This window comes from Streptomyces sp. NPDC042371 (assembly GCF_056437465.1).
Genome location: NZ_JBWKAP010000013.1, coordinates 115,343 through 166,992, shown reverse-complemented (window position 1 = coordinate 166,992; position 51,650 = coordinate 115,343). Strand labels below are relative to the sequence as shown.

At 73.0% G+C, this 51,650-nt stretch carries 53 protein-coding genes and 1 pseudogene (1 of these 54 cut by a window edge); 32 read left to right on the top strand and 22 right to left on the bottom strand.

What is annotated here, in order from left to right:
* Nucleotides 1–351: 351 nt before the first annotated feature.
* On the bottom strand, nucleotides 352–1,974 hold the full coding sequence (locus AC068B_RS33160; protein WP_478675237.1) for an SDR family oxidoreductase: 1,623 nt from the start codon (nucleotides 1,972–1,974) through the stop codon (nucleotides 352–354).
* Nucleotides 1,975–2,147: 173 nt separating this feature from the next.
* On the opposite strand from AC068B_RS33160, the gene AC068B_RS33155 reads away from it, so the two are divergent.
* The gene (locus tag AC068B_RS33155; protein WP_478675236.1) at nucleotides 2,148–3,176 is read left to right on the top strand and encodes a PHP domain-containing protein; all 1,029 of its coding nucleotides are present in this window, start codon (nucleotides 2,148–2,150) and stop codon (nucleotides 3,174–3,176) included.
* Nucleotides 3,177–3,181: 5 nt separating this feature from the next.
* On the opposite strand, the gene AC068B_RS33150 is transcribed toward AC068B_RS33155, so the two are convergent.
* From AC068B_RS33150 to AC068B_RS33130, 5 genes are all read right to left on the bottom strand, one after another.
* Nucleotides 3,182–5,278: a xanthine dehydrogenase family protein molybdopterin-binding subunit gene (locus tag AC068B_RS33150; protein ID WP_478675235.1), complete on the bottom strand. Its 2,097-nt coding sequence runs from the start codon at nucleotides 5,276–5,278 to the stop codon at nucleotides 3,182–3,184.
* A gap of 56 nt (nucleotides 5,279–5,334) precedes the next feature.
* Nucleotides 5,335–6,336: an FAD binding domain-containing protein gene (locus AC068B_RS33145; RefSeq protein ID WP_478675234.1), complete on the bottom strand. Its 1,002-nt coding sequence runs from the start codon at nucleotides 6,334–6,336 to the stop codon at nucleotides 5,335–5,337.
* On the bottom strand, nucleotides 6,333–6,908 hold the full coding sequence (locus AC068B_RS33140) for a (2Fe-2S)-binding protein (protein WP_478675233.1): 576 nt from the start codon (nucleotides 6,906–6,908) through the stop codon (nucleotides 6,333–6,335). The genes AC068B_RS33145 and AC068B_RS33140 overlap by 4 nt, the downstream gene beginning before the upstream one ends.
* Before the next feature lie 109 nt (nucleotides 6,909–7,017).
* Nucleotides 7,018–7,266, bottom strand: coding sequence for a DUF6332 family protein (locus AC068B_RS33135; RefSeq protein ID WP_478675232.1), 249 nt, complete (start codon nucleotides 7,264–7,266; stop codon nucleotides 7,018–7,020).
* Between the two features lie 115 nt (nucleotides 7,267–7,381).
* Entirely contained in the window at nucleotides 7,382–8,260 is an 879-nt protein-coding gene (locus tag AC068B_RS33130; RefSeq protein ID WP_478675231.1) for a LysR family transcriptional regulator, read from the bottom strand.
* 81 nt (nucleotides 8,261–8,341) lie between these two features.
* On the opposite strand from AC068B_RS33130, the gene AC068B_RS33125 reads away from it, so the two are divergent.
* Entirely contained in the window at nucleotides 8,342–8,869 is a 528-nt protein-coding gene (locus AC068B_RS33125; RefSeq protein WP_478675230.1) for a cupin domain-containing protein, read from the top strand.
* Here AC068B_RS33125 and AC068B_RS33120 read toward each other — a convergent pair.
* Nucleotides 8,866–9,762, bottom strand: a complete 897-nt coding sequence (locus tag AC068B_RS33120) for an ANTAR domain-containing protein (protein ID WP_478675229.1) — start codon at nucleotides 9,760–9,762, stop codon at nucleotides 8,866–8,868. The two genes, AC068B_RS33125 and AC068B_RS33120, sit on opposite strands and share 4 nt — an antisense overlap.
* A gap of 303 nt (nucleotides 9,763–10,065) precedes the next feature.
* Here AC068B_RS33120 and AC068B_RS33115 point away from each other — a divergent pair, with 303 nt between their 5' ends.
* Entirely contained in the window at nucleotides 10,066–10,809 is a 744-nt protein-coding gene (locus AC068B_RS33115) for a class I SAM-dependent methyltransferase (protein WP_478675228.1), read from the top strand.
* 21 nt (nucleotides 10,810–10,830) lie between these two features.
* On the opposite strand, the gene AC068B_RS33110 is transcribed toward AC068B_RS33115, so the two are convergent.
* From AC068B_RS33110 to AC068B_RS33095, 4 genes are all read right to left on the bottom strand, one after another.
* Nucleotides 10,831–11,817, bottom strand: a complete 987-nt coding sequence (locus AC068B_RS33110; protein ID WP_478675227.1) for an MBL fold metallo-hydrolase — start codon at nucleotides 11,815–11,817, stop codon at nucleotides 10,831–10,833.
* 68 nt (nucleotides 11,818–11,885) lie between these two features.
* On the bottom strand, nucleotides 11,886–12,545 hold the full coding sequence (locus AC068B_RS33105) for a DUF6629 family protein (RefSeq protein ID WP_478675226.1): 660 nt from the start codon (nucleotides 12,543–12,545) through the stop codon (nucleotides 11,886–11,888).
* A gap of 58 nt (nucleotides 12,546–12,603) precedes the next feature.
* Complete coding sequence (locus AC068B_RS33100; RefSeq protein WP_478675225.1) at nucleotides 12,604–12,795, bottom strand: hypothetical protein; 192 nt, start codon at nucleotides 12,793–12,795, stop codon at nucleotides 12,604–12,606.
* Between the two features lie 53 nt (nucleotides 12,796–12,848).
* Nucleotides 12,849–13,595, bottom strand: a complete 747-nt coding sequence (locus AC068B_RS33095; protein ID WP_478675224.1) for a helix-turn-helix domain-containing protein — start codon at nucleotides 13,593–13,595, stop codon at nucleotides 12,849–12,851.
* Between the two features lie 268 nt (nucleotides 13,596–13,863).
* Here AC068B_RS33095 and AC068B_RS33090 point away from each other — a divergent pair, with 268 nt between their 5' ends.
* The 3 genes from AC068B_RS33090 to AC068B_RS33080 are packed head-to-tail and all read left to right on the top strand — an operon-like array spanning nucleotide 13,864 to nucleotide 16,312.
* Nucleotides 13,864–14,532, top strand: a complete 669-nt coding sequence (locus AC068B_RS33090; protein WP_478675223.1) for a DUF4097 family beta strand repeat-containing protein — start codon at nucleotides 13,864–13,866, stop codon at nucleotides 14,530–14,532.
* A gap of 29 nt (nucleotides 14,533–14,561) precedes the next feature.
* Entirely contained in the window at nucleotides 14,562–15,539 is a 978-nt protein-coding gene (locus AC068B_RS33085) for an ATP-binding cassette domain-containing protein (RefSeq protein ID WP_478675222.1), read from the top strand.
* On the top strand, nucleotides 15,536–16,312 hold the full coding sequence (locus AC068B_RS33080) for an ABC transporter permease (protein WP_478675221.1): 777 nt from the start codon (nucleotides 15,536–15,538) through the stop codon (nucleotides 16,310–16,312). Before AC068B_RS33085 ends, AC068B_RS33080 begins: the two co-directional genes overlap by 4 nt.
* A 107-nt stretch (nucleotides 16,313–16,419) precedes the next feature.
* Here AC068B_RS33080 and AC068B_RS33075 read toward each other — a convergent pair whose 3' ends face one another.
* The gene (locus AC068B_RS33075) at nucleotides 16,420–17,019 is read right to left on the bottom strand and encodes a TetR/AcrR family transcriptional regulator (protein WP_478675220.1); all 600 of its coding nucleotides are present in this window, start codon (nucleotides 17,017–17,019) and stop codon (nucleotides 16,420–16,422) included.
* A 142-nt stretch (nucleotides 17,020–17,161) separates the two neighbouring features.
* On the opposite strand from AC068B_RS33075, the gene AC068B_RS33070 reads away from it, so the two are divergent.
* Complete coding sequence (locus tag AC068B_RS33070) at nucleotides 17,162–17,917, top strand: SDR family NAD(P)-dependent oxidoreductase (protein ID WP_478675219.1); 756 nt, start codon at nucleotides 17,162–17,164, stop codon at nucleotides 17,915–17,917.
* A 70-nt stretch (nucleotides 17,918–17,987) separates the two neighbouring features.
* Here AC068B_RS33070 and AC068B_RS33065 read toward each other — a convergent pair whose 3' ends face one another.
* The 3 genes from AC068B_RS33065 to hemG all read right to left on the bottom strand — a co-directional run bounded on the left by AC068B_RS33065 (nucleotide 17,988) and on the right by hemG (nucleotide 20,683).
* On the bottom strand, nucleotides 17,988–18,437 hold the full coding sequence (locus tag AC068B_RS33065) for a YdeI/OmpD-associated family protein (RefSeq protein WP_478675218.1): 450 nt from the start codon (nucleotides 18,435–18,437) through the stop codon (nucleotides 17,988–17,990).
* 132 nt (nucleotides 18,438–18,569) lie between these two features.
* Entirely contained in the window at nucleotides 18,570–19,178 is a 609-nt protein-coding gene (locus tag AC068B_RS33060; protein ID WP_478675217.1) for a mycothiol-dependent nitroreductase Rv2466c family protein, read from the bottom strand.
* 47 nt (nucleotides 19,179–19,225) lie between these two features.
* On the bottom strand, nucleotides 19,226–20,683 hold the full coding sequence (gene hemG / locus AC068B_RS33055; protein WP_478675216.1) for a protoporphyrinogen oxidase: 1,458 nt from the start codon (nucleotides 20,681–20,683) through the stop codon (nucleotides 19,226–19,228).
* A 311-nt stretch (nucleotides 20,684–20,994) separates the two neighbouring features.
* On the opposite strand from hemG, the gene AC068B_RS33050 reads away from it, so the two are divergent.
* Nucleotides 20,995–21,771, top strand: coding sequence for an alpha/beta fold hydrolase (locus AC068B_RS33050; RefSeq protein WP_478675215.1), 777 nt, complete (start codon nucleotides 20,995–20,997; stop codon nucleotides 21,769–21,771).
* An 87-nt stretch (nucleotides 21,772–21,858) separates the two neighbouring features.
* On the opposite strand, the gene AC068B_RS33045 is transcribed toward AC068B_RS33050, so the two are convergent.
* The 5 genes from AC068B_RS33045 to AC068B_RS33025 form a co-directional block, all read right to left on the bottom strand.
* Nucleotides 21,859–22,725, bottom strand: coding sequence for an NmrA/HSCARG family protein (locus AC068B_RS33045; RefSeq protein ID WP_478675214.1), 867 nt, complete (start codon nucleotides 22,723–22,725; stop codon nucleotides 21,859–21,861).
* Between the two features lie 154 nt (nucleotides 22,726–22,879).
* Entirely contained in the window at nucleotides 22,880–24,658 is a 1,779-nt protein-coding gene (locus AC068B_RS33040) for an FAD-dependent monooxygenase (protein WP_478675213.1), read from the bottom strand.
* 176 nt (nucleotides 24,659–24,834) lie between these two features.
* Nucleotides 24,835–25,578 (bottom strand): gamma-glutamyl-gamma-aminobutyrate hydrolase family protein, encoded by a 744-nt coding sequence (locus AC068B_RS33035; RefSeq protein ID WP_478675212.1) that lies wholly within the window; start codon nucleotides 25,576–25,578, stop codon nucleotides 24,835–24,837.
* Nucleotides 25,579–25,590: 12 nt separating this feature from the next.
* Nucleotides 25,591–25,917 (bottom strand): Rieske (2Fe-2S) protein, encoded by a 327-nt coding sequence (locus tag AC068B_RS33030; RefSeq protein ID WP_478675211.1) that lies wholly within the window; start codon nucleotides 25,915–25,917, stop codon nucleotides 25,591–25,593.
* Nucleotides 25,918–26,036: 119 nt separating this feature from the next.
* Complete coding sequence (locus AC068B_RS33025) at nucleotides 26,037–26,765, bottom strand: SDR family NAD(P)-dependent oxidoreductase (protein ID WP_478675210.1); 729 nt, start codon at nucleotides 26,763–26,765, stop codon at nucleotides 26,037–26,039.
* A 322-nt stretch (nucleotides 26,766–27,087) separates the two neighbouring features.
* On the opposite strand from AC068B_RS33025, the gene AC068B_RS33020 reads away from it, so the two are divergent.
* The 12 genes and pseudogenes from AC068B_RS33020 (at nucleotide 27,088) to AC068B_RS32965 (ending at nucleotide 40,234) form a co-directional block, all read left to right on the top strand.
* Nucleotides 27,088–27,534: a carboxymuconolactone decarboxylase family protein gene (locus AC068B_RS33020; RefSeq protein WP_356268356.1), complete on the top strand. Its 447-nt coding sequence runs from the start codon at nucleotides 27,088–27,090 to the stop codon at nucleotides 27,532–27,534.
* 82 nt (nucleotides 27,535–27,616) lie between these two features.
* Nucleotides 27,617–28,312 carry a sulfotransferase family protein gene (locus tag AC068B_RS33015; protein ID WP_478675209.1) on the top strand — a complete coding sequence of 232 codons (696 nt, stop codon included), beginning with the start codon at nucleotides 27,617–27,619 and terminating at the stop codon, nucleotides 28,310–28,312.
* 291 nt (nucleotides 28,313–28,603) lie between these two features.
* Nucleotides 28,604–30,142, top strand: coding sequence for an alpha/beta fold hydrolase (locus tag AC068B_RS33010; RefSeq protein WP_478675208.1), 1,539 nt, complete (start codon nucleotides 28,604–28,606; stop codon nucleotides 30,140–30,142).
* Nucleotides 30,143–30,314: 172 nt separating this feature from the next.
* Nucleotides 30,315–31,799 (top strand): FAD-dependent monooxygenase, encoded by a 1,485-nt coding sequence (locus AC068B_RS33005; RefSeq protein WP_478675207.1) that lies wholly within the window; start codon nucleotides 30,315–30,317, stop codon nucleotides 31,797–31,799.
* A complete protein-coding gene (locus AC068B_RS33000) occupies nucleotides 31,796–33,304 on the top strand; it encodes an FAD-dependent monooxygenase (protein ID WP_478675206.1) in 1,509 nt (502 codons plus the stop codon). The genes AC068B_RS33005 and AC068B_RS33000 overlap by 4 nt, the downstream gene beginning before the upstream one ends.
* Nucleotides 33,305–33,334: 30 nt before the next feature.
* Nucleotides 33,335–33,892: pseudogene (gene cysC / locus AC068B_RS32995) on the top strand (adenylyl-sulfate kinase); the annotation flags it as partial.
* Nucleotides 33,889–34,836 (top strand): sulfate adenylyltransferase subunit CysD, encoded by a 948-nt coding sequence (cysD, locus tag AC068B_RS32990; RefSeq protein WP_478675205.1) that lies wholly within the window; start codon nucleotides 33,889–33,891, stop codon nucleotides 34,834–34,836. The pseudogene cysC and the gene cysD, both read left to right, overlap by 4 nt.
* A complete protein-coding gene (locus AC068B_RS32985) occupies nucleotides 34,836–36,161 on the top strand; it encodes a sulfate adenylyltransferase subunit 1 (RefSeq protein WP_478675204.1) in 1,326 nt (441 codons plus the stop codon). Before cysD ends, AC068B_RS32985 begins: the two co-directional genes overlap by 1 nt.
* Entirely contained in the window at nucleotides 36,149–37,273 is a 1,125-nt protein-coding gene (locus tag AC068B_RS32980) for an aliphatic sulfonate ABC transporter substrate-binding protein (RefSeq protein WP_478675203.1), read from the top strand. Before AC068B_RS32985 ends, AC068B_RS32980 begins: the two co-directional genes overlap by 13 nt.
* A 33-nt stretch (nucleotides 37,274–37,306) precedes the next feature.
* The gene (locus tag AC068B_RS32975) at nucleotides 37,307–38,095 is read left to right on the top strand and encodes an ABC transporter ATP-binding protein (RefSeq protein WP_356268342.1); all 789 of its coding nucleotides are present in this window, start codon (nucleotides 37,307–37,309) and stop codon (nucleotides 38,093–38,095) included.
* The gene (locus AC068B_RS32970; RefSeq protein WP_478675202.1) at nucleotides 38,082–38,963 is read left to right on the top strand and encodes an ABC transporter permease; all 882 of its coding nucleotides are present in this window, start codon (nucleotides 38,082–38,084) and stop codon (nucleotides 38,961–38,963) included. The genes AC068B_RS32975 and AC068B_RS32970 overlap by 14 nt, the downstream gene beginning before the upstream one ends.
* Nucleotides 38,964–39,271: 308 nt before the next feature.
* Nucleotides 39,272–40,234 carry a ParB/RepB/Spo0J family partition protein gene (locus AC068B_RS32965; RefSeq protein ID WP_478675201.1) on the top strand — a complete coding sequence of 321 codons (963 nt, stop codon included), beginning with the start codon at nucleotides 39,272–39,274 and terminating at the stop codon, nucleotides 40,232–40,234.
* Nucleotides 40,235–40,252: 18 nt separating this feature from the next.
* Here AC068B_RS32965 and AC068B_RS32960 read toward each other — a convergent pair whose 3' ends face one another.
* Nucleotides 40,253–40,507, bottom strand: a complete 255-nt coding sequence (locus AC068B_RS32960; RefSeq protein ID WP_478675200.1) for a DUF6059 family protein — start codon at nucleotides 40,505–40,507, stop codon at nucleotides 40,253–40,255.
* A 252-nt stretch (nucleotides 40,508–40,759) separates the two neighbouring features.
* Here AC068B_RS32960 and AC068B_RS32955 point away from each other — a divergent pair, with 252 nt between their 5' ends.
* The gene (locus tag AC068B_RS32955; protein WP_478675199.1) at nucleotides 40,760–40,888 is read left to right on the top strand and encodes a hypothetical protein; all 129 of its coding nucleotides are present in this window, start codon (nucleotides 40,760–40,762) and stop codon (nucleotides 40,886–40,888) included.
* An 88-nt stretch (nucleotides 40,889–40,976) separates the two neighbouring features.
* Nucleotides 40,977–41,393, top strand: a complete 417-nt coding sequence (locus tag AC068B_RS32950) for a pyridoxamine 5'-phosphate oxidase family protein (protein WP_478675198.1) — start codon at nucleotides 40,977–40,979, stop codon at nucleotides 41,391–41,393.
* A 20-nt stretch (nucleotides 41,394–41,413) separates the two neighbouring features.
* Here AC068B_RS32950 and AC068B_RS32945 read toward each other — a convergent pair whose 3' ends face one another.
* Nucleotides 41,414–41,881 carry a nuclear transport factor 2 family protein gene (locus tag AC068B_RS32945; protein ID WP_478675197.1) on the bottom strand — a complete coding sequence of 156 codons (468 nt, stop codon included), beginning with the start codon at nucleotides 41,879–41,881 and terminating at the stop codon, nucleotides 41,414–41,416.
* 175 nt (nucleotides 41,882–42,056) lie between these two features.
* Between AC068B_RS32945 and AC068B_RS32940 the strand changes: the two genes are divergently transcribed.
* The 10 genes from AC068B_RS32940 to AC068B_RS32895 form a co-directional block, all read left to right on the top strand.
* A complete protein-coding gene (locus AC068B_RS32940; RefSeq protein ID WP_478675196.1) occupies nucleotides 42,057–43,523 on the top strand; it encodes an FAD-dependent monooxygenase in 1,467 nt (488 codons plus the stop codon).
* A gap of 51 nt (nucleotides 43,524–43,574) precedes the next feature.
* A complete protein-coding gene (locus AC068B_RS32935; protein ID WP_478675195.1) occupies nucleotides 43,575–44,270 on the top strand; it encodes an antibiotic biosynthesis monooxygenase in 696 nt (231 codons plus the stop codon).
* A 155-nt stretch (nucleotides 44,271–44,425) separates the two neighbouring features.
* Nucleotides 44,426–44,755 carry a TcmI family type II polyketide cyclase gene (locus AC068B_RS32930; RefSeq protein WP_468569142.1) on the top strand — a complete coding sequence of 110 codons (330 nt, stop codon included), beginning with the start codon at nucleotides 44,426–44,428 and terminating at the stop codon, nucleotides 44,753–44,755.
* Nucleotides 44,752–46,023, top strand: coding sequence for a beta-ketoacyl-[acyl-carrier-protein] synthase family protein (locus tag AC068B_RS32925; RefSeq protein WP_356268322.1), 1,272 nt, complete (start codon nucleotides 44,752–44,754; stop codon nucleotides 46,021–46,023). Before AC068B_RS32930 ends, AC068B_RS32925 begins: the two co-directional genes overlap by 4 nt.
* Nucleotides 46,020–47,231, top strand: a complete 1,212-nt coding sequence (locus tag AC068B_RS32920; protein ID WP_478675194.1) for a ketosynthase chain-length factor — start codon at nucleotides 46,020–46,022, stop codon at nucleotides 47,229–47,231. The genes AC068B_RS32925 and AC068B_RS32920 overlap by 4 nt, the downstream gene beginning before the upstream one ends.
* A gap of 84 nt (nucleotides 47,232–47,315) precedes the next feature.
* Complete coding sequence (locus AC068B_RS32915; RefSeq protein ID WP_356268318.1) at nucleotides 47,316–47,603, top strand: acyl carrier protein; 288 nt, start codon at nucleotides 47,316–47,318, stop codon at nucleotides 47,601–47,603.
* Between the two features lie 13 nt (nucleotides 47,604–47,616).
* Complete coding sequence (gene fabG, locus AC068B_RS32910) at nucleotides 47,617–48,402, top strand: 3-oxoacyl-ACP reductase FabG (RefSeq protein WP_478675193.1); 786 nt, start codon at nucleotides 47,617–47,619, stop codon at nucleotides 48,400–48,402.
* A 26-nt stretch (nucleotides 48,403–48,428) separates the two neighbouring features.
* Complete coding sequence (locus AC068B_RS32905) at nucleotides 48,429–49,373, top strand: aromatase/cyclase (protein ID WP_478675192.1); 945 nt, start codon at nucleotides 48,429–48,431, stop codon at nucleotides 49,371–49,373.
* A gap of 1 nt (nucleotide 49,374) precedes the next feature.
* On the top strand, nucleotides 49,375–50,916 hold the full coding sequence (locus tag AC068B_RS32900; RefSeq protein ID WP_478675191.1) for an FAD-dependent monooxygenase: 1,542 nt from the start codon (nucleotides 49,375–49,377) through the stop codon (nucleotides 50,914–50,916).
* Between the two features lie 99 nt (nucleotides 50,917–51,015).
* Nucleotides 51,016–51,650 carry the start of an FAD-dependent monooxygenase gene (locus AC068B_RS32895; protein WP_478675190.1) on the top strand. Its footprint extends 889 nt past the window's final position, so the window shows 635 of its 1,524 coding nt (coding positions 1–635); it begins with the start codon at nucleotides 51,016–51,018; its stop codon lies off the right edge, out of view.

Here is a 51,650-nt window from a genome sequence, read left to right as displayed (position 1 = left end):
CGGCTGCCCGCCCGCCCCGGACCGGGGCCCGCGGCGGCCCATCCCGGCGCCCGCCTGCGGCCGTTCGCCCGGCGGCCGAGGGAACTCGGCGGCGGGTACTGTCCGCGCATCCGCGGTCCGGGGCGATCGGCGAGTCCTGCACGCTCCTCTGACCCGGCCGTCCGGCTGCCCGCCCGCCCCGGACCGGGGCCCGCGGCGGCCCATCCCGGCGCCCGCCTGCGGCCGTTCGCCCGGCGGCCGAGGGAACTCGGCGGCGGGCACTGTCCGCGCACCCGCGGCCCGGGGCGATCGGCGAGGCCTGCGCGGACCTGCGACCGGCCAACCGGCGGGCCGCCCCGCACCGGCGGTCGATCAGGCCGACTCGGGCTCCCGGCCCGCCGCCTCGGCGATGTTGCGGGCCATGCCGCCGAAGACCACGGCGTGGAAGGGCGCCACCGACCACCAGTAGGCGTGCCCGGCCAGTCCGCGCGGATGGAACAGGGCGCGCTGGCGGTAGCGGGTGCGGCCCGAGTCGTCCTGTTCCACCCGCATCTCCAGCCAGGCCAGACCGGGCAGCCGCATCTCGGCCCGCAGCCGCAGGAGCCGGCCCGCCTCGATCTCCTCCACCCGCCAGAAGTCCAGGGAGTCACCCACCCGCAGGCGGTGCGCGTCGCGGCGCCCCCGGCGCAGGCCCACCCCGCCCGCCAGCCGGTCCAGCCAGCCCCGCACCGCCCACGCCAGCGGGAAGGAGTACCAGCCGTTGTCGCCGCCGATGCCCTCGATGACCCGCCACAGCGCGGGCGCGGAGGCATCCACGACCAGGGTGCGGCGGTCGGTGTAGAGGCTGCCGCCGGCCCAGTCGGGGTCCGTGGGCAGCGGATCGCTGGGCGCGCCGGGCACCGAGGCCGAGGACCAGCGGGTGGTGACCTGGGCGTCCTGGATGCGCTGCAGGGCCAGGCGCAGCGCCTGGGCGAAGGGCAGCGGGCGGCCCGGCCCGTCGGGCACGTACGCCGCGATGTCGTGCTCCTGGCAGACGACCTCATGGCGCAGCGACTCCGCCAGCGGCCGGGCGATCTGACGGGGCACCGGCGTGATCAGACCGACCCAGTGGCTGGACAGCCCCGGCGTCAGCAGCGGCACCGGCACGATCAGCCGGTGCCGCAGCCCGGCCACCCGGGCGTAGGCCCGCATCATGTCGCGGTAGGTCATCACGTCCGGACCGCCGATGTCGAAGCCCCGGTTCACCTCCGCGGGCAGCTCCGCCCCGGCCACCAGATAGCGCAGCACGTCGCGGACCGCGATCGGCTGGATGCGGGTACGCACCCAGCTGGGCGTCACCATCACCGGCAGCCGCTCGGTGAGATAGCGCAGCATCTCGAAGGACGCCGAGCCCGACCCGATGATGACCGCCGCCCGCAGCACCGCACTGGGCACCTTCGAGTCCAGGAAGATGCGGCCCACTTCGGCCCGCGAGCGCAGATGCGCGGACAGCTCCCGCTCGGCCACCCCGGCCGGGGTGAGCCCGCCCAGATACACGATGCGCCGCACCCCGGCCGCCTCGGCCTGCTCGGCGAACGTCCGGGCGGCCCGCCGGTCGGTGTCCTCGAAACCGGACCCGGTGTTCAGCGCATGCACCAGGTAGTACGCCACCTCGATGCCCTCGAACGCCTCGGCCAGCGACCGCGCGTCGGTCACGTCGCCGCGCACCACCTGCGCCTGCCCGGCCCAGGGATGATCGCGCAGCTTCTCCGGCGAGCGGGCCAGACACCGCACCCGGTGCCCCGCCGCCAGCAGTTCGGGCACCAGCCGGCCGCCGATGTAGCCGGTGGCCCCGGTCACCAGGACGTGCCGCCCGGGGGAGGAGTCGTTGCTGTCACTCACGTGCGCTGTCGCCTCGTTTCGGTGCCGGGGTATCGGTGCCGGGGCGCCGGGCGCGGCATGCCGGGGCCCCGGCCCCCCTGGAAGTCTCACCCGCCGCGGCCCGCGCCGCGACATGCCGCGCCCGCCGTGGGCCCCGACCCGAGTGCCCCGGGGCGCGGGCCCGATGCACCACCCGCCCCCTGAGGGCGCAAGAGCCCCTCCTCGCCGCGCCGCGCCCGCCTGCCTGCGCGAGGCTGGAACCCGGCCGCGCATCCCCGCGCGCACGACCCCGCCCGCCCGGAGGTGCCATGGAGCCCGTGGAGGCACTGGAACGCATCGCCTTCCTCCTTGAGCGGGGCGGCGCCCCGACCTACCGCGTGCGGGCCTTTCGCACCGCGGCCGAGGTGATCGCCGCCCGGTCCGACCAGGAGGTGGCACGCCGCGCCACCGACGGCACCCTGGAGTCCCTCAAGGGGATCGGGCCCAAGACCGCCGCCGTGATCCGTGAAGCGCTGGCCGGCACCATGCCCGGCTATCTGCGGGGCCTGGAGGAGGAGGCCCGGGCGCCGCTGGCCGACGGCGCGGGCACCCGGCTGCGGGCCCTGCTGCGCGGCGACTGCCATCTGCACTCCGACTGGTCCGACGGGGGCAGCCCCATCGAGGCGATGGGCCGCGCCGCCCAGGAGATCGGCCACGAATGGGCCGTGCTCACCGACCACTCGCCCCGCCTCACGGTGGCCCGCGGCCTGTCACCCGAGCGGCTGCGCGACCAGCTGGAGGCGGTGGCCGCCCTCAACGAACGCTGGGCGCCCTTCCGGCTGCTGACCGGCATCGAGTGCGACATCCTGGACGACGGCTCCCTGGACCAGGAACCCGCCCTGCTGGACCGCCTCGACGTCGTGGTCGTCTCGGTGCACTCCAAACTGCGCATGGACGCGGCCGCGATGACGCGCCGACTGGTCGCCGCGGTGAGCAACCCGCGCGCCGACGTGCTCGGGCACTGCACCGGCCGCCTGGTCACCGGGCGCGGCCGGCCGCCCTCACAGTTCGACGCGGACGAGGTGTTCGCCGCGTGCGCGGCCGCCCGCACCGCGGTGGAGATCAACAGCCGCCCCGAACGCCTCGACCCGCCCCGCCCCCTGCTGCGCCGCGCCGTGGACGCGGGCGTGCTGTTCGCCGTCGACACCGACGCGCACGCGCCCGGCCAGCTCGACTGGCAGCTCATCGGCTGCGCACGGGCCGAGGAGTGCCAGGTGCCCGCCGAACGCGTGGTGACCACCTGGACGGCGCCCGAACTGCTCTCCTGGACCCGGGAGAGCCGGGCCCGCACCACCTGACGGGTTCACCCGGCACCGGCCAGCACCCGGTCCGGGGTGAGCGGCAGTTCACGCAGCCGCACCCCCGTCGCGTGGTACACCGCGTTGCCGATGGCCGCGGCCGTCCCGACGATCCCGATCTCCCCGATGCCCTTGCTGCCCATGGGGTTGAGGTGCGGGTCGTCCTCCTCGATCCAGTGCGCCTGGATCTCCGGCACGTCGGCGTGCGCCGGCACGTGATAGCCCGCCAGATCGCACTCCGCGAAGTCCCCGAAGGCGGCATCCATCGTGCTGCCCTCCATCAGCGCCATCCCCAGCCCCATCGTCATGGCGCCGATGAACTGCGAGCGCGCGGTACGGGAGTTGAGGATGCGCCCGGCGGCGTAGACACCCAGCAGCCGCCGCACCCGGACCTCGCCGGAGACCGTGTCCACCCCGACCTCGGCGAAATGGGCGCCGAAGGCGTGCCGGGCGTAGTCGCTGTCCGCGTCGGCCCGGCCCGCCGTGTCGGCCGTGGCGCTGACGCCCTCCGGCGGCAGCGGCCCCTCCGGCCGCCCGGCCAGCTGCCCGGCCAGCCGGGTGCACGCCTCGTGCACGGCCCAGCCCCACGAGGCGGTGCCGGACGAGCCGCCCGCCAGCGACGCCGACGGCAGGTCGCTGCTGCCGATCTCGGTGCGCACCCGCTCCACCGGCACGCCCAGCGCGTCGGCGGCGACCTGCGCGAGCACGGTGCGCGCGCCGGTCCCGATGTCGGTGGCGTTGATCCGGACCACGAACGTCCCGTCCGGGCAGGCCAGCGCGCAGGCCCGGGACGGCGCGACGACGACCGGGTAGGTGGCCGCCGCGACGCCGCTGCCCACCAGCCAGGGGCCCGCCCGGCGGGTGCGGGGCCGCGGGTCGCGTCCGGCCCAGCCGAAGCGGCGCGCCCCCTCCCGCAGGCACTCGGCCAGATGGCGGCTGCTGAAGGGCTTGGCGCTGTCCGGCTCGTGGCCGGTGTCGTTGCGCAGCCGCAGCTCGACGGGGTCGATGCCCAGCGCCTCGGCGAGCTCGTCCATCGCCGACTCCAGCGCGTACATGCCCGGGGCCTCGCCCGGGGCCCGCATCCAGGACGGGCTCGGCACGTCCAGCGGCACCACCCGGTGGGTGGTGCGCCCGTGCGGCGAGGCGTACATGACGCGGGTGGCGGCGGCCCCGGTCTCCACGAACTCCTTGATGCGGGAGGTGTGCGCGGTCACCTCGTGGATCACCGAGGTCAGCGTGCCGTCCGTCCCGGCGCCCAGCCGCACCCGGTGCAGGGTCGGCGAGCGGTGCCCCACCACGGCCGGCAACTGCCGCCGCGGCAGGACGAGTTTGACCGGCCGGCCCGTCTGGCGGGCGGCCATGGCGGCCAGCACCACGTGCGGGCGGGGCGTGCCCTTGGCGCCGAACCCGCCGCCGACGTGCTCGGAGACGACCGTCACCTGGTCCCTGGACAGCCCGAACAGGTCGGCCAGCACATTGCGGACGGTGGTGGCACCCTGGCTGGAGTCGTACACGTGCAGGCGCCCGTCCTGCCAGTGGGCGGTGGCCGCATGCGGCTCCATCGGGTGGTTGTGCAGCGGCGGCACCCGGTAGCCGGTGTCCACCCGCACCGGCGCGGCCGCGAACGCCGCCTCCGCATCGCCGCGCACGTGCTCGCCCGAGGTGCCGTCGGTGTCCTTGGGCACGTACGCGCCGGGGTGCCCGGCCCGCAGCGTGACGTCGTGCGGCTCCTGGGCGTAGGTGACCCGCACGGCCGCGGCGCCCTCGCGGGCCGACTCCAGGCTGTCCGCGACCACCAGCGCCACGTACCAGCCCCGGTGCGGGACGCGGGCGTCCTGCAGCACGGCGAGGGTGGCATCGTCCGGCGCGGCCAGGCGCGGCGCGTTGCGGTGGTGGAGCACGGTCACCACGCCGGGCAGCGCCAGGGCTGCCGCGTCGTCCACGGCCCGCACCTCGCCGCGCGCCACGGTGGCCGCCACCGGCCAGGCGTAGGCGCACCGGTCGGGGGTGTGCTCGGCGGCGTAGCGGGCGGTGCCCCGCACCTTGTGGAGGCCCTCCCGGCGCTCGAGGTCCGCCCCCAGCGCGTCGGCGGTCTGCGGCATGGCGTTCTCCCTGCAGGCGGATGGCGGATACGTACGAATACGAAAAGGCAGGCCGGTCAGGCCCCGGCGCCCGGGCCCGGGTCGGTCAGGCGGCGCAGGACGTCGCAGGCCAGACGGTGGGCGAGGGGCACCTTGAAGGCGTTGTCCCGCAACGGCTCGGCCGCGGCGAGCTCGGCATCCAGCGCCCGCGCGAACGCCTCGCCGGTCGGCGCGGCCCCCCGCAGCGCCTCCTCGGCGCGCCGGGCCCGCCAGGGCCGGTGGGCCAGCCCGCCGAAGGCGATCCGCACCTCCTGAACGACCCCGTCCCGGGCGGCCAGCAGCACCGCCACCGAGGCCAGCGCGAAGGCGTACGAGGCGCGGTCGCGCGCCTTGCGGTAGGCCGAGACCGCGCCCGGCACCGGCCGCGGCAGCAGCACCCCGGTGATGAGCTCGCCATGGGTGATCTCGGTGTCCGCCTGCGGCCGTTCGCCCGGCAGCCGGTGGAACTCGGCGGCGGGCACCGTCCGCGAACCGCGCACCCCCTGCAGCTCGACCTGCGCGTCCAGCACGGCCAGCGCGACCGCCAGGTCGGAGGGGTGGGTGGCGATGCACTGCGCGGAGTGCCCCAGCACGGCGTGGTCGCGGTGGACGCCCTCGCGCGCACCGCAGCCGGAGCCGGGCTCGCGTTTGTTGCACGGCTTGGCCACATCCTGGAAGTAGGGGCAGCGGGTGCGCTGGAGCAGGTTGCCGCCGGTGGTGGCCACGTTGCGCAGCTGGCCCGAGGCCCCGGCGAGCAGCGCCTGGGACAGCACCGGGTAACGGGCGCGGACCAGCGGGTGGGAGGCCAGGTCGCTGTTGCGCACCGTCGCACCCACGCGCAGGGACCCGTCGGCGAGCTCCTGGACGCCGTCCAGCGGCAGCCGGCTGACATCGACCAGCGTCTCGGGCCGCTCCACGCCCAGCTTCATCAGGTCGACGAGGTTGGTTCCGCCACCCAGGTAGCGGGAGGTGGGCCGCCCGGCGTGTGCCGCGGTCGCCTCGTCCACGCTGTGGGCCCGCACATACATGAAGGACTTCACCGGACCACGCCCCCGTCCCCGGCAGCCGCTGCCGCCTCGACGGCCTCGACGATGTGCGGATAGGCCCCGCACCGGCACAGATTGCCGCTGAGCCGCTCGCGGATCTCCTCCCGGCTCAGCCGCACCGGCGCCCCGTCCGCCCCGTCTGCCCCGTCCGTCGTGCCCGGCTCCGTCACGTGCGAGGCCTCGCCCGCCCGGGCCTCGGCCAGCATTCCCAGGGCCGAGCAGAGCTGCCCCGGCGTGCAGTACCCGCACTGGAAGGCGTCGCGCTCCACGAAGGCCCGCTGCAGGGGGTGCGGGCTCTGTCCGTCGGCGCCGTGCAGGCCCTCGACCGTGGTGATGTCGCAGCCCTCGACGGCGACCGCCAGCAGCAGACAGCTGTTGGCCCGGCGTCCGTCCACCAGGACGGTGCAGGCCCCGCACTGGCCGTGGTCGCAGCCCTTCTTGGCCCCGGTCAGGTCCAGCTGCTCCCGCAGGACGTCCAGCAGCGTGGCGCGGTGATCGACGACAGGGCGGTGGGGCCTGCCGTTCACCCGCAGGGGCACTTCCGAATGGAACACATCGGTCCCCATGGCGCTCTGCTCCCTCGTCCCGGGCGTGGTCCGTGCCGTCATCGCCACTCCAGCCTGGGACAGGACGCCCGTTCCGGCATGCCGAACGGCGCGCGGGCCGGGGGCCGGGTCAGCGGGGCCGGGCTCCCGCGTACCGCCACAGCACGTGCACCACGCGCAGCACCGCGAGCACGGAGCCGACCGAGGCGCCCGCGACCAGCAGGAACCTTTCCGCGCCGGGCGGGAGCCGCCAGACCGCGGCCGGACCGGCGATCGCCCCGAACACCACGGCCCCCAGGAAGCAGGCGCTGAGCAGCGCGTAGCCGATCTCCACGGTCATCTCGTCCCGCTGGGCCTGGCTGCGGCGGTTTGTCCCCATGGCCGCACAGGGTACCCAGCCCCGCGCGGCGCCCCGCCGGTTCTCCCAAGTCCCCCTGCCGTGCCCCGGGGACGCCGCCGCGCGGCCGCGTCCCGCCGGGTTACGGTCGGCAGGGTTACGTTCCGCACGGCCGCGCGCCCGGACGCTCCCGGTGGATGTCGGCCGCGACCCGCACGAACGAGCGGACCAGCGGATTGGCGTCCCCCGTGCTCCACGCCGCCACCAGCGGGCTGGGCGGCATGTCGCTCAGCGGCACCACGGCGAGTCCCGGCCCCGGCGCGTGGTCCGCCAGGGTCATGCCCACGGTGGCGTTCCACAGCACGGCCTGCCTGCACTCCACGACCGCGCGCACCACCGGCCCCTCGCGGTGCTGTCCGCCGCCCCAGTAGGACTGCCACAGCGGGTCGGTGCCCTGCGGGAAGCTGAACCAGCGCCGGCCGGCCAGCTCGGCCAGCCGCAGGCGCGCGCGCCGTGCCAGCGGGTCGTCGGCCCGCAGCAGCACCCCCACCGCGTCGGCCCGCAGCGCCCGCACCGACAGCCCGGTCTCCTGGAAGGGGCCGCGGGTCAGCGCGACATCGACCCGGCCGGCGTGCAGTCCGCAGGTGGGGTCGGCCAGATCGGCCTCCCGGACGCGTACCTCCACGCCCGGATGCCGTCGGCGAAAGGCACCGGCCAGCCGGTCAAGCCCGGCATCGGCGCCGTCGCCCAGGACCCCGACGGTGATGGCCGCGGTCCCGGCCGCGGCGGCCACCCGCTCCCGCGCCAGGGCGGCCCGTTCGAGCAGGGCGCGCGCCTCGTCCAGCAGCACCGCCCCGGCCGCGGTGAGCGTGACCCCGGGCGGTGAGCGGTCCAGCAGCACGGCGCCGACCTCGGTCTCCAGCTGCTTGACGGCCCGGCTCAGCGGCGGCTGGCTCATGTGCAGCCGCACGGCCGCCCGGCCGAAGTGGAGTTCCTCGGCGACCGCCACGAAATACCGCAACGTCCGCAGCTCCATCACGCCACGATACCCAGCCGGTATCGGCGCCCCGGAACAGGTCTTGGACGGCGCCCGCACCCCGGCGGTCCAATCGTGGCTATGACCGACGCAGCAAACACAGACGGCACAGGCACAGACGGCACAGGCACAGGGGCAGAGGCCGCCGGGCCCGCCGTGGTGGTGGTCCGCCCCGGCGAGGGCGAGACGATCGCCCTGGGCACCACCCGCATGCGCGTCCTGGAGGACGGCAGCCACACCGCCCACCGGCTGGGCCTGACCGAGTCCGTCCTGGCCCCGCACACCCCCGGCCCCCCGCAGCACCGCCACGCCCGGCACGACGAGGGCTTCTACGTCCTGTCCGGCACGGTGCGGTTCACGGTGGGGGAGGAGGACCACGAGGCCGGGGCGGGCACCTTCGTGATGGTCCCGGCCGGCGCCCCGCACACCTTCGCCAACACCGGTGGCCAACCGGCCGTCATGCTCAGCATGTTCACTCCGGACCTGTACGTGCAGTACTTCCGGGATCTGCAGGACACGCTCGCCGACGGCCGGGCCCCGACGCCCGCGGACAACGTGCGCACGATGAGCCGCTACGCCACCCGGCCCGCCCACCGGCCGGGGTCCTAGGGGCGTGGGGCCAGGGCGAGTTGGTGCAGGTCCTCCAGCGCGTCCAGGAGCACGGTGTCCTGATGCCAGCTGATCCACTCGCCCAGGGTGCGGCCGGTGGTGTGCAGCGCCTGGAGCTGGGCCTGGGTGAAGCCGGTCAGCGGCCGGGCGTGGTGGGAGGAGATGACGCCGCGGACGGCCGACCGGTCGTCGACGAGCGGGATGCTGTGGCAGGCACGGCTGCCGGAGGTGAGGATCACCCGGCGCGTCTCGTCGTCGAACCCGGCCGAGGAGGCCACCTCCTTGACGGTGACCTGGCTGCCCGCGGCGGCCGCCCGGGAGCAGGAGGTGTTCCCCTCGACGAAGGCGAAGTAGTCGGTGAAGTGCCGGGGCAGACCGGCGTGCTTGGCCATGCGCAGCACATCGTCCTCGACCAGCTGCACGTTGCCCATGTCCGTGCCGGTGACGGCCAGCACCCGGCGCAGCGCGGCGCCGAGCACCTCGCCCTGGTTCGTCGCGTCGAGCGGCCCGGCCCCGAGCGCGGCCAGGCTGGGCCGCGGATGCCTGGCCCGCCCGGTGAGCCACACCGCGGCGCCCGGCGCGGGGCCGGGGGTGCGGGCCACCGCGGCGGCCAGCTGGTGCAGCTTGATGTTGGCGCGCTGCGAGGCCAGGCGCAGCAGCAGGAACGCCTCCCGGGCGTGTGCCAGCCGGTAGCGCTCGACCAGGATGCCCTCGGCCAGCGCGATCCTGGGCCGCGCCCGCGCCCGGACCTCCAGCTCGGCCACCTGCGCGCGCAGTTGCTCGGCGGTGGCCCGCAGGCTTTCCGTCTCCTCCTGCAGCGAGGCGGGCCGCGCGGGCGGGGGCGGCTGCTCCTCCGGCGACGGCGACGATGACGGGGTCGAAAGGGTGGTCAAGCTGTCTCCCCTGGCCGCATCCTGCTCCGGCCTTCTCTGCGATCGGTGAGCAGCAGTGGCCGTGGCGCCGGCCCCGGACCCGGCCCCGTCCGGATCTTCCCGGCAGGCGCTGCTCCTCACCCACTGCCGTGACCGTATCCCGCCCGCCGCCCGGTGTCATGACCGGCCCGGCACCCGCGTACGGCTGTAGGGGAGGCCGGGACCGGGACCTGATCTTCGTGGGTTCTGCCCGTACGGCCGGTGGCCGGGGCCCGTGGAGACTGCCGACACGCCGTCACGCCGACCACGGGGAGATGCACCACCATGAGCGCGCAGCAGCAGTACGACGAGATCGGTGAGGCCTACGAGGGGTTCAAGGCGCTGCCGCTGGAGCAGTACGCGGCGGTGCCCAGCTTCCTGGCGATGGTCGGGGACGTGCGCGGCCGCACGGTGTTGGACCTGGCCTCCGGCACCGGCTTCTACAGCAGGGAGTTCAAGCGGCGCGGTGCCTCGGACGTGCTGGGCATCGACATCTCCGGTGAAATGGTCGCCGTGGCCCAGAAGTTGGAGGAGCGGCAGCCGCTGGGGGTGCGCTACCGGGTCGCGGACGTGGCCGAACCGGTGCCGCTGGAGCGGCGCTTCGACATCGCCACGGCGGTCCAGCTGCTCAGCTACGCGCCGGACACCGCCACCACCGAGCGGATGTGCCGCACCGTGCACCGGAGCCTGCGGCCCGGCGGCGAACTCTTCGTGCTCAACCAGTCGCCCGACTTCTCCTTCGAGGGCCCGGTGCCGGACAAGTACGGCTTTCGCAGCGAGCTCACCGGCCGGGAGGCCGAGACCGGCCCGCAGGTGCGGATCACGGCGCTCCTGGACCCGCCGGTCTCCTTCGTCGCCAACCGGCCGCGCCGCGAGGTGTACGAACAGTGCCTGCACGCGGCCGGGTTCAGCGAGGTGACCTGGGTCGCGCTGACGGTGTCACCGGTCGGCACGCGCGCGTTCGGCGCGGACTTCTGGGCGGACTTCCACGCCAACCCGCCGCTGGAGATGCTGCGCTGCCGCGCCTGACATCCGCCGGGGGAGGGGCGGTCAGCGCGGGAGTGCGGCGGCGCGCCGGGACGACCACACGGCGGCCCGGTCGGCGAGTTCGACCACGGGCGGCACCGCCGGGTCGCCCGCGAGGTGGCTGTACTCCACCGAGAGCACGATCATCAGGCGCTCGGGCAGCCCCAGGCGGGGGTAGAAGTCCCGGCTGAACAGGTCGTCCATCGCCTTCTCGGGGCTCAGCCCGGCCTCGTAGCGTGCATGCACCTCGCGCTGCACGGTGCGCAGGTAGGCCAGGTGTTCCTCGAGTCCGGCGCGGTCGGTGGGCTGCCCGTGGCCGGGGACGACGACCCGAGGGCCCAGGCCCAGGACGAGTTCGCAGGCGTTGATGACGTTCTGCAGGGGGCCCGCCCAGTGGGTGGGGTGGTCGCCGTGGAAGAAGATGTCGCCGGTGCACACCACGTCCCCGATGCGGGCCACCAGGTCGCCCGCGTGGTGTGCGGGTCCCACCTCGTGCAGTTCCACCTCGAGGTCCCCGACGGGGAAGGCGTGGCGGCCGCGGAAGGTCACCGTGGGCGGGGTGAGGCGGGCGGAGGCGAAGTCGAAGTGGCCGAAGTGCTCGCGCAGATAGCGGCCCAGGGCGGTGCCGGGCGGTGACTGGTGCACCAGTGTGTGCATGTGCTGGGGGGTCGGCTCGTGGGGGAGGTGGTCCTGGCCCGCCCGGGTGGCGATGATCTCCGCCCCGGGGAACAGGTGGTTGCCGAAGGTGTGGTCGCCGTTCGCGTGGGTGTTGACCACCGTCGTGACGGTGCGCGGGCCGAGCCGGGGCCGGGCCGCGTCGATCATCGCCCGGGTCGTCGGCCCGTCATAGGGGGTGTCGATCACTGCCGCGTCGGGGCCGGAGATGACCCATAAGCAGTTGGCGTACCCCCAATGGCCCGTGCTCCGGGGGGCCCACAGGAAGAGCCCGTCGGCGCCGGGCACTTCGGCGAGCCGGGCGGGGAGCGTCACGGGTGTGCTCTGAAGAATCATGGGCGCATTCTGATCGAACCGGACGCCCGGTCGAACACGGCGCTCCGCGGTGCGGCCCTGCCGGTCAACTACCTCCCGACGGACCAGGCCCGCGCCCCCTGCCGCGGGCCGGGCGCCGGGCGGCGCCGGTGGACCCAGCGGGTCAGGACCACCGAGCACACCGCGGCGGACGCGCACCACGTGGAGATGTACTCCCGGCGCCACAGCAGCAGGGACAGCGCGGCCCCGGCGGCGACCAGGACGCCGAACAGGACCAGGCCGCGGTCGCCGGACAGCAGCAGGGAGCCGACGGTGGCGAGCAGGTAGCCGGCCACGACCAGCCCGGTCTGCGGCAGTCCCAGGGAGTATCCGACGGTGTGCCCGCGGATCTCGGCGCTCACGGTGCGGGTGGCCAGCGCGTGGGCGAGTACCGCCGCGGTCGCGGCCCCCGCCGCCAGCGGGACCAGCAGGCGGCGGCGGGCGTCGGGCGGCGCGGCGCACAGCACGGCCGCCGGTACCCACAGCGCCAGCAGCGGGAGCGCGATGACGGCCCAGGCCAGGGTGGCGGGGCCGGTGCCGCCGCCGTGGTGCCAGACCACGGCCTCCACGATCTGGTGGGCGCCCAGCAGGAGCGGCAGCGCGGCCAGCGGCAGATCACGCGGACGGCGGGCCGCCAGGGTCACCGATACGGCTCCCACGGCCGCGATGCCCGTGCCCGCCACGAGGTCGGCCGTTGCACTCCAGCACATGATCCCAACGCTACGGCCGCCGCGGCGCGGCAGCGCGCCGGACGCCGCGGCGCCCGCGTCAGCCGAGCCAGCTGTACAGGGCCGCGGCGGCGACGAGTAGCACGACGACGCCCGTCAGGATCAGCGTGCCGGTGCCCGTGTGCAGGGCGTTTTCCTGTTCCGCGTGCTTCTCCGCGACGAAGGCCTTGGCGTCGGCCTCCGTCCGTGTGCGCACCCACTGGCCGTTCTGTCCCGGACTGGGAAACAACATGCACCCCCTAGGTCAACTCCGGTACGCCTGACCACTTTTTGCACCACCAAACATCAACTGCCGCCCGGTGCGGCGGTGTCCGGGGCAGTGGTGGGCTTGGTGTGGAGGATGTCGCGGGCCTGTTCGGCGGCGCGGGCGGTGCTTTCGGAGACGAAGTCGAGGAAGCGGGCGATGTTTTCCAGGCGGGTGGCGGCGGGGGTGCCCGGGCGCAGGACGGGGATGCCCTGGCGGGCGGTGGCGACGACCTGGGCGGTGGCGCGGGCGGTGGCCATCATCGACTGGTAGTAGACGTCGTCGTCGACGACGTAGCGCTCGCGCCTTCCCTCGCCGCGCTCCCGGCGCACGAACCCCTGGCTCTCCAGGAAGGCGATCGCCTTGGAGATGGCGGCCGGGCTGACCTGGAGGTGCTCGGCGAGTTCGGCCGCGGTGAGGCTGCCGGAGTCGGTGAGGATGAGGCAGGCCACCACCCGGGACATCATCGTGGGCATGCCCGAGGCGATCATGACGGTGGTGAACACCTCCTCGTAGGCGCGCACTTCGTCGGCGTCGCGGCCGTGGGGCTGCGGGGGCGTCCGCGGGTCCCGGGGCGCGCTCTGTCTGCGGCGGTGGGCGCGGTGCCCGGTGGCGCGCTGGGCCACTTCGGCGCGGTAGCCGGCCGGGCCGCCGTTGCGTGTCACCTCGCGCGTGATCGTCGAGGTCGGCCGCTCCAGGCGCCGGGCGATCTCGGCGTAGGCGAGGTTGTCGGCCAGTCCCAGGGCGATCTGCTGGCGTTCCTGCTGGGTGAGCCTGCCTCCCGGCATCGCGGTCTCCTTCGTGGCCCGGGCCGGGGCGGCCCGGTGGCGGTCGGTGCCCCGACTATAGCGTTCACACCCATCTCATTGCAACAACCTGAGGGGTGGGCTGTTGCGTTAAGCGCGAGGTCATTGCATCAACTTTCCTGCATTCACCTGCAGTTATGGGATTTCAACGCAACAAGTGTGTTGTCAGTTCTGTGAATGCAACGTAGCGTTTCTGTCATCGGAAAGCGCGGGCCGCAAGGGCAAGCGACACCGGATGAAGGAGCACACCATGCAGAAGTTCGACACCCCCGCCGCCGTCCAGGCCGTCCTCGACATCCCCGCCGGACGCATCCAGTTCATCGCCGCCGACCGCAGCGACACCACCGTCGAGGTCCGGCCCGCCGACCCGGCCCGCGGCCGCGACGTGAAGGCCGCCGAGCGGACCGAAGTCACCTACGCCGACGGCGTCCTGCGCGTCCAGGCCCCCGAGGCGAAGAACCGCCTCATCGGCACCACCGGCTCCCTCGAGGTCACCGTCCAGCTGCCCGCAGGATCCGACGTCCGGGCGAAGTCGGCCGCCGCCGAGTTCCGCGGCGTGGGCCGCCTCGGCAAGGTCGCCTTCGACGGCGGCCACGGCTCGGTCAAGCTCGACGAGGCCGCCAGCGCCCATCTCACCGGCCTCGACGCGCACATCACCGTGGGCCGGCTGAACGGCCCCGGCGAGATCAGCACCCTGCAGGGCGACGTGCACATCGCCGAGGCGGCGGCCGGCACGCTCGCGCTGAGCACCCAGCAGGGCGACATCACTGTCGTCGCCGCCCGCGGCGTCAGCGCCGCCCTGGACGCGGGCACCGCACTCGGCCGGATCGACAACGCACTGCGCAGCACCGGCGGCACCCCCGACCTGTCCATCAAGGCCACCGTCGCCCAGGGCGACATCACCGCCCGCAGCCTCTGATCCCCGCAGCCCCCAAAGGAGTTCACCCCATGACCGGCTTGGCCATCGCGGCCCACGGGCTGCGCAAGTCCTACGGCGACAAGACCGTCCTGGACGGCATCGACCTGAACGTCCCGCAGGGAACGGTCTTCTCCCTGCTGGGCCCGAACGGCGCCGGCAAGACCACCGCCGTCAAGATCCTCTCCACCCTCGTCACCGCCGACGCCGGCGACCTGTACGTCGGCGGCCACAGCCTCGCCGACCAGGCGCAGGCCGCCCGCGCGGCGATCGGCGTCACCGGCCAGTTCTCCGCCGTCGACGGCCTGATCACCGGCGAGGAGAACATGCTCCTCATGGCGGACCTGCACCACCTGCCCAAGCGCGAGGGACGCCGGGTGGCCGCCGAACTCCTGGAGCGCTTCGACCTGGTGGAGGCCGCCAGGAAGCCCGCCTCCACCTACTCCGGCGGCATGAAGCGCCGCCTGGACATCGCCATGACCCTGGTCGGCAGCCCCCGCATCATCTTCCTCGACGAACCCACCACCGGCCTGGACCCCCGCTCCCGCCACACCATGTGGGGCATCATCCGCGAACTCGTCACCGGCGGGGTGACGGTCTTCCTCACCACCCAGTACCTGGAAGAGGCCGACGAACTCGCCGACCGCATCGCCGTCCTGCACGACGGCAGGATCGCCGCCGAGGGCACCGCCCAGGAACTCAAGCGGCTCGTCCCCGGCGGACACGTGCGCCTGCGCTTCGCCGACCCGGCCGCCCACCGCTCCGCCGCCGCGGCCCTGCCCCGAGCGGCCCGCGACGAGGAGGCCCTCACCCTCCAACTCCCCAGCGACGGCAGCCAGCGCGACCTGCGCGCCGTCCTGGACCGGCTGGACGCCGCCGGCGTCGAGGCCGACGAACTGACCGTGCACACCCCCGACCTCGACGACGTCTTCTTCGCCCTCACCGCCGGCGCCCCCGCCGTGCCCGCCCAGCCGAACCAGCCGAACCAGCCCAAGGAGACCGTCCGATGAGCTCCCTCTCCCTCGCCGTGCGCGACTCCTCCACGATGCTGCGCCGCAACCTCCTGCACGCCCGCCGCTATCCCTCGCTCACCCTGAACCTGCTGATGACCCCGGTCATGATGCTGCTGCTGTTCGTCTACATCTTCGGCGACACCATGAGCGCGGGCGCGGGCCGCGACGCCTACATCGCCTACGTCGTGCCCGGCATCCTGCTGATGACCATCGGCTCCACCGTCATCGGCACCGCCGTCTCGGTCTCCACCGACATGAACGAGGGCATCGTCGCCCGCTTCCGCACCATGGCCATCCACCGCGGCTCCATCCTGTTCGGCCACGTCGTCGGCAGCGTCCTGCGGATCCTCCTCAGCGTCGTCCTGGTCGGCGCCGTCGGCGTGGCCATGGGCTTCCGCTCCACCGATGCCACCGCCCTGGAGTGGCTCGCGGCGTTCGGGCTGCTCGCCCTGGTCGCCCTGGCCTTCACCTGGATCGCGGTGGGCATGGGCCTGGGCAGCCCCAACGCCGAGGCGGCCAGCAACAACGCCATGCCGCTGATCCTGCTGCCGCTCATCTCCAGCGCCTTCGTCCCGCTCCACTCGATGCCGGGCTGGTTCCGCCCGATCGCCGAGTACCAGCCCTTCACCCCCGCCATCGAGACCCTGCGCGGCCTGCTCCTGGGCACCGAGATCGGCAACAACGGGTGGGTCGCGCTGGCCTGGTGCCTGGGCCTGGCCGCGCTGGGCTACCGCTGGTCCATGGCGCAGTTCAACCGCGACCCCCGGTAACCGCCGTGCCGGCGCGGACCACCGCCCGCCACGCACCCCGCCCAGGGCGGCGTACCCCGACACCACGTCGGCCGTACGCCGCCCCTTTCGCGTCCCGGCCCCGCGGCTCAGCCCGTACGCGGCCTGAGCAGGTCCTCGACGAGGGTGTCCACCAGGGTGCGCGGGATGCCCGCCCCCGTCAGCGCCCGGTAGACGAGCGGGCCGACCAGCGCGTCGAGCACGGCGTCAGGGCCGAGCCCGGGGGAGATCTCACCGGCCTGGACCGCCCGCGCGAGCAGTTCGCGCTCCCGGGCCCGGCGCGGGCCGAGATGCCGCTCGTGCAGGCGCTCGGCCGTCTCGGGATGGTGCTGCGCCTCGGCGAGCAGTGCCAGCAGGACCTGGCCCGCGGGATCGCGGGTGAGGAACCGCGCGTAGGCGCGCAGATAGCCGCGGATGCCCGCCGCCGTGGCCTGCTCCGCCGGGACGGGCAGGCGCTTCTCGCTGTCCTCGACGAGCGTGTCGAGGAGGATCTCGACCTTCGAGGGCCACCAGCGGTAGATCGTCTGCTTCGCGACACCGGCGCGGCGCGCGATCGCCTCGATGGTCAGGGCGCCGAAGCCGTGCTCGACGAGCAGATCGTCCGCGGCGTGCAGCACGGCCAGCCGCGCGGCCTCGTCGCGCCGGCTGCCGGAGTGGGGTCTGCGGGGCCGGGCGGGCGGGGCGGGCATGCGGACACGATACCCGGGGTGACCCCCGGAACATTACCTAGACGCACCGTCGCGTCTAGGCTAATTGCATCGGCCGCACCGCCGCCGTACCGCACCGCCCTGCCGCCCACGGGCCGCGCCACCCCGCCGCCAAGGAGCGAACATGCCCACCCCGAACACGCCCGCCACCGCGCCCGCTTCGACCACCGCACCCACCGCACCCGCCACGCCCGCCGCCCCGCGCCAGGCCCTGGTCATCGGGGCCTCCCGCGGCTTAGGGCTCGCCCTGGCCGACGAACTCGCCGGACGCGGCTGGCACGTCATCGCCACGGCCCGCCAAACCGGCGGCGACCTGCACACCCGCGCGAAGGCCCACGGCGGACGCCTGGAGCCGGAGACGCTGGAGATGACCAGCCCCGGCGAACTCGCCGCGCTGCGCGAGCGCCTGACGGGCCGTCGGCTCGACCTGCTCTTCGTCAACGCCGCGATCGACCGCGGCAACCTGCCGATCGCCGACGTGCCCACCGACATGTTCACCGAGGTGATGGTCACCAACGCGCTGAGCCCGCTGCGCACCCTGGAGGCCCTGCGCGACCTCGTCGCCCCCGGCGGAACCGTCGCGGTCATGTCCTCCGAACAGGGCAGCATCACCCTCAACACCGAGGACGGCTACGAGCTCTACAAGGCCAGCAAGGCCGCCCTCAACCAGCTGATGCGCAGCTACGCGACCCGCCACGGCGCCGACGGACACACCAAGCTGCTCATCGACCCCGGCCACAACCGCACCCGGCTCGGCGGCCCGGACGCACCGCTGGCCCCCCACGAGAGCATCCCGCCCGTCGCCGACGTCATCGAGGCCCAGGCGGGCGCCCCGGGCCTGCAGTTCCTGGACCGCCACGGCGAGCCGGTGCCCTGGTGACGCCCCCCGGCATCCCGGCCCAGGTGCCGTGCCGGAACGCCGGGGGCGTGCAGCAAAGCCGCCGGTGTCCCTACGCGAACGGCTCGTCGCGCAGCGCCGCCACCGCCTTCTCGATCCGCCGCAGGCGCGTCTCGGGCTTCTTCGCGCTTTCGATGGCGTGCACGTGTGCCCGCTTGCGGCTCGGTGACAGCCGGTCATAGACCTTGCGGGCGATCGGGTCGGCGTCCAGGGCCTCGGTGAAGTCGGCCGGTTCGACCAGGACACGGGGTTCGGTGTCCAGGGCGAGCTCCACCTCGACCTCCTCGCCGGTCTCGACCCCGGCGGCCTCCCGGTTGGCCTTGCTGAAGCCGATCAGGTGGCGGCCCCGCATGATGGCGAGCCGGCTGTTCCAGGAGTGCCCGTTGACCGTGATGGTCACGGCCGGTCGTTTGCCTCCGTCGAGCTTCTCCACGACCTCCGGAGGAACTTCCAAGCCCCGCATGGGCTCCGGAGGCTCGACGTAGGTTCGGAACTTCATCATCTGCTCCTGTCAGGGTGTGTCGGCTCGCGGCGGGCGCTCACGTCCGTCCGCCGGTGACCGTGCTGTGTCACATCCTGACGGGGGCGGGCGCCCCAAGGGCGGCGATCGGCGCCATCCGTGTGGCGGGAGGCGTCAGTCGAACACCGGCTTGCGGTCCCTGGTGCGCTTGAGCTCGAAGAACCCGTCCGTCGCGGTGACCAGCAGCACACCGTCCCAGAGCCTGGCCGCGGCCTCCCCGCGGGGCACGGGCGTCACCACCGGGCCGAAGAACGCGTTGCCGTCCACGGCGATGACCGGGGTGCCGACGTCGTAGCCGACCTGGTCCATGCCGGCGTGGTGCGAGGCGCGCAGCACGGTGTCGTACTCGGTGGAGTCCATCGCCGCGGCCAGCTCCACGTCCAGACCGGCCGCCGTCAGCGCCGCCTCGATCGTGGCCCGGTCCTTGGGCGCCTTCTCGTGGTGGTAGCGGGTGCCCAGTTCGGTGTAGAGCCGGTCGAGCACCTCGGGGCCGTACTTCTGCTCGGCGGCGATGCACACCCGTACCGGCGCGAAGCCCAGCCCCACGCGGTACTTGTGCGGCACGTCGCGCCCCTCGTTGAGGACGGCGAGGCTCATCACGTGCCAGCGGACGGCGATGGGCCGCTGCGCCCGCACCTCGTGGATCCACCGGGACGCGATCCACGCCCACGGGCACTGCGGGTCGAACCAGAAGTCGACGGCGGTCACATCGCCCTGAGACACCTCAGCCTCCTCTGCAGAGATCCTGTCCTGTCCGCGGTGCGGCCCCCTCATGCGGAGGCGGCGTCCGCGCGCACCGCGCCGAGCACCTCCTCGACGGCCTTGAGCGCACTGGCCACGCACTGGCCCACCCCGACACCGTCGTACGCGGCGCCGCACACTGCCAGCCCGGGCCGGGCCCCGACCCCCGCCCGGATGCGCGCCACCCGCTCCTGGTGCCCGACCGTGTACTGCGGCACCGCCGCGCCCCACCGGCTCACCTTCGAGGCCAGCGGAGCGCCGCGCACCCCGGTGACCTCGGCGAACTCGGCGGCGGCCAGCGCGACGAGGTCGGCGTCGTCGCGCCGCAGCAGGTCCTCGGCGCCGCTGCCCCCGGCCTGGCAGCGCACGATGTCCACCTCGCCCGCCAGGTGCGGCCACTTCATGGTGGAGAACGTGACGACTTTCAGCGCCCGCCCGTCCACCGCCGGCACCCGGTAGCCGCTGTGCCCCAGCGCGCGCAGCGCGGTGAGCGCCTCGCGGGGGAAGGCGAGCGTGATGATCACGGATCCGGCGTAGGGGATCTCGGCGAGCGCCGTGGTGGCCCGGCCGCTGCCGGGCACCCCGGCGAGCAGCGGCCCGGCCTGGGCGGCGGGCACGGCGACGATGACGGCGTCCGCGTCGATGTGCTCCGGCTCGGCGGCGCTGCCGACGGTCACCCGCCAGCCGTGCTCGCGGCGGGCCAGGGCGCGCACCGTGGTCCCGGTGCGCACCGCCGAGTCCGGCGAGGCGGCGAGCAGGCCGTCCGCCAGGACCTGGGGCAGCGAGCCCAGACCGCGGGTCAGGGTGGAGATGCCGGTGGTGGGCTCCTGCCCCGGCGGCGGAGGCTCCGGCAGCAGCGCCCCGGCCGCCTCGGCGAGCGACGCGCGCCGACGGGCGGCGGAGACCAGCGGGGTGAGCGTGGCCTGGAAGGACAGCTCGTCGGCCCGCCCGAAGTAGGCGTCGGACAGGAACGGGTCCACCAGGCGGTCCACGACCTCCCGGCCCAGGCGCTCCCCGACGACGTCCGCGACGGAGGCGTCCGCCTCCCGCCCGGTCTGCGGCAGCGTCAGGTCCTGGCGGGCCCGGGCCGTCCCGGCCTCGGACAGGATGCCGGACTTGGCGAGCTCGTCCATGTCGCAGGGCACGCCCATGAACTGACGGTCCAGCGGCGGCCGCAGCTGGTCCCCGCTCCACAGCGCCATCGACTTGGTGCCCGCCGCCACCACCTGGTCCTCCAGACCGGCCGCCTTGAGCAGCCGGGCGGTCTTGGGACGCCGGGCGTACGTCGACTCGGCGCCCTCGTCGATGACGACGCCCGCCAGCTCCGAGACGGCCAGCTGCCCGCCCAGCCGGGAGGCGCCCTCCAGGACGGTCACCCGCACCGGCTCGTCGCGCAGGAAGAACGCCGCCGCCAGACCCGCGACGCCGCCCCCGACGACGACCACATGCGCAGCCGCGCCCGCCCGGGCCATTCCGTTGTCCGCCATAGGACCTGCTCCTTCGTGGATACGGTGTCGCATCAGTTTTGAAGGGGTGCCGATAGTCTCGGTTGAGCGGGAGTGGATCCGGAACCCGGCCCGGCCAAGGGGCATTTCGGGCGCCCGCAGCCCCCGCGCGCAGCCCGCGCGCACCGCCTGCCGCCGCCCTCCGGGGCCGCCGCCCGGCGCCCTCGTCCGGGGCCGCCGTCCGGGCCTGCGCCGCGGCGCCGCACCCGATTCATCCTCAACCCGCCATCGACCGGATCGCTGGACATTACCGCTGCGACAACACACCCATGGAGCATGAGGAGAGTGGTGGCATGCGGAAGGTCGTTTCGCAGGACGGCACAACGATCGCCTGTCGCAGCACCGGTGAGGGCCCGCCGATCGTGCTGATGAACGGCGCGTTCCGCGATCACACCATCTTCGACGCGCTGGTCCCGGAGCTGGCGCCGCACTGCACCGTCCACGTCTACGACCGCCGGGGGCGCGGGCAGAGCGGCGACTCTCCCCAGTACGCCGTCGAGCGCGAGATCGAGGACCTGGCGGCGCTCATCGACGACGCGGGCGGGCAGGCGGTCGTCTTCGCCGGTTCCACCGGCGCGAACCTGGCGCTGGAGGCGGCCCTGGCCGGTGTCCCGATCAGCAAACTCGCGCTGCACGAGCCGTACTTCCGCATCGCCCCCCACCCCAAGCCCCCGGCCGACTGCCTGGACACCCTGCGGGCGCTGCTGGCGGAGGGCAGGCGCGGCGAGACCGCGGAGTACTGGCTGCGCGAACTGCTGGGCCTGCGCCCCGAGATGATCGCGGACTGGCGGCAGGCGCCCCTGTGGGCGACCAACGAGGCCAACGCCCACACCCTGGTGTACGACACGATCATCCTCGGCGACTTCGAGGTGCCCACCGAGCGGCTTGCCACCCTGCGGACCCCGACGCTGGTCGTCAACAGCGACGCGACCGGCGACTGGCTGCGGGACGCGGCCCGGGCCACCGCGACCGCCCTGCCCAACGGCTGGGGGATGCAGCTGCCCGGCTCGTGGCACCGCATCGACACCGACATCCTCGGCCGGGTCCTGGCCGGGTTCGCCACCACCTGACCACACCGCCCCCGCGCGGCCGGTCCCACCACGGCGCCGGGCCCCGGCCACCTCGGCCAGGACCCGGCGCCGACTGCTGTCCGCCGTCTAGGCCTGCGGGACCGTCCAGTTGTCGCGCAGCCACGTCTCCAGGCCGACCAGCGCGGGCCGGATGCGGCGCAGCTGCGCCATGTCGGCGCTGTACCCCTCGGTGTCCAGCCAGTCGAACATGGCGGCCAGGTCCGCGCGGGCCGCGCGCAGCGGCTCGAAGGACCGCTGCTCGTACCGCGCCGGAACACCGGCCACCCGCCCGAACGCCTCGGCGATCTGCGGCCCGGTCAGCTCGGCACTGGCGATCTCGACCTGGCGGCCCAGCCACGCCGCCGGATCCTCGAAGGCGTCCGCGGCGAACGCCCCGATGTCGCTGGTCGCAATGATCTGGACCGGGACCTCCGGACGCAGCCACAGGCCCAGCACCAGCTCGCCGTCGACCAGCCGGGGGCCGAGGTCGAGCAGGATGTCGTAGAACATGGTCGGCCGCAGCACCGTCGCGGGCAGGCCGAGCTTGGTGATGTGCTGCTCGATGTTCCACTTGCTGCGGAAGTGCGGGATGACCTCGCACCGGTCCGCGCCGCCCACCGAGCTGTACACGAAGTGGGCCACGCCCGCCTCGGCGGCCACGTCGGCCACCGCCTTGCCCTGGCGCTCCTCCGCGTCCACCCCGCCCGGACCCCGGAACGTCTGGACGCTGAACACGCCCTCAACCCCCCGCATCGCCGCCCGCAGCGACGCCCTGTCCTCCAGGTCCCCGCGCACGAGCACCGCACCCGCCGCGGCCAGCGCGCGCGCCGCGGGGGCCTGCGGATCACGCACCAGGGCGTGCACGACCCGCCCCCGGCGCAGCAGCTCGCGGGCCGCCGCGCCGCCCTGCCGACCGGTTCCGCCCAGCACCAGGACCGCTCCGTCTACCGCCACCGTATTCCTCCGTCGTCCATTTCCTCGCCGATATGGTGTCCCGGCCTGCCGGGGGGTGCCGTGAAAAGGACGGGCTCCCGTCCAAGGCCCCGGTCAATTCCATCGACCGGGCCGCAACCGCACAGGAGCGCCGCCCATTTCACCTGTTTCAAAATCAGGAAGCGGAACCTTCAGTGACACGCTGATCGAGAATGCGGGCGAACGCGTTCGCCAGTATCTCCGCCGGATTCTCACCGGCGCCCGTGCTGCGCCAGGCCACGTGGTTGTCGGGGCGCACCAGGACGGCGCCGTCCCCGGCGACCTCGCGGACGCTCTCCCACCCGCCGTCGACGTCGGCGAACTCGGCGCCCGGGCCGATGCGGACCGCGTGGATGGGCAGCGACAGCTTCTCCGCCACCTGCGCGGCGGCCTCGACCCACGGGGCCCCGTCCGGGCCGGTCAGCAGCACGAATCCGGCCGGAGAGCCGGTCAGGTCGTGGGTGGACAGGCGCCGGCCGTCCTGCTCGAGCCAGGCGTGCGGCAGCCGGTGCCCGGGCCGGGTCGTGGGCTGGTACACGTCGCGCATGGGCACGCGCGCAGGCGGCAGGCTGCCGTCGGGGACGACCGCGCCCTCCTCGTAGTTGAAGCCGATCTCGAAGTCGTGCGCCTGGCAGCCGGCCCGGTGGGTGTCCAGGATCTCCGCGGTCCTGGCCCGCACCACCGCACCGATGGGGGAGGGGTCGAAGTACGTGGCGAACATCCGCTGCCTGCGCTGGGCCGGGGCGTGCGGGCCCAGGCCCACGGTGTCCAGGACGGCCTGGTGGTGGGAGGCCGCCGAGACCGCCCAGTCGACGTTGAGCTGGCACACCGGCCGCCGCTCCGCCTCGTAGGTGTCCATGAAGGCGTCGTCGGCGCGGCCGCCGAGCACCGCGGCGAGCTTCCACGCCAGGTTGTGGGCGTCCTGGATGCCGGAGTTCAGGCCGAGGCCGACGGTGGGCGGCTGGCGGTGCGCGGAGTCGCCGGCCAGCAGCACCCGCCCCTTGCGGTACCGCTCGGCGACCAGCGCCTGCACCGTCCAGTTCGTCACGTGATGCAGGGTCAGCTCCAGCTCGGGCAGGCCCAGCAGTTCGCGGACCCGGGCGCGGACGGACTCCTCGTCGAGGCGGTCGGCGTCCATCGGCGGGAAGTGCAGCACCCATTCCTCGCAGGCCTTGCCCCAGCTGGGCCCCATCTCGATGAGGTTGCTGCACAGGTCCGGGTCGTGGGCGTTGAGGAAGTGGGTCAGGAGCGTGCCCTCCTGCCACCACTGCGACAGGTCGGCGCTGAAGTACGCGGTCGTCACGTCCAGCAGGCCGGGCACGCCCTGCATCTCGATGCCCAGGGCGCTGCCGACCGTGCGGCCGCCGTCGGCCCCGATCAGGTAGCGCGCGGTGACCGTGGTCGTCTCCCCGGTGGCCACCTCGCGGATCTCGGCGACCACCCGGTCGCCCTCGTCGGTGAAGCCGGTCATCTCGTGGCCGAACAGGATGCGTCCGGGATTACGTTCCTCGGCGGTGCGCCGCAGGATCGGCTCCAGGCGGACCTGCGGCAGCTTGACCGGCATGACGGGGCCGGCCGCCGCGTACCGCTCTTGCAGCGAGCCGCCGCCGAAGGCGTCTATCTCGTGGATCTGCCGGGCGTCCATCGGGCCGTCGCCGGCGAGCGAGGTCAGCCAGCGCAGCTTCCCGAACAGCTCCAGGGGCGCCCCCTGTTCGACCATCGGCCCGTCCAGCTGGTGCTGGCGGAATATCTCCATCGTGCGCTGATTGAGGTAGTGCGCCTTCGGCACGTGCGCGGTGTCCGCGTGCCGTTCGACGAGCAGGTGGTCCACACCGTGGTCGGACAGGAAGTTGGAGGCGGCAAGACCGCATCCGCCACCGCCCACGATAAGAACCGGAACCTCGACTGCTCCCATTTTCGTCCTTCCGGAAGGTGACAGTCTCACGCTCACGGGGACTGCCGAATGTGCCGGGAATGAAAGCGACACGGAATGTGTCGTGCTGGGCTGTGCATTCTGATTGAAGATGCTTTCGAAGCATGACCAGGCATTCTTTAGCCCCGGTCAACCACGGGTGGATCCCCGCCGGTGGTTCAGCCGCGCCTGGCCGCGTCCGCGAGCGCCCGGTGCAGCCGGTCGTCCTCGGTCTGTCCCGCCTCCCACTGCACGCCGACCGCGAAGGGGTGACCGGCCGCCTCGACCACCTCCACGACGCCGTCCGGCGTCCGGGCGGTGACGGCAAGTCCGGTGCCGACCCTGTCGACGGCCTGGTGGTGGTGGCAGGCGGTCTTGGGGGTGTCGTCGCCGAAGATCCGGGCGATGTGGCTGTCGGCCCGCAGGTCCAGGACGTGCTGCCCGAACTCGAAACCGGCGGCCTGCGGGCGGTGGGTGTCGTTGCCGGTGATCTCCGGCAGGTGCTGGTGCAGGGTGCCACCGCACTGCACGTTGAGCAGTTGCATGCCGCGGCAGATGGCGAGCAGGGGCAGGCCCGCCTTGAGCGCCGCACCGAGCAGGGCGAGTTCGGCGCGGTCCATCTCCGGGCTGCCGCCGCGGGTCAGGGGGTGCCGCTCCTGCCCGTACAGTCCCGGATCGACGTCCGGGCCGCCCGGCACGAGCAGCCCCTGCAGATCACCGACGAGCTGCTCGACGCCGGGCCGCAGCGGCAGCACCACCGGGACGCAGCCCGCGGCGGCGAGGAAATCCACGTGTGACTGGAGCGAGAGGCTCACCACCATGGCACTGCCCTGCAGGGTGACCGGCACCGTCCGCGCGGCGATCCCGATCACCGGCCTGCGGGCCGAACCCGCGGGCGTGGACGCTGACTTCGCTGACTTCATGACCACCTGTCCCTAGTCCTCGGCGTCCTCGGCGCGCGGCGCCACATAGACGAAGCCGTCCTCGACCTTCACCCGGTAGGTGGCGATCGGCCGGGTGGCCGGCGGGTTGACGGGCTGGCCGGTGCGCAGGTCGAAGCACGACCCGTGCAGCCAGCACTCGATCGTCGTGCCGTAGACCTCCCCCTCGGCGAGGGAGACCTCGGCGTGCGAGCACAGGTCGCTGACCGCGTACACGGTGTCGTCCCTGCGCACCAGCGCGATCGGTGCGTCCTCGACCTCCACCGCGATCGCGCCCTCGGCCGGGATCTTGTCCACCGGGCAAACTCTGACGAAGCTCATCGCTCCAGCTCTCCTCCTGAATCGGGTCCGGCATCTCCCGGATCTCACGCGCCGGGAGTCACGCTCCGCCCGGGCTCTCGAGGATGAGCCGAGCAGAAGACGAGGTTCATCGGAGCCCGCTACCAGGGCACCGGGCCGTCCTGCGACAGCGACGCCCCCGAGGGCCCGGCGGCATCCAGCAGCGCCAGCCGGACCGCGATCACGGCGCCCTCGGCGGGGGTGCGCTGCCCCCGGTGCCCGTTGATGTCGGTGGCCACCACGCCGGGATGGGCCGCGTTCACCTTGATCGGGGTGCCCCGCAGCTCCTTGGCGTAGGCGACGGTGAGCGCGTTGAGCGCGGTCTTGGAGGACTGGTAGGCGAGCATGTTGACGTGCGCCATGGGGGAGGCCGGATCGGCGTTGAGGGCCAGCGAGCCCAGGTGGCTGGACATGTTGACGATGCGTCCGGCCGCCGAGCGGCGCAGCAGCGGCAGCATCGCGTTGGTCACGGTGACCACGCCGAAGACATTGGTCTCGTACACCTCCCGCAGGTCGCCCGCGGCCGCCTCGCTGGGCGCCCCGCCGAACCCTCCGGCGATGCCCGCGTTGTTGACCAGGATGTCCAGGCGGCCGTACCGCTGCTCGATGAGGGCCGCGGCGTCGGCCACACAGGCCGCGTCCCGCACGTCGATGCGCAGCGGCACCGCCGTGATGCCGCGGTCCGCGAGCACGGCGCTCGCCTGCTTGCCGCGCACCTCGTCCCGGGCGCCGATCAGGACGACGGCTCCCCGCTCGCCCAGCTGCCGTGCTGTCTCCTGCCCGATGCCCTTGTTGGCGCCCGTGATGAGCGCGATCTTCTCGACCGGCACGTCGGTGGTCCCTTCTGTCGTAAAGGGGAGGTAGGGGGGGTGGGTCTCGCGCGTCGGAACCCACCGAAGACTCACACAGTTCGGGCGGCACACCCGGGGCCGCCGTGAACGCCCGAGCTGTTCAACCGCGGGAACTTCGCGGTCGAACACCGGTGGCGGGCCGCGCCGTTCGGCCCCTCACTTGCACGGCGGAGGGCGCGACGGCAGCCTGGTGCACCGGCACTCGCCGCTGCCCGCCCCCGCGCTCCCGCCCGCCCCCGTGCTCCGTGCCGGGCGGCGCCGAGCGGCGTCGGTGCGGGCCCGACTCACAGGAGACGCCCCGATGCCACCCCGGATGAACAACCCCTCGCTGGTCGTGCCCGACGCCCTGCAGCCGCTGCTCGACCTGACCAAGGTCATCGGCAAGGTCGGCGTCCCGCAGCAGACGCTCGACCTCATCCGGCTGCGGGTGAGCCAGATCAACGGCCGCATCTACACGATCCCCGACGACCTGGGGCAGGCCGCCGAGGCGGACCAGCGCCTGCCCCAGGTGGCCGAGTGGCGCGAGGCGACCTGCTTCAGCCCCGCCGAGCGCGCCGCCCTGGCGCTGGCCGAGGACGCCACCGAGCTCACCGGCCGGGAGGACGCGGTGCCCGACGAGGTCTGGCAGGAGGCGGCCGGGCTCTACACCGAGGAGGAACTCGCCTCGCTGGTCATCCACATCGGCCTGGTCAACCTCTGGAACCGCATCAACGTCGCCACCCGGCAGGTACCGGCGGCCTGGCGCTGAGCGCCTGTCACATCTTCGCGCCGCCGGGCGTCATAGCAGTGACGACCGGGACCACACCCAGCCGCAGGGAAGGAACCGCACTGTGCTGAAGCTCATCAACGCCGGTCTAGGCAGGACCGGGACCACGTCACTGCAGGTGGCGCTGGAACAGCTGGGTTACGGCCCCTGCTACCACATGTTCGACATCGTCGGCGACGAGAAGCGCCTGGAGCAGTGGGAACGCATCATCTGCGAGGGCCAGCAGCCCGACTGGAAGGCGGTGTTCGAGGGGTACAACTCCGCGGTGGACGGCCCGCCCTCCTTCTACTACGACCAGATCCTTCAGGCGTTCCCCGACGCCAAGGTCGTCCTCACGGTCCGCGACGCCGACGGCTGGTACGAGAGCACGTACAACACGCTGTACCAGTTCGTCCTGAAGAACAAGGAGACCCCGCCCGAGGAGGGGACCAGGCAGGCCCGGGTCTACCGCATGACCAACGTCATGACCTGGGAGGGGCTGTTCAAGGGACGGTTCTCCGACAAGGACCACGCCATCGAGGTCTACCGCCGCCGCAACCAGGAGATCATCGACGCCGTTCCCGCGGACAACCTCCTGGTCTACGACGTGCAGCAGGGCTGGGAACCGCTGTGCGCGTTCCTGGGCACCGACGCGCCGACCACCGCGTTCCCGCACGCCAACACCACCGCGAACATGCGCGAGCGGATGCAGCAGATGGCCGCCGGCGGCCCGCCCGGACCCGGCGGCGCACCCGGCGCAGCACCCGGCGGGGCGCGGTAACACCGCCCGCTCCTTTTCTTCATTTCCCCCGCGGACAGCCGAATTGATGGCTGCTCCGCGGGGGTTTTTGCGTTTACGGAACCGGCCCGATGCCGCACCCCCGTGCCGCACCCCGATACCGCAATTCAAGGCCCGCTCCACCGGCGGTCATTGTTCAACCGTAGTTGTTTTCACGCCACTTCCCTCACCCGATAGTCTCGCGCCGCCCCCTGGACCTGCCCGTGAAAATCGGCTTCGCCGGCCTGCCCGCATATCGGCCCGGCGGCGGACCTGCCTCAAGAAGGGGAATACGTGAGGAAGTTTCTGGCAATTACGGCGGCGGCCGCCACTGCCCTGGCGGGCACCATCGCCGCGGTACCGGCGAAGGCCTCGGCCGACCGGCCAGCCACCGGCATCGCCTGGTCGCCCTGCCCGGACAACGACCCCGTCGTCGGGGGCCTGCTGAAAGGGCTGGAGTGCGGCACGCTCGACGTCCCGCTCGACCACGCCCGGCCCGAGGGCCGGACGATAGAACTGGCGCTCACCCGCGCCAAACACACCGCACCCGAGGAGCAGTACCAGGGCATCGTGCTGCTCAACCGCGGCCAGTGGCCCGGCCAGTTCGGCCGCGACCTGCCCACCCGGTTCGCCAAGGGCACCTCCGGGCTCTCCCCGGCCGTCGGCGCCACCTACGACTGGATCGGCTTCGACCCGCGCGGCACCGGCGCCAGCGAACCCCGGATCACCTGCGAGCCGAGCTACGTCTGGCCCGGCAAGGCCCGCGCCGACCTGGTGCCCGCCACCGCCGCCGAGGAACGCGCCTGGCGCGAGAAGGCCCGCACCTTCGCCGACAGCTGCGGCCGCACCCACGGCGACACCCTCAACCACCTGAGCACCAAGGACACCGCCCGCGACCTGGACCGCATCCGCGGCGCGCTCGGCCAGGAGCAGCTCACCTACTTCGGCTGGGACTACGGCACCTACCTCGGCTCCGTCTACGCCTCGATGTACCCGCACCGGGTGCGCCGGATGGTCCTGGACACCGTGGTGCACCCCGCCGACGGCTGGTACAAGGACGTCCTCGAACAGAACGTGACCTTCGAGAAGAGCGCTGAGAACTACTTCGCCTGGATCGCCCGCAACGATGCGACCTACCACCTGGGCACCACCGGGGCCGCGGTCGAGGCCAAGTACTACGAAGGCATGGAGAAGCTCCGCGAGGCGCCCGTCGAGGGCCGCATCGGACCGGCCGAATACACCGAGGTGTTCCTGGTCAACCTCTACCGCCGCTCCTCCTGGGTGGGCCACAGCAAGGCACTGGCCGACTGGGTGCTGCGGGGGGACCCCGCGGGCCTGAAGGCCAACTTCAACGACCCGGGCTACCCGACGCAGAACAAGCAGGCCATGTACAACGCGGTCCAGTGCAGCGACACGCCCTGGCCGCGCAACTGGCAGCGCTGGCACGACGACTACACACGCCAGTACCGCACCGGCAACACCTTCCTGACCTGGTACAACGCCTGGTATAACGCGCCGTGCGCGTTCTGGCCGGCCCCCGCGGGCACCCCGCAGAAGGTCGGCGCCAAGAACGTGAACGTCCTGGTGGTGCAGGGCGAGCACGTCGCCGGCTCCCCGCTGGCGGGCGCCTACGACATGCACCGGCGCTTCCCCGCCTCCCGGCTGCTGGTGGAGCGCAACGGCTACGAGCACGAGACGTCGCTGTCCCGCAACGCCAACACGTGCATCAACGGCCACGTCGGCGCCTACCTCAAGGACGGCAGCCGCCCGGCCGCGGGCAAGGGCGCCGACGCCGCCTGCGACGCCAACCCGGCGCCGGTGCCCACCCCGTAGCAGCCGCCGCATTTGTGCCGTCCGCCCGCCGCGTTCAACCGCATGAAATCCGCGGTTGAACGCCCGGGCGAGCGGCCCGACTTATGAATTCAGGACCGTCATTGCAGCCGAACATGGCGATGTGTAGTTTGACATCGACAATTCCTCAGCCGTCCCGCGTGGAAGGTCAACAATGGAAACTGACGTAATAATTGTCGGTGCCGGGCCGGTCGGATTGATGCTGGCCGGCGAACTCCACTTGGGCGGTGTGAATGTCACCGTCTTCGACAAGCTCCCCGCCCCGTCCGGAGAATCCCGCGCACTCGGCTTCAACCGGCGGGCCGCCGAATCACTGGACCAGCGCGGACTGCTGCCCCGGCTCGGTGCATTCCGGTGGGGCCCGATGGGGCACTTCGGCGGGGTCCGTTTCGACCTCGGCATGCTGGACGAGGACCACAGCGGCGTCCTGGGACTGTCCCAGGCCCGCACCGAGGACATGCTGGGCGGCCGACTGGCCGAACTCGGGGTGCCGGTGCGCCGCGGATACGAGGTCACCGGCGTGCACGAGGAGCCCGACGGCGTCGTCGTGCACTTCACCGGGCCCGAGGGCCCCGGCGAGGAACGCGCCCGGTACGTGGTCGGCTGCGACGGCCCGCAGAGCACCGTCCGCGCCGCGGCCGGCATCCCCGCCCGGCAGTGGGAGGCCACCCGCGGCATGTACACCGCGGAGATCACCGGGGTGAAGCTGCGCCCGCGGCCCATCGGGGAGCGCCTGCCCGGCGGCCACATGGTGGTGTGCACCCCGCTGGGCGAGGGCCGCTTCCGCATCGTCGTCCACGACAAGGGCCTGCCCCCGCAACAGGACCCCGGCGCACTGACGTTCCCGCAGATCGCCGACGCCTGGCAGCGGCTCACCGGCGAGTCCATCCACCAGGCCGAGGCGCAGTGGATGTGGGCCTGCGGCAACGCGGCGGGCCTGGCCCAGGAGTACCGGCGCGGCCGGGTGCTGCTGGCGGGCGACGCCGCGCACGCCATGCCGCCGCTGGCCGCCTGGGGGCTCAGCGCGGGCCTGCAGGACGCCGCCAACCTCGGCTGGAAGCTCGCCGCGGTCCTGGCCGGCTGGGCGCCCGCGCACCTGCTCGACACCTACCACGGCGAACGCCACCCGGTCGGACAGCAGTTGATCCGCAACGCCCAGGCGGCGTCGATGCTCTACCTCGGCGACGCCGACATGGACCCGCTGCGCGGCGTGCTGGGCGAGCTGATGGAGCACAAGGCCGCCGCCGGACACCTGGCGGGCATCGTCAGCGGCCTGGGCATCCGCTACGACCTGGGGCCGGGGGAGCACCCCCTGCTGGGCCGCCGCATGCCGCCCGGCCGCCAGCTGGCCCGGCCCGGCGGCGGCCGCACCCGCGTCGCCGACCTGCTGCACCCCGCGCACGGCGTGCTCATTGCCACCGACGGCGCGGACAAGACGGCCCGGCTCGCCGAGGCGTGGGCGGACCGCATCGACATCGTCACCGGCACCTGGACCGATGGCCCGGACGACGGCCTCGAGGCGGTCCTGATCCGCCCCGACGGCTATGTGGCCTGGACGTCCCCGGGCAGCGACAGCGACCTGACCGACGTCCTGGGCGACTGGTTCGGCGCCCCCCACCGAGCAGGAGTGTCAGCATGACCAGGGACGTGATAGTCGTCGGCGCCGGTCCGGTCGGGCTGATGATGGCGGGCGAACTGCGCCTGGGCGGCGCCGACGTCGTCGTCTACGAGAAGCTGCCCGCCCCGGCGCGGGAGTCCCGCGGCGCCAGCCTCACCCGGCGCGCGGCCGAGAGCTTCGACCAGCGGGGCCTGCTGGGCCGGCTCGGCCCGACCGAGCCCGCCGACAGCCACTTCGGCGGCGTACCGATCGACCTCGGCCCGCTGGCGGAGGACCACAGCGGCGCCCGGGGCGTCTCCCAGTTCCGCACCGAACGGATGCTGGAGGACTGGGCGGGCGAACTCGGGGTGCCGGTGCGCCGCGGATACGAGGTCACCGGCGTGCGCGAGGAACCCGACGGCGTCGCCGTGGACTTCGAGGGGCCCAAGGGCCCCGGCCGGGAACGCGCCCGCTACCTCATCGGCTGCGACGGCGGCCGCAGCACCGTCCGCAAGCTGGTCGGCATCGACTTCCCCGGCCCCGAGCCCACTCGCGGCTTCTACACGGCGGACGTGACCGGCATCGAGACCCGCCGACGGCGCATCGGCGAGAACCTCCCCGACGGCAGCATGGTCATGGCGATGGACCTGGAGAACGGCGTCACCCGCGTCGTCGCCTACGAGCGGGGCATGCGGCCCAAGGACCGCGACGCCCTCTCGTACGCCGAACTCGCCGACGCCTGGCAGCGCCTGACCGGCGAGTCCATCCACCACGGGCAGTGCCGCTGGATCAGCTGCTTCACCGACGCCTCCCGGGTGGCCGCCGAATACCGGCGCGGCCGGGTGTTCCTGGCGGGCGACGCCACCCACGTCCAGCCCCCGGCGATGGCACAGGGCCTGAGCGTGGGCGTGCAGGACGCGGTCAACCTCGGCTGGAAGCTCGCCGCCGTGCTGGCCGGGCGGGCCCCCGAGCGCCTGCTCGACACCTACCACGCCGAACGCCACCCGATCGGACAGCAGCTGGCGCGCAACGCCCGCGCCGCCATCGAACTGCGCCTCACCGGCCAGGAGATGGCCCCGCTGCGCGCGGTCCTGGGCGAACTCCTGACCCACAAGGACGCCGCCGAACACCTGGCGGGCGTCCTCAGCGGCCTGGGCATCCGCTACGACCTGGGCCCGGGGGAGCACCCCCTGCTGGGCCGCCGCATGCCCCCCGGCCGCCAGCTGGCCCGGCCCGGCGGCGGCCGCACCCGCGTCGCCGACCTGCTGCACCCCGCGCGCGGCGTGCTCATCGCCACCGATGCCACCGACGCCACTGACGGCGCGGCCAAGGCCGCCCGGCTCGCCGAGGACTGGGCCGACCGCATCGACATCGTCACCGGCACCTGGACCGATGGCCCCGACGACGGCCCGGAGGCGGTCCTCATCCGGCCCGACGGCTATGTGGCCTGGACGTCCCCGGGCAGCGACAGCGACCTGACCGACGTCCTGGGCCACTGGTTCGGCACCCCTCAGACCACCGGCCACGCCACCGCCCGGCCGATCTGACGCGCACCAGCCGCCGCCCGGACGACGACCACCAACCCCCAGGAGACACACGTGAGGACCGGAGTCACCGTCTGGCTCACCGGCCTGCCGAGCGCCGGGAAGACCACCATCGCCTACGAGCTGGCCGCCCGGCTCCGCGTGGACGGCCACCGCGTGGAAGTCCTGGACGGCGACGAGATCCGCGAGGCGCTCTCGGCCGGCCTCGGCTTCTCCCGCACCGACCGCGACACCAACGTGCAGCGCATCGGCTTCGTCGCCGAACTCCTGGCCCGCAACGGCACACTGGCGCTCGTCCCGGTGATCGCGCCGTACACCGACAGCCGGGAGGCGGTGCGCAAACGCCACGACAGCAACCACACCCCCTACCTCGAGGTGCACGTCGCCACCCCCCTCGAGGTGTGCAGCGCCCGCGACGTCAAGGGCCTCTACGCCAAGCAGGCCGCCGGACAGCTGACCGGCCTCACCGGGGTCGACGACCCCTACCAGGCGCCCGCCGCACCGGACCTGCGCATCGAGTCGCAGCACCAGACCGTCCAGGAGTCCGCCGCCGCGGTGTACGCCGTGCTCGCCGAAAGGGGCCTGTTATGACGCCGACCGTCGACCCGGTGACGGGGGGCGACGGGGGCAGGGACACCCCGTACGCCCTCTCGCACCCCGACGCGCTGGAGTCGGAGGCGGTGCACATCTTCCGCGAAGTGGCGGGCGAGTTCGACAACCCGGTGGTGCTCTTCTCCGGCGGCAAGGACTCCATCGTCATGCTGCACCTGGCGCTCAAGGCGTTCGCGCCCGCGCCGGTGCCCTTCGCGCTGCTGCACGTGGACACCGGGCACAACTTCCCCGAGGTCCTTCAGTTCCGGGACCGCACGGTGGCCCGGCACGGGCTGCGCCTGCACGTCGCCTCGGTGCAGGACTACATCGACCGCGGCATCCTCAAGGAACGCCCGGACGGCACCCGCAACCCGCTGCAGACCCGGCCGCTGACCGACACCATCCAGCAGCAGCGCTTCGACGCCGTGTTCGGCGGCGGGCGCCGGGACGAGGAGAAGGCCCGCGCCAAGGAACGCGTCTTCTCGCTGCGCGACGAGTTCTCCCAGTGGGACCCGCGCCGCCAGCGCCCCGAACTGTGGAACCTGTACAACGGCCGCCACCTGCCCCGCGAGCACGTCCGCGTCTTCCCGCTGTCCAACTGGACCGAGCTGGACGTGTGGCTGTACATCGCCCGCGAGGGCATCGAACTGCCCGAGATCTACTACGCCCACGAACGCGAGGTGTTCCGCCGCAACCACATGTGGCTGACCGCCGGCCAGTGGGGCGGCCCCAACAGGGGCGAGCGCACCGAGAAGCGCCGGGTGCGCTACCGCACCGTCGGCGACATGTCCTGCACCGGCGCCGTGGACTCCGACGCCGACACCATCGAGCGGGTCATCACGGAGATCGCCGCGTCCCGGCTGACCGAACGCGGCGCGACCCGGGCCGACGACAAGCTCTCCGAGGCCGCCATGGAAGACCGCAAGCGCGAGGGGTACTTCTGATGACCGTTCTGAGCGACAGCACCGTGGGCACACTGCGCTTCGCCACCGCCGGTTCCGTGGACGACGGCAAGTCCACCCTGGTGGGCCGACTGCTGCACGACTCCAAGTCGGTCCTCGCCGACCAGCTGGAGGCCGTCGCACAGGCCTCCCGCAACCGCGGCCAGGCCACCCCCGACCTGGCGCTGCTCACCGACGGCCTGCGGGCCGAACGCGAGCAGGGCATCACCATCGACGTCGCCTACCGCTACTTCGCCACGCCCCGGCGCCGGTTCATCCTGGCCGACACCCCCGGGCACGTGCAGTACACCCGCAACATGGTCACCGGCGCCTCCACCGCCGAGCTGACGGTGATCCTGGTCGACGCCCGCAACGGCGTCGTCGAGCAGACCCGCCGCCACACCGCCATCGCCGCCCTGCTGCGCGTCCCGCACGTCGTCCTGGCGGTCAACAAGATGGACCTGGTCGGCTACGAGGAGTCCGTCTTCGCCGCCGTCGCCGAGGAATACACCGCCTACGTCAAGGAGTTGGGCGGCCCGGAGGTCACCGTCATCCCGATCTCCGCGCTGGCGGGGGACAACGTCGTGGAGCCGTCGTCGCACATGGGCTGGTACGGCGGCCCGACCGTCCTGGAACACCTGGAGACCGTGCCGGTCAGCCACCACCTGGCGCCCTGCTCCGCCCGGCTGCCCGTGCAGTACGTGATCCGCCCGCAGACCCCCGAACAGCCCGACTACCGCGGCTACGCGGGCCGCATCGCGGAGGGCACCTTCCGCACCGGACAGCAGGTGCGCGTGCTGCCCTCCGGCCGCACCTCCACGATCACCGGGATCGAACGGCTGGGCCGGCCCGTGGACACGGCCTGGGCCCTGCAGTCGGTGACCGTGCTGCTGGCCGACGACATCGACATCGCGCGCGGCGACCTGATCGTGCCGAGCAAGGACGCCCCGGCCGCCACCCGGGAGGTGGAGGCGACCGTGTGCCACGTCGCCGACCAGCCGCTGACCGTCGGACACCGGGTGCTGCTCAAGCACGGCACCCGCACGGTCAAGGCGATCGTCACGGACATCCCCTCCCGCCTCACGCTCGAGGACCTCTCCCCGTACCCGCACCCCGGCCGCCTCGTCGCCAACGACATCGGCCGGGTGCGGATCCGCACCGCCGAGCCGCTGCCCATCGACTCCTACGCCGACTCCCGGCGCACCGGCTCGTTCATCCTCATCGACCCGGCGGACGGCACCACGCTCACCGCGGGCATGGTCGGCGAGTCGTTCGCCTCCCCGGACCCGGCCGGGACCGGGGCCAAGGACGAGGGGTGGGACTTTTGAGCCCGCGCCGCCGCGCACCGGCCCTGGCGCTGGCGGCACTGTGCCTGCTGGCCCCCGCCGCCTGCGGCTACGGCTCCCGGGCCAATGACGCCAAGGACGCCAAGGACGCGGACACCGCGCGGGTCGCGCCCGGCGCGCAGAAGATCGAGGGCCTGGACTCCGTGCGGATCGGCTACTTCGCCAACCTGACCCACGCCACCGCGCTGGTGGGCCGCCACCAGGCGTTCTTCCAGAAGGCGCTGGGCGCCACCAAGGCGACGTACGCGACGTTCAACGCGGGCCCCTCCGAGATCGAGGCACTGAACTCCGGCTCCCTCGACATCGGCTGGATCGGCCCGTCACCGGCGATCAACGGGTTCACCAAGTCGCGGGGCAAGAACCTGCGGATCATCGGCGGTGCCGCCTCCGGCGGCGTCAAGCTCGTGGTCGACCCGAAGAAGATCAAGTCCCTGGACGACGTCAAGGGCAAGAAGATCGCGACCCCGCAGCTCGGCAACACCCAGGACGTGGCCTTCCTCAACTGGGCCGCGGAGCGCGGCTGGCGGGTCGACGCGCAGAGCGGCAAGGGCGAGGTGACCGTGGTGCGCAGCGACAACAAGGTCACCCCGGACGCCTACAAGTCCGGCTCCATCGACGGCGCCTGGGTGCCCGAGCCGACCGCCTCCAAGATCGTCGCCGAGGGCGGCAGGATCCTGCTGGACGAGAAGACGCTGTGGCCCGGCGGCACCTTCGTCATCACCAACATCATCGTGTCGCAGAAGTTCCTCACCGCCCACCCCCGGGTCGTCCAGGCCGTGCTGAAGGCATCGGTGGACACCAACGGGTGGATCCGCGCCCACCCCGCCCGTGCCAAGGCGGCCGCCAACCAGCAGCTGGCGGCCGACGCGGGCAAGGCCCTGCCCGAGCGGGTGCTTGACCCGGCGTGGCGGTCGATCGACTTCACCGACGACCCGCTGGCCGCCACCCTGCGCGCCGAGGCGACGCACGCCGTCAAGGCCGGGCTGCTCGACGCACCCGACCTGAGCGGCATCTACGACCTCACCCTGCTCAACAAGGTCCTCAAGGCGGCAGGGCGCCCGCCGGTCGACGACGCCAAGCTCGGCGTCAGGTGACCCGCCCCGATGAGTTCCCCGGAGGTGACGACCATGACCACGACCCGCGCCCAGAGCGGTGAGGGCACCGCGACGGCCCGCCACGCCGTGCGCATCGAGCACGTCTCCAAGTCGTTCCCGGGCCCCGCCGGCCCCCAGCTCGTCCTGGACGACATCAGCCTGGATGTCGCACCCGGCGAGTTCGTCACCCTCCTGGGGGCCTCGGGCTGCGGCAAGTCCACCCTGCTCAACCTCGTCGCCGGACTCGACGAGCCCACCGGCGGCGACATCACCACCGACGGCCGGCCCGCGCTGATGTTCCAGGAACACGCCCTGTTCCCCTGGCTGACCGCGGGCAAGAACATCGAACTCGCCCTCAGGCTCCGCGGCATCGCCCCCCAGGGGCGCCGCGAACGCGCCGAGGAACTCCTGGAACTCGTCCGCCTCAAAGGCGCCCACGGCAAACGGGTGCACGAGCTGTCCGGCGGCATGCGCCAGCGGGTCGCCCTGGCCCGCGCCCTGGCCCAGGAGAGCCGCCTGCTGCTGATGGACGAGCCCTTCGCCGCCCTGGACGCCATCACCCGGGACGTGCTGCACGACGAGCTGACCCGCATCTGGCGCGAGACCCAGCTGTCGGTGCTGTTCGTCACCCACAACGTGCGCGAGGCCGCGCGCCTGGCCCAGCGCGTCATCCTGCTGTCCTCCCGCCCCGGGCGCATCGCCCGCGAGTGGGCCGTGGACATCCCGCAGCCGCGCCGCATCGAGGACACCGCCGTGGCGGAACTGTCCATCGAGATCACCGAACAACTACGGGGGGAGATCCGCCGGCATGGCCAGTACTGAGACGCCCGCCGCCAAGGACGGCAACGACCTCGCGGGCCTGGACGCCCTGGAGACACCGCAGCAGATCCGCAAGCCGTTCACGCTGACCCTGCGGGAGAAGGTCCTGCCGCCCGTCACCGCCATCGCGCTCGTCCTGGCGGTGTGGCAGGCACTGGTCTCCTTCGAGATCGTCGACGACCCCAGCAAGCTGCCCTCCCCGGGCGCGGTGTGGGACGTGGCGCACCAGGCGTGGCTGGAGGGCGAACTCCTCGGCTACATCTGGACGTCCGTCTCGCGCGGCCTGCTCGGCTTCTGCCTGGCGCTGCTCATCGGCACCCCGCTGGGCCTGCTCGTGGCCCGGCTGAAGTTCCTGCGCGCGGCGATCGGACCGATCCTGTCCGGCCTGCAGTCCCTGCCCTCGGTGGCCTGGGTGCCGCCCGCGGTGATCTGGCTGGGCCTGAACAACTCGATGATGTACGCGGTGATCCTGCTCGGCGCCGTGCCCTCCATCGCCAACGGCCTGGTCTCCGGCGTCGACCAGGTGCCGCCGCTGTTCCTGCGCGCGGGCCGCACGCTCGGCGCGACGGGCCTGCGGCACACCTGGCACATCGTGCTGCCCGCCGCCCTGCCCGGCTACGTCGCCGGGCTCAAACAGGGCTGGGCGTTCTCCTGGCGCTCGCTCATGGCCGCCGAGATCATCGCGTCCTTCCCCGACCTCGGCCTGGGCCTGGGCCAGCTCCTGGAGAACGGCCGCAACGCCAGCGACATGGCGATGGTCTTCGAAGCCATCCTGCTCATCCTCCTGGTCGGCATCGCCATCGACCTGCTCATCTTCAGCCCCCTGGAGCGCTGGGTGCTGCGCAGCCGCGGCCTGCTGGTCAAGCACTGAAACCCCGCACATCCGCGGTCCGATGACCGTCAACTCACCCTCGACTGCGGCTAGAGACACCGCTGCGACGCTCATCCGGAATGGCAGCAGAAAGGGCACACCGGATGGCTTTCAATGACGGGCGGGCTACGGTGATCGCAGACGGTTTGAGCTCCGCCAAATCAACGTGCAAAGAATCAGCGGCCGGTGACGCGAGCGGCCCGGGAACCGGCCCAGGGAACAGCCAAGGAACCGGCCCCGGAATCGGTCCCGAAAACATCGAGAAGACACCTTCGCAGGAACTCCCGGTGCATGCACTGTCGCCCGGAATGCATCTGCGCCAGGGCGGCATCAACGCCGCGTACCTCCAACTGCTCATCGACGCGTCGGGCCGTTCGCAATTGCCGCCCGTACTCGTCCAGAAAGACGGCTGGCGGATTATCGACGGGCTGCACAGGCTGGAGGCCGCAAAGCTCTGCGGCGACCACAGCATAAAAGCGCGCCTCATCGACTGCACGGACGCCGAAGCCCTCGTCATCGCGATGAAGGCCAACAGTTCGCACGGCCTGCCGCTGTCGAGAGCCGACCGCATGGGCGGGGCCGAACGCGTGCTGGTGGCCCATCCCGAATGGTCCGACCGCGCCATCGCGAGCGTCACCGGACTGAGCGCCAAGACGATCGCGTCCCTGCGCGACCGCTCCGCGTGCACCACCCCGCCCGGCGGCCAACGCCTGGGCCTGGACGGCAAACTGCGCACGGTCGGCGCGGGCGAGGGCCGCCGCCGCGCCGCCGCCTACCTCACCGCCCACCCCGACGCCACGCTGCGGGAAGTCGCCCGGGAGACCGAGGTGTCCCTGGGCACGGTCCACGACGTCAGCGCCCGGCTGCGCCGCGGTGTCAGCCCCGAGCGCAACGGGCTGCGCGGGCCCGGCGCCCGGCTGACCCTGCACCCCGCCGAGCGGCCCGCGGACGCCCCGCAGGACACCGGCCACCCCCCGGCGCCGGAGGTTGAGGGCACGCCCCTGCGGCGCACCGGCCCGGCCGAGACGCCGCCCGCCTGGGAGACGGTCGCCGCCAAGGTCGCCAACGACCCGTGCGTGCGCTACACCGCGGGCGGCAAGGAGTTCCTGCAGTGGATGGCGCTGCACGCGAGCGACCCGGACGGCTGGCAGGACCTGGTCGGCGCCGTCCCGGCGCACTGGCTGGGCGTCATCGCCCCCATCGCGGAGAGCGTCAGCAGGGAATGGAGCCTGTTCGCCGAGCGGCTCCGCAGCCGCCAGGAAGCGGTGTGAGGCCGCCGGGCCGGGCCGTCAGGACCCGGCCTTCAGCTGCCGGTTGAGCGCGCGCTCCACCGGGGTCAGGGCGACCTCCGGGCACAGCCGCTCCGGATGGGCCGTGGGCGGGCCCGCCAGCCCCGAAGGACCGCCGTCCTGCGGCGTGCCGGTGCGGGGCGGGGTCTGGGGCGGGGAGCTCGGGGGCACCCAGGCCCCCGACACGTAGATGGCGCCGTAGGCCTGCAGGGCTGCGTACACCTCGCGCCAGAAACGCCTGATCAAGCTGGCCATGGGGATCCCTCCGATGGCGTGGCCGCGGGGGCTGCGGTGGCTGCGGGTGCGCCGGAAGCCGTCACTGTGCGGGCCACTGGTCGAACCGGATTCGAAGCTGACTCAAGCGGCACGGGAACCTCCCGCCGACGCGGTCGAGGCGGACTCGAGCCGCCCCTCCGCCCGGCCTCAAGAACGCCTTGCCAACGTGTCCGGGTGGAGCAATCGGGCTCCGCAGCCCCGCAGGGCGCACGGTCACGGGAGGAGAGGCCCATGGACGAGGCCGAACGTGAGCGGCAGGCACGCGGCGTCGAAGCAGCCGCGCCGGTGCTCCGTCTCGCCGGGGTGGACGACGACGAGGACGATCCCGGCGAGCCGAACGTGGTCCGTGGGATCGACTGACCGAGCACCCCTGCCCTTTCGGCCCGCGAGCCGCGACGGTGGGGTGCCAGGGCGCGTTGCGCCGGTGACCGAAAGAGGAGTCCAAGAGATGACGCTCTCCCCGCAGCGCGCCGGCACGACGGCGCTGTCCCCCTCGGCCGGCAAGTTCCTGCAAGCGCCCTTCACCGCCGTGCTGACCACGCTCAGACCCGACGGCTCGCCTCACCTGACACCGGTGCGGTTCACCTGGGACGCCCGGGCGGGCCTCGCCCGCGTCCTGACCGTGAACACCACACGCAAGGTCAAGAACGTGCTGGCCGCACCGCAGGCACGCGTCGCGCTCTGCCAGGTGGACGGCTTCTCCTGGGTCGTCCTGGAGGGCACCGCCCGCGTCTTCGAGAGCCCCGAACGCGTCGCCGAAGGGGTCCGCCGCTACACCGAGCGCTACTTCTCCGGGCCGCCGAACCCGCCGGGCCGTGTGGTCGTGGAGATCACGGTCGACCGGGTGCTGAGCCTCAACTGCTGAGGCCGCGGGCCTGACCGGCATCAGCCGCGGGCGCCGGGCGGCACCCCGTCCACCCAGATCAGCCCGAACGAGAGCCGGGTGAGGCGCCAGCCGTCCGGGGTGCGGCGCGCCGCACCGCTCACCGAGGTGCCGGTGGTGAACAACTCGGGCCCCGCACCGCCGGGATGGTGCACGTGGGTGGAGACGAGGTTGGCGCGCAGCGTCGCCTCGTCGCCCGCGCAGTCCACCACCGCGGGCGAATTCAGATGCTGGGTGCGGGCGAAATTCTCCAGCGCGTTGCGGTGCCATTGTGCGAGCCCGTGTATTCCCTCGTACCGGCTCAGCGGGAACGCGACGACGGCGTCCCGGGTGAAGAGACTGCGCGCCCACGCGTCGTCCAGCTTTTCGGTGTCCAACGCCAGGAGATAGCGGTCCAGTAGCCCGCGCACGGTAAAGGCGTCCGCCATGGCCGTGTCCGGAGTGAAGGATTCAGCTTCAGTCGAGGTCATGCTTGAGAATGCGCCCACAAAGACGCCCCGACCAACCCCGCCTGTAGAAGATCTGACGTTCTCCGCACGTTTCTGTAGTGGGCTGTAGAAGCCCTGTACCGATGTCTCTTTACCGCCCGGTCCGGCGCTGTCCATACTCGTAAAACATCAACCAGAAGAGGGCGGATGGGCGACGATGGACAATTATGACGCGGACGTGATCATCGTAGGTGCGGGCCCCACAGGACTCATGCTGGCCGGGGAGTTGGGCCTGCACGGAATTTCCGTTCTCGTGGTCGACCGGCTTGCCGAGCCGATGCAGCAGTCACGCGCTCTTGGATTCTCCGCGCGCACCATCGAGGAATTCGGGCAGCGCGGCCTGCTGTCCCGCCTCGGCGAGGTCGACGTCATCCCCGCCGGGCACTTCGGCGGGGTGCCGCTGGACTACCGGGTGCTCAGCGGCGGTTCCTACGGCGCCCGCGGCATACCCCAGTCCCGCACCGAGGCGATGCTGGCCGGCTGGGCTGCCGAACAGGGCGCCCGCATCCGCCGCCCCGTCGAGGTCACCGGCCTGCTCCAGGACGCGGACGGGGTGACGCTGCAGGTCGCGGGGCCGGACGGCGGCGAACAACTGCGCGGGCGCTACGTCATCGGGTGCGACGGCGCCCGCAGCGCGGTGCGCGGCGCCGCCGGGATCGACTTCCCCGGCACCGAGGCGGCCATCGAGCTGCGCTTCGCCGACATCGCCGGAGTGCGGCTGCGCCCCCGGTTCGCCGGGGAACGGGTGCCCGACGGCATGATCATGGTGCTGCCGCTGGGCCCGGACCGCTGCCGCATCATCTACTACGACCGCACCGAGCCGCTGCGCGAGAGCACCGACCCGATCACCTTCGACGAGGTCGCCGACACCTTCCAGAAGCTGTCGGGCGAGGACATCCACGCGGCCACCCCGCTGTGGGTGAGCTCCACCACCGACGTGAGCCGGCAGGCCGCCCAGTACCGCCGCGGCCGGGTGTTCCTGGCGGGCGACGCCGCCCACATCCACCTGCCCATCGGCGCCCAGGGCATGAGCGCCGGCGTGCAGGACGCGGTCAACCTCGGCTGGAAACTGGCACTCACCCTGCAAGGACTGGCCCCCGACGGGCTGCTCGACACCTACCACGCCGAGCGGCACCCGGTCGGCGCCCGCATCCTCACCAACACCCTGGCCCAGCGCATCCTCTACCTCGGCGGCGACGAGATCACCCCGCTGCTCGACGTCTTCACCGAGCTCACGCAGTACGAGCCGGTGCAGCGCCACCTCGTCGGCATGGTCACCGGACTCGACATCCGCCACGACGTCGGACCGGGGGAGCACCCCCTGCTCGGCCGCCGCCTCCAGGACGGCCCGCTGACCCGCGACGGGCAGCCCACCACCCTCTACACGCTGCTGAGCGGCGGCCGGGGCGTCCTGCTCGACTTCGGCGGCGAACACCCGCTGCTCGACACCGCCAAGGCCTGGTCGGACCGCGTCGACATCGTCGAGGCGCAGCGCGGCCAGGACCTGCCCGACGCCGACGCGATCCTGCTGCGCCCCGACGGCTACATCGCCTGGATCTCGCCCGACCCGGGCGCCAGCACCCTGCCCCGGGCCCTGGAGCGCTGGTTCGGCCCCGCCGCCTGAACCCGCACCGCACGCCGCGCATCCACTTCTGACAGGAAGCGAAACCACGCCATGCCCTACATCTCCACCCAGGACAAGCACCTGACCGTCCTCAACCTGTTCACCACCGACCGGCCGGAGAAGCAGGACAAGCTGATCCAGGAGATGCGGAAGATCGTCGACACCGCGGCCTTCGACGGCTGGATCTCCTCCACCGTGCACGCCGGCCAGGACAGCCCCGGCACCGCCAACTTCATCCAGTGGCGCAGCGGCGAGGACCTGGAGAAGCGGTATGCAGGCGAGGAGTTCAAGCACCGCACGCTGCCGGTCTTCCAGGACATCACGACCTCGATCCGGCTGCTGCAGAGCGAGATCGTCCACACCCAGCGCCACCCCTCCCAGGGCGAGTCGACCGAGGTCTCGCCCGACCGCGACGACCACACCGTCATCGAGATCTTCAAGGTCTCCGAAAGCAACCAGGACGAACTGATCGCGGAGCTGGGCGAGGGCCAGTCCTGGCTCGTGGACGTGCCCGGCTACCGCTCGCACAGCGTCTTCAAGGGACTGCGCGCCCGCTTCCTGGACGGCCCCTTCGCCGTCGTCTACTCGCAGTGGGCGAGCAAGGAGCAGTACGACGCCCACCGCAACCAGCCCACCGCGCAGCAGTCCGAGACCCGCCAGAAGTCCGAGGCCCGCGTCAACGCCCTGAAGACCGAGAGCGACTGGAACTCCTACCGGGTGATCCACAGCCGCGCCGCCGCTGTGTGACCCCTGCCCGGCCGCACGCACCCCGCCGGGCACCCACAGCGCCCGGACTTCTGCCGGGGCCGGGCGCCCCGCCCGGCCCCGGCACGCCCGACACCGGCCCGCCGGTCCCGACCCCGTCGTGCCCAGCACCCGGCGCCCACCGCAAGGAGCGAGGTATGCACAGCACGCTGATCGTGGCCCGGATGGCGATCGACTCCAGCGCCAGCGTCGCCGACCTGTTCACCGACTTCGACGCCACCGACATGCCCCACCGGATGGGCACCCGGCGCCGCCAACTCTTCGCCTACCGCGGCCTGTACTTCCACCTCCAGGACTTCGACTCCGACGACGGAGGCTCCCGGATCGAGCTGGCCAAGGACGACCCGCGCTTCGTCCGGATCAGCGAGGACCTCAAGCCGCACATCGAGGCCTACGACCCGGCGACCTGGCGCTCCCCGGCCGACGCCATGGCCAAGCGCTTCTACTCCTGGGAGGCCGGCGCATGACGCAGCGCCGCGTCGCCATCACCGGCCTGGAGGTCCTCGCCCCCGGCGGCCTGGGCCGCAAGGAGTTCTGGCAGCTCATCAGCGAGGGCCGCACCGCGACCCGGGGCATCACCTTCTTCGACCCCGCGCCGTTCCGCTCCAAGGTGGCGGCCGAGGCCGACTTCTGCGGCCTGGAGCACGGGCTCAGCCCGCAGGAGGTGCGGCGCATGGACCGGGCCGCGCAGTTCGCCGTGGTCACGGCGCGCAGCGCGGTCCAGGACAGCGGCGCCGAACTGGACGCCTACGAGCGCCACCGGATCGGTGTGGTCGTCGGCAGCGCGGTGGGCGCCACCATGGGCCTGGACAACGAGTACCGCGTCGTCAGCGACGGCGGCCGCCTCGACCTGGTCGACCACCGCTACGCCGTGCCGCACCTGTACAACTACCTGGTGCCCAGCTCGTTCGCGGCGGAGGTGGCCTGGGCGGTCGGCGCCGAGGGACCCGCCACGGTCGTCTCCACCGGCTGCACCTCCGGCATCGACGCGGTCGGCTACGCCGTCGAGCTGGTGCGGGAGGGCTCCGTCGACGTCATGGTCGCCGGGGCGTCGGACGCGCCGATCTCACCGATCACCATGGCGTGCTTCGACGCGATCAAGGCGACCACGCCGCGCCACGACGCGCCCGAGCAGGCCTCACGGCCCTTCGACAGCACCCGCAACGGCTTCGTGCTCGGCGAGGGCGCCGCCTTCTTCGTCCTGGAGGAACTGGAGAGCGCCCGGCGCCGGGGCGCGCACATCTACGCCGAGATCGCCGGCTACGCCACCCGCTCCAACGCCTACCACATGACCGGACTGCGCCGGGACGGCGCGGAGATGGCCGAGGCCATCCGCCTCGCCCTGGACGAGGCCCGGCTGAACCCCGAGGCGATCGACTACATCAACGCCCACGGCTCGGGCACCAAGCAGAACGACCGGCACGAGACGGCCGCGTTCAAACGGGCGCTGGGCGAGCACGCCTACCGCACCCCGGTCAGCTCGATCAAGTCGATGGTGGGGCACTCGCTGGGCGCCATCGGCTCCATCGAGATCGCCGCCTCCGCCCTGGCGATGGAGTACGACGTCGTGCCGCCCACCGCCAACCTCCACACGCCGGACCCCGAATGCGACCTGGACTACGTCCCGCTGACGGCCCGTGACCAGCGGGTCGACTCCGTGCTGACGGTCGGCAGCGGCTTCGGCGGATTCCAGAGCGCCATGGTGCTCACCTGCGCGCAAAGGAGCACCGTATGACCCCGGTCGCGGTCACCGGCATGGGCATCGCCGCCCCGAACGGCCTGGGCACGGCCGACTACTGGGCGGCGACCCTCGGCGCCAAGAGCGGCATCGGCCGCATCACCCGCTTCGACCCCTCCGGCTACCCGGCCCAACTGGCCGGGGAGATCCCCGGCTTCGAGGCCGCGGAGCACCTGCCCGGCAGGCTGCTGCCGCAGACGGACCGGGTCACCCGGCTGTCGCTGGCCGCGGCGGACTGGGCGCTCGCGGACGCCGGTGTGGACCCGCAGACGTTCGACCCGCTGGACATGGGCGTGGTCACCGCCAGCCACGCGGGCGGCTTCGAGTTCGGCCAGGACGAGCTGCAGAAACTGTGGGCCAAGGGCAGCCAGTTCGTCTCCGCCTACCAGTCCTTCGCCTGGTTCTACGCGGTCAACAGCGGCCAGATCTCCATCCGGCACGGCATGAAGGGGCCCAGCGGCGTCGTCGTCAGCGACCAGGCCGGCGGCCTGGACGCGCTGGCGCAGGCCAGACGGCTGGTGCGCAAGGGCACCCCGCTGATCGTGGGCGGCGCGGTGGACGCCTCGGTCTGCCCGTGGGGCTGGGTGGCCCAGCTCGCGGGCGGCCGGATGAGCGACAGCGACGAACCGGCCCGCGCCTACCTGCCCTTCGACCGTGACGCCCGCGGCTATGTGCCCGGCGAGGGCGGGGCGATCTTCATCATGGAGTCCGCCGACGCGGCCCGCGCCCGCGGCGCCACGGTCTACGGCGAACTGGCCGGGTACGGGGCGACGTTCGACCCGCCGCCCGGCAGCGGCCGCGGCTCCACCCTGCGCACCGCCATCCGCATCGCCCTGGACGACGCGGGCGCCGCCCCCGGCGACATCGACGTGGTCTTCGCCGACGGCGCGGGCGTGCCCGAACTGGACCGCGCCGAGGCCGAGGCGATCAGTGAGGTGTTCGGCTCCGGCCGGGTCCCGGTCACCGTGCCCAAGACGATGACCGGCCGCCTGCACTCCGGCGCCGCACCGCTGGACGTGGCCTGCGCGCTGCTGTCGATGCGGGCCGGCGTCATCCCGCCCACCGTCCACATCGACCCCTGCCCCGAGTACGACCTGGACCTGGTGCTCTACCAGGTGCGCCCGGCCACGCTGCGCAGCGCGCTGGTGCTGGCCCGGGGCCACGGCGGGTTCAACTCCGCGCTGGTCGTGCGCGCCGGGCAGTGAACCGCCCGCGCCGCACCGCAGCGCCGCCCGAGCCCGAGACGCCCGAGACGCCTGAGACGCCCGAGACGAAGGAAGCAGACCGACATGACTGATACGGCCGACCTCACGGAGCACCGTTTCACCCTCGCCGACCTGCGGCGCATCCTCATCGAGGCCGCGGGCGCGGATGAGGCCGCCGCCCTGGACGGCGACATCCTGGACACCACGTTCGGCCTGCTGGGCTACGAGTCGCTGGCGCTGCTGGAGACCGGCGGCTGCATCGAGCGCGAGTACGGCATCTCGCTGGACGACGACACGCTGACCGACGCCCTGACCCCCCGGGAACTGATCCACACCGTCAACGAGCGGCTGGCCGCCGCCCACGTGGCCTGAAAGGACATCCGACATGACACAGCCCACCCCCCGCGTCGCACTCGTCACCGGCGCGACCAGCGGCATCGGCCTGGCCACCGCCCGGCTGCTGGCCGAGCAGGGCCACCGGGTGTTCATCGGCGCCCGCACCGAGAGCGACGTCATCGCGACCGTCAAGGCGCTGCGCAACGACGGCCTCGAAGCCGAGGGCCAGGCCCTGGACGTGCGCGACGGCGCCTCCGTCCGCTCCTTCGTCGGGGCGGCCGTCGAGCGGTTCGGCCCCATCGATGTGCTGGTCAACAATGCGGGCCGCTCGGGTGGCGGGGTGACCGCGGATGTCAGTGACGAGCTGTGGGACGACGTGATCGACACCAATCTCAATAGTGTGTTCCGGATGACCCGTCAGGTGCTGACCACCGGTGGCATGCGGGATCTGGAGCGGGGCCGCATCATCAACGTCGCCTCCACCGCGGGCAAACAGGGCGTCGTGCTCGGCGCCCCCTACTCCGCCTCCAAGCACGGGGTCGTGGGTTTCACCAAGGCGCTGGGCAATGAGCTGGCGCCCACCGGCATCACCGTCAACGCGGTCTGCCCCGGCTATGTGGAGACGCCGATGGCGCAGCGGGTGCGCCAGGGCTATGCGGCCGCCTACCAGAGCACCGAGGAGGCGATCCTCACCAAGTTCCAGGCCAAGATCCCCCTCGGCCGCTACAGCACCCCCCAGGAGGTGGCCGGGCTCATCGGCTACCTGGCCTCCGACACCGCCGCCTCCATCACCTCCCAGGCCCTCAACGTCTGCGGCGGACTCGGCAACTTCTGACCCGGCCCGGACAAGGAGCAACTCTCATGACGACGCGTCAGGTCGAGCACGAGATCACCATCGCCGCGCCCGCGGCCACCATCTACCGCCTGCTGGCGGACGTGAGCCACTGGCCGCAGATCTTCCCGCCCACCATCCACGTCGAGCGCGAACAGACAGGCGACAACCAGGAACGCATCCGCATCTGGGCGACCGCCAACGGCGAGCCCAAGAACTGGACGTCGCGCCGCACCCTGGACCCCGAGGCCCTGCGGATCGGCTTCCGCCAGGAGGTCACCACCCCTCCGGTCGCCGCGATGGGCGGCACCTGGATCGTGGAGCCCCTCGGCGCCGACAGCGCCCGCGTGCGGCTGCTGCACGACTACCGGGCCATCGACGACGACCCGCAGGACCTGCAGTGGATCGACAAGGCCGTGGACACCAACAGCACCTCGGAACTGGCCGCGCTGAAGGACAACGTCGAGCACGCCCACGCCGCGGAGAGCGACGACCTGGTCTTCTCCTTCACCGACAGCGTCCAGGTCAACGGCGCCGCCAAGGACGTCTTCGACTTCGTCAACGAGGCCGGGCGCTGGCCAGAGCGGCTGCCGCACGTGGCCACCGTGCGCTTCGAGGAACCCGCCCCGGGCCTGCAGAGCCTGGAGATGGACACCCGCGCCAAGGACGGCTCGGTGCACACCACCAAGTCCTACCGGGTCGCCCTGGACGCCCGGAAGATCGCCTACAAGCAGGTCACGCTGCCCGCGCTGATGACCCTGCACACCGGCTACTGGACGTTCACCGACACCGGCCGGGACACCGCCGAGGCCAGCTCGCAGCACACCGTGTCGATCAACACCGCCAACATCGCCAAGATCCTCGGCGACCAGGCCACGGTCGCCGACGCCCGCGCGTACGTGCACGGCGCGCTGTCCGCCAACAGCCGCGCCACGCTGGGCCATGCCAAGGACTACGCGGAGCGGAAGCACTGACATGGCCGCGCAGGACCGGGACCGCACCCGCCGGGCGGCGGCCGTACCGGGCCGCACCGACGTGATGGAGACCCAGGTCATCATCGTCGGTGCCGGCCCCGTGGGGCTGCTGCTCACCGCCGAACTGTGCCTGCACGGCATCCAGGTGGCCGTCGTCGAGCAGCGCCACCGCCCCACCAAGGAGTCGCGGGCCTCGACGCTGCACGCCCGCACCATGGAGATCTTCGACAGCCGGGGCCTGCTGACCGACTTCGCCAGCCCGCCCACCGAGCCGCGGGGCCACTTCGGCGGCCTGCCCCTGGACCTCACCCTGCCCGGTGCCTATCCCGGACAGCACAAGGTGCCCCAGACCAGGACGGAGTCGGTCCTGGAGGAGTGGGCGCTCTCGCTCGGCGCGGACATCCGCTGCGGCCACCGGCTGCAACTGCTCGACCTGGCCCAGGACGGCGAGTTCGTTGAGGCGGAGGCGGTCGGCCGCGACGGGCGTCCGGTGCGGCTGCGCGGCCGCTACCTGGTGGCCTGCGACGGCCAGGACTCCACGGTGCGCACCCTGGCCGGAGCCGACTTCCCCGGACAGGAGGCCTCCCGCGAACTGCTGCGCGCCGACGTCGAGGGCATCGACGTCCCCGACCGGCGCTTCGAGCGGCTGCCGGGCGGCCTGGCGATCGCGGCGCGGCGGCCCGACGGCGTGACCCGGGTGATGGTCCACGAGTTCGGCGCGGCCGTACGCCGGCGCACCGAGCCCCCGCGGTTCGCGGAGATGGCCGCCGCCTGGCAGCGGGTGACCGGCGAGGACATCAGCACCGGCACCCCGCTGTGGGTCAACCACTTCGACGACGCCAACCGCCAGCTCGCGCAGTACCGGCACGGCCGCGTGCTGTACGCGGGCGACGCCGCGCACCGCCAGATGCCCATCGGCGGACAGGCCCTCAACCTGGGCCTGCAGGACGCGTTCAACCTCGGCTGGAAACTCGCGGCCGTCCTCGCGGGCCACGCCCCCCAGGGGCTCCTGGACACCTACCACGCCGAGCGGCACGCGGTGGGCAGCGCGGTGCTCGCCAACATCCGCGCCCAGGCGATGCTGCTGCTCGGCAGCGGCGAGGTGGAGCCGCTGCGCGCGGTGCTTGCGGAGCTGATGGCCCACGAGCCGGTACGCACCCGCCTCGCCGGGATGATCAGCGGCCTCGACATCCGCTACGCCACCTGCGGCGAGGGCCATCCGCTGGTCGGCGCGCGGCTGCCGCACGCCCGGCTGCGGGTGGGCAGCTCCACCTGCACCACCCTCGAACTGCTGCGGTCGGGGCGCGGGTTGCTGCTCGGCCTGGACGGGCGGGTGCCGGCCGTGGGGGAGCGGTGGGCCGACCGCGTCGACCTGGTGGTGGCCCGCCCGGAGCCGGGCAGCGACCCGGGCGAGCTGGACAAGACGGGCGCCGTGGCGGTGCGCCCGGACGGCTATGTGGTGTGGGCGGGGCAGAGCGCGGATCCCGGTGGCGCCGAGGAGCTCGCGGCCGTGCTGGAGCGCTGGTTCGGCACCCCCCGCTGACGGCGGGGCCCGCCCCCTCCCGCCCGACTGCCCCTGTGCACGGCCGCCTTCGAACGTAGGAAAAGAGACCGGATCCGAGCGAGGAGAGGCAGGACAATCATGGCAGGGACAGCGGTGGACACCGACGTCATCGTGGTCGGCGCCGGACCGGCCGGGCTGATGCTGGCGGGCGAACTGCGCCTGGGCGGAGCCCGCGTCATCCTCCTGGAGCGCCTCGCCGCGCCGACCGGGCAGTCGCGCGGGCTGGGCTTCACCGCCCGCGCCATGGAGGTGTTCGACCAGCGCGGGCTGCTGCCGAGGTTCGGGCAGGGCGAGACGCTCGCGGTCAGCCCCATGGGGCACTTCGGCGGGGTGCAGTTCGACTACACGGCTCTGGAGGACGGGCACTTCGGGGCCCGCGGGATCCCGCAGGACCAGACCGAGGCCGTCCTGGAGGAGTGGGCGCTGGAGCTGGGTGCGGACATCCGGCGCGGCTGGGAGGTGACGTCCCTGGCCGAGGGCTTCCTGGACGGCGACCACGTCGAGGTCACCGTCGCGAGCCCCGACGGGACGCGGCAGTTGCGCGCCGCCTACCTGGTGGGCTGCGACGGCGGGCAGAGCAGCATCCGCAGGGCGGCCGGTTTCGGCTTTCCCGGACTGCCCGCAAGCCGTGCGATGTTCCTGGCCGACGTGGTGGGCTGCGGGCTCGAGCCCCGCTTCCTGGGCGAGCGGCTGCCCCACGGCATGGTGATGGC

What these genes read in the sequence shown, in the direction of transcription:
- AC068B_RS33100 (WP_478675225.1), bottom strand. Translation starts at nt 12,795, where the DNA reads ATGTTGTTTCCCAGTCCGGGACAGAACGGCCAGTGGGTGCGCACACGG.
- AC068B_RS33020 (WP_356268356.1), top strand. Translation starts at nt 27,088, where the DNA reads ATGCCACCCCGGATGAACAACCCCTCGCTGGTCGTGCCCGACGCCCTG.
- AC068B_RS33040 (WP_478675213.1), bottom strand. Translation starts at nt 24,658, where the DNA reads ATGGGAGCAGTCGAGGTTCCGGTTCTTATCGTGGGCGGTGGCGGATGC.
- AC068B_RS32920 (WP_478675194.1), top strand. Translation starts at nt 46,020, where the DNA reads ATGACCCCGGTCGCGGTCACCGGCATGGGCATCGCCGCCCCGAACGGC.
- AC068B_RS33095 (WP_478675224.1), bottom strand. Translation starts at nt 13,595, where the DNA reads ATGCCGGGAGGCAGGCTCACCCAGCAGGAACGCCAGCAGATCGCCCTG.
- fabG (WP_478675193.1), top strand. Translation starts at nt 47,617, where the DNA reads ATGACACAGCCCACCCCCCGCGTCGCACTCGTCACCGGCGCGACCAGC.
- AC068B_RS33085 (WP_478675222.1), top strand. Translation starts at nt 14,562, where the DNA reads ATGACCGGCTTGGCCATCGCGGCCCACGGGCTGCGCAAGTCCTACGGC.
- AC068B_RS32945 (WP_478675197.1), bottom strand. Translation starts at nt 41,881, where the DNA reads ATGACCTCGACTGAAGCTGAATCCTTCACTCCGGACACGGCCATGGCG.
- AC068B_RS33125 (WP_478675230.1), top strand. Translation starts at nt 8,342, where the DNA reads ATGACCGACGCAGCAAACACAGACGGCACAGGCACAGACGGCACAGGC.
- AC068B_RS32930 (WP_468569142.1), top strand. Translation starts at nt 44,426, where the DNA reads ATGCACAGCACGCTGATCGTGGCCCGGATGGCGATCGACTCCAGCGCC.
- AC068B_RS32925 (WP_356268322.1), top strand. Translation starts at nt 44,752, where the DNA reads ATGACGCAGCGCCGCGTCGCCATCACCGGCCTGGAGGTCCTCGCCCCC.
- AC068B_RS33115 (WP_478675228.1), top strand. Translation starts at nt 10,066, where the DNA reads ATGAGCGCGCAGCAGCAGTACGACGAGATCGGTGAGGCCTACGAGGGG.
- AC068B_RS33150 (WP_478675235.1), bottom strand. Translation starts at nt 5,278, where the DNA reads ATGCCGCAGACCGCCGACGCGCTGGGGGCGGACCTCGAGCGCCGGGAG.
- AC068B_RS32905 (WP_478675192.1), top strand. Translation starts at nt 48,429, where the DNA reads ATGACGACGCGTCAGGTCGAGCACGAGATCACCATCGCCGCGCCCGCG.
- AC068B_RS33105 (WP_478675226.1), bottom strand. Translation starts at nt 12,545, where the DNA reads ATGTGCTGGAGTGCAACGGCCGACCTCGTGGCGGGCACGGGCATCGCG.
- AC068B_RS33000 (WP_478675206.1), top strand. Translation starts at nt 31,796, where the DNA reads ATGACCAGGGACGTGATAGTCGTCGGCGCCGGTCCGGTCGGGCTGATG.
- AC068B_RS32950 (WP_478675198.1), top strand. Translation starts at nt 40,977, where the DNA reads ATGACGCTCTCCCCGCAGCGCGCCGGCACGACGGCGCTGTCCCCCTCG.
- AC068B_RS33035 (WP_478675212.1), bottom strand. Translation starts at nt 25,578, where the DNA reads ATGAAGTCAGCGAAGTCAGCGTCCACGCCCGCGGGTTCGGCCCGCAGG.
- AC068B_RS32940 (WP_478675196.1), top strand. Translation starts at nt 42,057, where the DNA reads ATGGACAATTATGACGCGGACGTGATCATCGTAGGTGCGGGCCCCACA.
- AC068B_RS32985 (WP_478675204.1), top strand. Translation starts at nt 34,836, where the DNA reads ATGACCGTTCTGAGCGACAGCACCGTGGGCACACTGCGCTTCGCCACC.
- AC068B_RS33070 (WP_478675219.1), top strand. Translation starts at nt 17,162, where the DNA reads ATGCCCACCCCGAACACGCCCGCCACCGCGCCCGCTTCGACCACCGCA.
- AC068B_RS33160 (WP_478675237.1), bottom strand. Translation starts at nt 1,974, where the DNA reads ATGTCGCGGCGCGGGCCGCGGCGGGTGAGACTTCCAGGGGGGCCGGGG.
- AC068B_RS32970 (WP_478675202.1), top strand. Translation starts at nt 38,082, where the DNA reads ATGGCCAGTACTGAGACGCCCGCCGCCAAGGACGGCAACGACCTCGCG.
- AC068B_RS32935 (WP_478675195.1), top strand. Translation starts at nt 43,575, where the DNA reads ATGCCCTACATCTCCACCCAGGACAAGCACCTGACCGTCCTCAACCTG.
- AC068B_RS33110 (WP_478675227.1), bottom strand. Translation starts at nt 11,817, where the DNA reads ATGATTCTTCAGAGCACACCCGTGACGCTCCCCGCCCGGCTCGCCGAA.
- hemG (WP_478675216.1), bottom strand. Translation starts at nt 20,683, where the DNA reads ATGGCGGACAACGGAATGGCCCGGGCGGGCGCGGCTGCGCATGTGGTC.
- AC068B_RS33080 (WP_478675221.1), top strand. Translation starts at nt 15,536, where the DNA reads ATGAGCTCCCTCTCCCTCGCCGTGCGCGACTCCTCCACGATGCTGCGC.
- AC068B_RS33155 (WP_478675236.1), top strand. Translation starts at nt 2,148, where the DNA reads ATGGAGCCCGTGGAGGCACTGGAACGCATCGCCTTCCTCCTTGAGCGG.
- AC068B_RS32960 (WP_478675200.1), bottom strand. Translation starts at nt 40,507, where the DNA reads ATGGCCAGCTTGATCAGGCGTTTCTGGCGCGAGGTGTACGCAGCCCTG.
- AC068B_RS33065 (WP_478675218.1), bottom strand. Translation starts at nt 18,437, where the DNA reads ATGATGAAGTTCCGAACCTACGTCGAGCCTCCGGAGCCCATGCGGGGC.
- AC068B_RS33075 (WP_478675220.1), bottom strand. Translation starts at nt 17,019, where the DNA reads ATGCCCGCCCCGCCCGCCCGGCCCCGCAGACCCCACTCCGGCAGCCGG.
- AC068B_RS33130 (WP_478675231.1), bottom strand. Translation starts at nt 8,260, where the DNA reads ATGGAGCTGCGGACGTTGCGGTATTTCGTGGCGGTCGCCGAGGAACTC.
- AC068B_RS33005 (WP_478675207.1), top strand. Translation starts at nt 30,315, where the DNA reads ATGGAAACTGACGTAATAATTGTCGGTGCCGGGCCGGTCGGATTGATG.
- AC068B_RS33030 (WP_478675211.1), bottom strand. Translation starts at nt 25,917, where the DNA reads ATGAGCTTCGTCAGAGTTTGCCCGGTGGACAAGATCCCGGCCGAGGGC.
- AC068B_RS32915 (WP_356268318.1), top strand. Translation starts at nt 47,316, where the DNA reads ATGACTGATACGGCCGACCTCACGGAGCACCGTTTCACCCTCGCCGAC.
- AC068B_RS32955 (WP_478675199.1), top strand. Translation starts at nt 40,760, where the DNA reads ATGGACGAGGCCGAACGTGAGCGGCAGGCACGCGGCGTCGAAGCAGCC.
- AC068B_RS33050 (WP_478675215.1), top strand. Translation starts at nt 20,995, where the DNA reads ATGCGGAAGGTCGTTTCGCAGGACGGCACAACGATCGCCTGTCGCAGC.
- AC068B_RS33135 (WP_478675232.1), bottom strand. Translation starts at nt 7,266, where the DNA reads ATGGGGACAAACCGCCGCAGCCAGGCCCAGCGGGACGAGATGACCGTG.
- AC068B_RS32965 (WP_478675201.1), top strand. Translation starts at nt 39,272, where the DNA reads ATGCATCTGCGCCAGGGCGGCATCAACGCCGCGTACCTCCAACTGCTC.
- AC068B_RS32900 (WP_478675191.1), top strand. Translation starts at nt 49,375, where the DNA reads ATGGCCGCGCAGGACCGGGACCGCACCCGCCGGGCGGCGGCCGTACCG.
- AC068B_RS32975 (WP_356268342.1), top strand. Translation starts at nt 37,307, where the DNA reads ATGACCACGACCCGCGCCCAGAGCGGTGAGGGCACCGCGACGGCCCGC.
- AC068B_RS33140 (WP_478675233.1), bottom strand. Translation starts at nt 6,908, where the DNA reads ATGGGGACCGATGTGTTCCATTCGGAAGTGCCCCTGCGGGTGAACGGC.
- cysD (WP_478675205.1), top strand. Translation starts at nt 33,889, where the DNA reads ATGACGCCGACCGTCGACCCGGTGACGGGGGGCGACGGGGGCAGGGAC.
- AC068B_RS33090 (WP_478675223.1), top strand. Translation starts at nt 13,864, where the DNA reads ATGCAGAAGTTCGACACCCCCGCCGCCGTCCAGGCCGTCCTCGACATC.